A 57,671-nucleotide genomic window follows, 5' to 3' on the forward strand; every position below is an offset into this window, starting at 1 on the left:
AAAACTAAATTTCAAAATGACAAAGAACGAGCTAGCCTTAATGGGCCAAATTTGTTTAATTTTTAAAACGTCCCGATTTTAATGGGACACTAGTGTTATCATATATCAACTTAGTTTCCGCACGCGACACAGATGAATTCTTTTTATTGGGTTTCTGTGCAAATGAAATAGAAATAAAAAGAATAGATAACAGGAATAGAATAAATGATTTAGGTTGAATCATCCAAAGTAAAGGTTCTTATTTCATTTGAACAATTCTATCTACGATATACACCGTATTGCCTCTCCATGGTAACTTTCCGTGATATTCTCTGTAATGCAAATCAAAAAATTTACCGCTATTGCTTTCTAGAATATGAAAGATGGAATCATTTTCGATTGAAAATTCAAATTCGTTACTTCTTATAGAGCCTGTATTGGCACTACCAAAACCTTCTTGAATGAGCTTGCCTTCATAGGTCTTGAATAAATTGCCTTTTTTGACTGCAAAATTAAGATAGCCAGACTTAACGCCTTCGCCAAATACGAAATAGTACTTGTAATACACAAATCCTGCTCCTATTAGCAATAGAAGCAGAAAAAACCATCCTAAAAACGATTTCACTTTGGCCCCCCTTTTTGATGTTTGTGATGTGGATTCATTCATAATAGCTATTTATTAACCTCTATAAATATAGTATATTTTTCGATACGTGGCGTTCAACGACGTCTAAAAATTTTTGACACTATAGCTGATGCATGACATCTTAACTACAAAAGCTCCGTATGATGGCGGAGCTCCTGTGTTTAGATAGGTATGAATTAAATTTCTGTAAGCTCTTTCTTGATTTTAGCTTGGGTGTCGGAAGAAATGGGCACAATTGGCAAACGCACATGGTCTATGCCGTAACCCATTTCGCGCAGGATATATTTGACGCCACAGGGATTGCCTTCTACAAAGCATAAGTCTGTGATGTGCAAGAGCTGATGATGTATTTTCCGTGCTGATATATAATCACCTTCAGCACATAAACGAGCTAGCGTCGCTACCTGTCGCGGTAGGGCATTGCCTACGACGGAGATAATCCCTACTGCTCCCAAGGCCATCATAGGTAAGGTGGCAGGGTCATCACCCGAGATTAGCATAAAGTTTTCAGGCTTGTCGCGTAATATTTCGGAAAATTGCGCGAAATTTCCTGATGCTTCTTTGATGGCTACAATATTTTTGAATTCTTTGGCCAAACGTAACGTCGTCTGAGCCGTCATATTGGATCCTGTCCGTCCCGGCACATTGTACAAGATAATAGGAAGTGTGGATACTTCCGCAATAGCTTTATAATGCTGATAAATTCCTTCTTGAGTTGGTTTGTTGTAATATGGTGAAACTGAAAGTATTGAGCAATATCCTTCTGTCTCAAAATCCTTAATATTTTGGATGATTTCAGAAGTGTTATTTCCTCCAATACCAGCTACCAAGGGTACTCTGCCGTTCACCTTTTCCTTTGTAAATTTCCAGATCTTCTTCTTCTCCTCAGAGCTTAATGTAGCTGTCTCACCTGTAGTTCCCAACGAAACTAAATAGTTCATTCCCTCTTCAATTTGAAACTCGATTAATCTTCCTAAAGTTTCAAAATCAATGCTTCCGTCTGCATTAAACGGCGTAACCAATGCTACACCTGCTCTTTGAATCTCTGTCATTTGATTTTATATTGTATTAAATTTTATTCTTTAATCATCTCCAATAATTCCCGTTCTGAAATAATTGGTACATTTAATTTCTCTGCTTTCGCCAGTTTAGATGGCCCCATTTTGTCTCCTGCCACCAAATAGTTTAGTTTGGCGGAGATACTGCTCAACATTTTACCGCCATGAGACTCTATGAGTTCAGTCAATTGTTCTCGCGAGTAGTCTGCGAATACTCCGGATATTAAAAATGTTTTACCCGATAGATTTTCGCCTGCAAGTACCACCTCTCTTTCCTCTATCTGGAAATTTAATCCATACTGTTGAAGTTTATTCAGCTCGGCAATATTTTCTTCATCCCGTAAATAGTTATATAAGCTTTCGGCGATGCGAATTCCGATGTCTTGTACGGCAGCGATATCTTCGACCGTAGCCGCTTTAATATTATCTAAGTTTTTGAAGTGAAGGGCTAATTTTTTAGCTACTGTCTCGCCAACATGACGAATTCCTAAAGCAAACAGCACTTTTTCAAAAGGTTTTTCTTTAGATTCCTCAATACCCTTCAGCATATTGTCAATAGATTTTTGACCAAATCTATCGATTGTGACTAGTTGATCCCGTTTTTCCTTCAACGCGTATAAATCTGAAATATGGCGCACTAAATTGATTCTATAAAGAGTTTCAATTGTCTCATCACCAAGACCTTGAATATCCATCATTTTGCGACCTATGTAATGTTGTACTTTTCCGACAATCTGTGGCTTACAGCCATTCTCGTTAGGACAGTAATGCACCGCTTCACCTTCTTGTCTGACCAGTGCTGTGCCACATTCTGGACAGTGCGTAGGGTAGTGGATGGCCTTCAGGCCGGCGTGACGCTTTTCGAGATTCGCAGCGATTATCTTAGGAATGATTTCGCCGCCTTTTTCCACATATACGGTATCACCTTCATGTAAATCCAAACGCTCGATCTCATTTGCATTGTGCAATGAAGCACGTTTTACTGTTGTACCGGCTAATAACACAGGTCTAAGATTCGCTACAGGTGTTACCGCACCGGTACGGCCAATTTGATAACTTACACTTTCCAATACGGTCTCGACACGTTCTGCTTTGAACTTGAACGAGGTTGCCCAGCGTGGTGATTTGGCTGTGAAACCCAACTCTTCTTGATAAGAATATTCATTCACTTTGATGACAATGCCATCAATATCAAAGGTCAGTTGATGACGTGCTGTATCCCAGTAATGAATGAAATTCAATACCTCGTCAATATTCGCACACAATTTGGTGTGTTCAGCGACAGGGAATCCCCATTCTTTTACTTTTTCTAAACTTTCCCAGTGTGTGGCAAAAGTTTTGTTTCTATTTTCGGTGTATAAGAAATATAAATAGCAGTCTAACGGTCTTTTAGCTACTTCTGACGAATCCTGAAGTTTAATCGTGCCAGAAGCAAAATTGCGCGGATTGGCGTAGGTTTGGTCACTATTATCTTCACGCTCTTTATTCAATCGCAAAAAAGCTGATTTGTGCATAAAAATCTCACCTCTGATTTCGAAAAGATCGGGATAGTCACCTTTCTTCAATTGATGAGGAATTTTTCGGATGGTCTTTACATTTTTGGTAACATCGTCACCTTGAACACCGTCCCCGCGTGTGATGGCTTGCGCTAGCTGGCCATTCTTATAAGTCAAAGAAATGGATAATCCATCGAATTTGAGCTCGCAGACATAATCTACAGCATGACCAATAGCCTTCTGTACACGATTGTCAAAATCCCGTAGTTCCTGCTCATTGTAAGTGTTGCTCAGCGAGAGCATCGGCCAGCGATGTTTGACCGTTTTGAACTTACTGGTAATGTCACCACCCACTTTCAGTGTAGGAGAGTTCGGGTCTTGGTATTGCGGATATTCTTTTTCTAATTTTTCAAGTTCTTTGAGTTTAATGTCAAAGTCAAAATCCGAAATAGCAGAGTTGGCCAACACGTAATATTGGTAATTGTATTCATTCAATTCTGCTGTTAGTTGTTCGATTTTTGCTTGAATATCTTGTGACATATGCGACGAAATTAGTAAAATTTAAATGCTTAAAATAATTTAGAAACCAATAATTTACTCGCTATAACCTTTAGGTAAATAGTCGAAAAATGCTATTGTTCTATAGAATGAGTAGGGTTAAAAATTTTTTGCAGATAAGTCTGAAAATTTTTGAATTTTATTCACGTAAAAATCCCAAATAATGGATTTCTTATAAAGACCTTTTTTATTGAATGGCACATTATATTTTTTTCTTTTTTTAGAATTTTTGAAAAAATTAGTAAAAAATGCCTGATGCGAGCGGCTAATTGCCCAAGCGTCTTTGCCTTTTCCTTGGACTAAAAAATGGATTAACGCCAACAGATCTAACCAAAAACGTATAAATATTATACCTAAAGCCTGACCCAATGGCAGATTTTTGTGCAACATAAATAAGTTGTTCCGGAAGTTAAGGTAAGTTTTTTTAGGATTACTTGTTTGCAACGTACCTCCGCCTACATGATAAACTGTGCTTTTGGGACAATAACCGATTTTATGCCCCAGACGTTTGAGTCGCCAGCAAAGATCTATTTCTTCCATATGCGCAAAGAAATCAGCATCAAAGCCTTGAGCTTCTCTCCAGGCAGAGGATTTAATAAATAATGCGGCACCTGTAGCCCAAAAAATTTCTTCTTCGGTGTCGTATTGCCCTCGATCTTCCTCAGTGACGTGTAGGATGCGTCCTCTGCAAAATGGATAGCCCCATTTATCCAAATATCCGCCAGCACCACCTGCATGTTCGAAATGTGTCTTCTTGTGAAAAGCTCGTATTTTGGGTTGGGCGGCTACATAATTTTCCCTTTCCATCATTTCAATCACGGGTTCGATCCAGTGGGTTGTTACCTCTACATCCGAATTTAATAAAATATAATAATCCGTTTGGACCTGCTCCAATACTTTATTGTATCCGCCTGCAAAGCCATAGTTTTGGTCATTTTGAATAATTCGAATCTGCGGGTAATTTGCTTTCACAAAATCCAAAGAATCGTCTGTCGACCCATTGTCACCAATGACAAATTCGATGTTTGGATATGTGCTATTATATACGGAAGGGAGAAATTTTTCTAAAAAAAATCGTCCATTCCAGTTCAAAATTACAACAGATACTTTCGGATAATTTATCATATTTTATTTCTTCTCTGTCTTTTCCAACGATTGTGCGTCCACAACCAATAGGGAGGATTCTCTTGTATCATCTTCTCCGTGAATTGATTATGTATATGCGTTATTTCATATTCATTGTAATCCTTGGGATCCTCTATTAATGTGGTAAATTTACAATAATAATGCCCTCTTTTGGCCTTCCGTCCGATATGACAATAGACCACCGGATTATTTGTCATTTTGGCAATGCGCTCTGTGCCCGTGTATACTAACGCTTCCTGATTCAAGAAGGTCATAAAATAATCTGAATCTTGATAAACGGGTGTCTGATCCGCAACGAATATGCTAATATGTGGTGTGTTTTTAAGACGTACAATGTGCCGCAAGATTTGCTTCATAGGCACCATTGTCGCACCAAAGCGTGTTCGAATAGTATTGTAGACACTGTCAAAATCCTTGTTGTTTAGTGGCTTGTAGATGACGAGCTTAGGGAATTCCGTCATCAAAGACAATCTTAAAATCCCTAATTCCCAGTTTCCGTAATGTGCGGTGACACCAATAACGGCTTTGCCCGCATCAAAATGCCGGTAGACTTCTTCGGGATTTAGTAATTCAATTCGTTTTTCTACCTCTTGCCGCGAAATGCTCGCCATTTTGATGGATTCAACGATCAAATCTGGAAAATATTTATAAAATTTCTTAGCAATATCTTGAATTTCGGCCTCGGATTTTTCAGGGAAAGAATTTCTTAAATTTTTGAATACTACCTTTTTACGATATCCAAAAATATGGTAAACAAGAATGTAGAGCGTGTCAGAGAGCATATACAATGCGCTGAAAGGCAGTCTGGATAAACTCCAAAATAAAAATCGAAGAAGGCTTTTGCTCATTAATCTATCTTGTTTTTCGATACCACAAATATCCCCAAATTAACTTATTTTTGCACTAATTTTTAATAAGTAAGTAGAAATATGTCAAATTCAATCATTTTATCAGCTAGTTACCTTCCTCCAGTTTCATACTTTCATGCTATAGCAAAAAATGAAGGAGATATAGTTCTTGATAAATACGAACATTTCCCCAAGCAGACTTTTCGGAATCGTACCCAAATAGCTACTGCTAATGGTGTGCTGGATTTGATAGTTCCTATTCAGCATGGTCGTAAGGAGCGTATTGGGATGAAGGATGTTAAAATTGCTTATGATCATGAATGGCAACGTTTACACTGGCTGAGTTTGCAGACAGCTTATCGAAGTTCTGCTTATTTTGAATATTATGAGGATGATTTCAGACCTTTCTATACGCGCAAATTTGACTACTTGTTTGATTTCAATTTAGCGCAGCTGGAATTAGTTCTGAAATGTTTGAAGATTAAACGTACGATAGGGTTTACCGATACATACGAAAAGGATTACGGGGATTTGGATTTTAGACATGTTATTCATCCCAAGAAAGCGTCTATTTATGCTAATCCGAAGCCTTACTATCAGATCTTTGAGGATAGACATGGCTTTTTGTCAGACCTGAGCGTAATTGACTTAATATTCAACCAAGGTCCTCAAGGCAAGAATTTCTTATAATGCTTTTTTAACTGTATCCCTCCTAGGGATGGAATATCAAGGGCAAAACATTTCTAGCAATTTACTGTTAAGGAATAATAATGCCTATAGATATTTATGGTAAAAAACATCACACTATTGCTTAGCTTATTGTTTGCTATTCAATTTTCTTATGCCCAAAGCGGTGCAGATACAATTCACTATCGGAAAATTTATTATTTCGCTGGAACGGGATTGGCCCTGCCAATAGGGAAAACAAAAGAAGTGCTTTCACCCAAGTTGTTCGCGGGAAGTATGGGTTTGGATATTGCACTGAAAAATCCAAAATACTACTTATATCCAGCGTTATACATGTTTAATTTTTCATATGATCAGCAGCTCGAGGACCCAAAGTATGACCATTATATAGAGAACGGTAACGCAAGTGTATATATGCTCAGCCTCGCGGGAGGCACGCGGAAGCAGCTCAAACGGCTTAATACCTATGTGTACGGAGGCCCGAGTTTCGGATTGGTCAGTGAGCCACGGGCACAGGAATTGGAATCCATTGTGAAGATTGATTATGATAGGTCATTTGCTGTGGGGGCCAAAGTGGGGGTAGGTGCCGATTATAAGTTCAAAAGTTTCTTTTTGGGAGGGGAGATAGGGTATATGCGACATTTTACCAAATTGCAAGGAAGACCGTTTCATGCTGTTACTATTTTATTTGGGCTAAAATCTGATATCACGCGTCTCGGCGAAAAGGTGGTAGAAATTATTGCACCCTCTGCCATTAATTGATTTGTTAAAAAATGTTAAAACAAATTATGGATATACTATTTAATCTGCGGTTGCGTTTTAATTGTAGAAATTAATATTCATAATTTCATATTTAGGTTAATAATTGGTTTGGTAACCCCTAAAGTTCTCCGCTTTAGGGGTTTCTTTTTGGTTATTTTTTTAAATAATATAACATTTATTACTTTTTGGTATGATTGTTGTTTTTAAAAAGCGAATATAAAATTTTCAATAATTTCATATTTAGGTTAATAATTGGTTTGGTAAACCCCGTGCTCTCCGCTCGGGGTTTTTTTATATCAACTTGTTTTTATAGTAATAATTCTTGTCTTCTTCCGTAATTTCTCGCACTACTTTGCATGGGTTGCCGACTGCTATTACATTGGCCGGAATGTCGCGTGTCACCACAGATCCGGAACCTATAACCGTATTGTCACCAATTGTCACATTTGGATTAATGACAGTATTACCTCCAATCCACACATTATTGCCAATATGTACCGGAAAAGCATATTCCAATCCCGAATTGCGCGTTTCGGGGTGAATCGGATGACCTGCCGTATAAATCGCTACATTCGGTCCTAACATTACATTTTCTCCTATCGTGACTTTAGCGCAGTCGAGAATGGTCAGGTTATAATTCGAAAAGAAATTATTACCGATGGAGATATTTGAACCATAATCGCAATAAAAAGGCTGTTCGATGCAAAATAGGGCATCAGTAGCTTCGAACAGTCCGCGAATAATCGATTTTCGCTCCTTCAAGTGTTTGGGATCCGTATTATTATATCTGAAACAAGTCCGCTGTGCATGAAGCCGAGTCTGTTGTAGTTCTTTTTCGGAGGCCAAATAGGGCAGTCCTTGCAGCATCTTTTCTTTTTCTGTCATTCTTTACTAGTTAATGTCTATGCGGGAAGATAATTAAAGTCATTTTATTACCATTAAATTTACCAAAAAATAGGCGATAAATTAATATTAAGTATCTTTGAAGCAAGCAAAATAATATGGATATAAACATTTCGAACCGTATTGGTGTCATCGGAAGCGGTAGTTGGGCCACAGCTATGATTAAAATGCTGACGGACAATCAATCAGAAAAAGAAATATATTGGTGGGTAAGAAAGCAGGAAGATATCGATTATATTGCGTCCTTTGGGCACAATCCTAGTTATCTGACAGCGGTGGAAGTGAAGATTCCTATGGAGAATATTTCACCAGATCCAAAATACGTATTTGATAATAGTGCTATTATTGTATTAAATACACCTGCAGCCTATCTGAAAGATGCCTTAAAAGATCTGACGGCTGAGGATTTCAAAGAAAAGATCATTGTGTCCGCTATCAAGGGAATTATTCCGGATGAAAATCAAATCGTCGGCGAGTACTTGTGTGAGCGCTACCAGATTGCAGAAGATAATATTATAGTCATTGGAGGTCCTTGTCATGCTGAAGAGGTGTCGCAGGAAAAATTATCCTACCTTACTTTTGGCTGTAATGATGTGGAGAAAGCGAAGCTAGTCGCTCGCTTTTATGAAAGCAGATATATCAATACCATCATCTCAGATGATACGCTGGGCATTGAATATGGCGCGGTACTAAAAAATATATATGCCCTTGCGGGTGGCATTGGCCATGGGCTGGGTTTTGGGGACAACTTTCAAGCCGTCCTTATTTCCAATGCGATACGTGAGATGGAGTATTTTATGGATAATATCAATCCATCGGGACGTGATATCAACGCATCGGCTTATTTGGGGGATCTGCTGGTTACAGCATACTCTCAATTCAGCCGTAATCGTACTTTCGGTAATATGATCGGAAAGGGATATAGCGTTAAATCCGCTCAGCTGGAGATGAATATGGTTGCAGAAGGCTACTATGCATCGGGCTGTATACAAAGTATTATTGCCCGTCATCAATTGGATATGCCGATATGCAATATGGTGTATGAGATATTGTACAACAAAAGCCCCGCAATGAAAGAAATGAATATTTTGGCTCAAAAAATGAACTAATTTACATGATATCAAAAGAACATATAGCTGCCACCTACCAACAGATTCAAGACGAAATCACTACGGCTTTAGAAGCATTTGATGGAAAAGCTAAATTTCAGGAAGAAAAGTGGGAGCGTGAAGGTGGTGGTGGTGGGAGAACCCGAATTATTCAGCATGGTGATGTTCTGGAAAAAGGTGGGGTGAATTTTTCGGCTGTGCACGGCAAGTTGCCCGAGCCGATAAAAAAGGCTTTCGGTGTGCAGGAAGAAGATTTTTTTGCAACGGGTGTTTCAATTGTATTACACCCTAACAATCCGCATGTTCCTATCATTCACATGAATATTCGTTATTTCGAACTCAATGAGCAGATACGTTGGTTTGGGGGGGGGATCGATTTGACACCACATTATGTGGTAGAGGAAGATGCAAAATTCTTTCATCAGCAGATGAAAAATGTGTGTGATCAGCATCACTCAGATTTTTACAAGGATTTTAAAACCTGGGCGGATAATTATTTCTTTATCAAACACCGTAATGAGACACGTGGTATAGGTGGAGTTTTCTACGACAAGCTGACACCCGAAAAGACAGGTTTAGCTTACGAACAACTATTTGATTTTTCGTGTGATTTGGGACGTACTTTTGCGCCTACTTACATCGAAATAGCCAACCGACACCGTGCCCAATCATTTACTCCACAAGAGAAAGATTGGCAGCTGCTTCGCAGAGGTCGCTACGTGGAGTTTAATTTGGTGTACGATTCGGGAACTAAATTTGGTTTAGAAACTAATGGACGAATAGAATCCATTTTGATGAGTCTACCCGCTCAGGCCAACTGGTTTTATGATTTCAAGGCAGAGCCAAACTCTGCAGAGCAAAAGACTTTAGATTTGCTCAAAAAAGATATACAATGGGTGTAATAACTAATAATTAATGATAAATTTTAGTCGATTCCGATTAGATAATGGCTTGACGGTCCTTGTCCATGAGGACCATACCACTGCCATGGCAGCGGTAAATATTCTATATAAAGTAGGTGCGCGGGATGAATCTCCCGAACAAACTGGATTCGCACACTTATTTGAACACCTCATGTTTGGCGGATCAGTAAATATTCCAAACTATGATGCACCTTTGCAAAGTGTAGGTGGCGAGAATAATGCTTTTACGAGCAATGATATCACAAATTACTACATCACATTACCGAGCAATAATTTAGAAACAGCCTTCTGGTTGGAAAGTGATCGGATGTTAAGTTTAGCTTTTAGTGATCAAAGCTTAGAGGTTCAAAGACAGGTAGTTTGTGAGGAATTTAAACAACGTTATTTGAACCAGCCTTATGGTGATGTATGGTTGAAGCTTCGTCCTTTGGCATATAAGGTGCACCCCTATCGGTGGGCAACTATTGGAAAAGAATTGAAGCATATTGAAGATGCCAAAATGGAGGATGTCAAAGCCTTCTTTCACAAATACTACACCCCTCAAAATGCTATTATGGTGGTTGCGGGTGATGTAAATCTGGAAGAGGTGAAAGTTTTGGCGGATAAATGGTTTGGGAGTATTCCTGCTGGAAATTCATTCGTGCGCGATATTCCACAAGAGCCAAAGCAAGCGGAGGCGCGCAAAGAATGGGTGGAAGCGGATGTCCCCGTTGATGCGCTTTATATTGCTTTCCATGGACCAGATAGACTGTCAGCAGACTATTATGCCACAGATTTAATTACAGATTTGCTTTCCCGAGGTGCTTCGTCTCGATTATATCGTGCATTGGTTAAAGAAAATCAGCTTTTTAGCGAAATCAATGCTTATATGATGGGAAGCATAGATACCAATTTGATTGTTGTGGAGGGTAAGCCTTTGCCACATATCTCTCTGGAAGAAGCTGAAAAATATATTTGGAAAGAACTCGAAAATATTAAAACCCATGCGGTAGAAGAGGTTGAGCTTCAGAAAGTGAAAAACAAGATTCAATCGACTATGCTATTTGCAGAATTGTCCATTTTGGATAAAGCCATGAATTTGGCATTTTTTGAAATGCTCAATAAGGCGGAAGACTACAACCACGAAACTTCGAAATACGAAGCAGTCACTTCATCGGATATCACTCGTTTAGCAAATCAAATATTTACGGAGGAAAACTCAAATACTCTTTATTACCAATCCAAACAAAAAGAAAATGTTGAATAGAACGCTTGCTCCAGAATTTCAAAATATAAAAGAAATATCGTTAGTTCAGCCCGAATCGACAAGTTATCCCAATGGGCTGAAAGTGTTTGTTTTTCAGCAAAATGATATAGATCTGTTGAAGTTTGAATTCATATTTTCGAATGTGTTGTTGGAGGAAGAGCTGGCGACGTTAAATCCGATTTTATCATCCATGCTCAAAGAGGGGACGAAAACACTTAGTTCTCGCGAGATAGCTGATACTATCGATTTCTACGGTGCGTATTTGATGCCAGAATACAGCTACGATCATACTTCACTGACGGTCTACACCATGCATAAGTATGTGGGTAAGATTCTTCCAATTCTGGCAGATATCTTACAAAATTCGATTCTGCCTCAGACCGAATTGGGTACGTACATTCGTAATAATAAGCAAAACTTGCAAATATCTTTGCAAAAGAATGATGTACTGGCTCGACGTAATTTTTACAAAGAAGTATTCAAGGGCACGCGATACGGTGTGATTCCTACGGAATCTACCTTTGACAGTGTACGACGTGAGGAATTACTAACTCTATATAACAGCCAAATTCGCCCAGATAATTGTACGTTATTTGTTGCAGGTAGAGTTAATGAAGATATCGCACAGATGACAGCCACATTATTTGGAAATGAATGGTCCAATAACGCATCTGCAGTAGAAGTTAAACTGCCTGAATTCCAAACAGCTTCTACGGATTTGAAATACGAACAAAGAGAAGATTCATTGCAATCAGCGATACGTATGGGATGTCAAATTGTAAACCGTGTACATCCTGATTTTCCGGCTATTCAATTTGTAAATACGCTTTTCGGAGGTTTCTTTGGATCCCGTCTCATGAAAAATATCCGTGAAGAAAAAGGATATACCTATAGTATTGGTTCGTATATCGGGAATTTAAAGTACACTGCTTTCATGACTTTGGCAACAGAGGTAGGTGTAGATGTGACCACACAGACCTTACAGGAGATACACAACGAATTTGATATTCTGCGCCAAGAAAAAACAGCCGCAGAAGAAATCGAACTCGTGAAAAATTATATGCAAGGTTCATTATTGGGAAGTTTGGAAAGTATATTTTCTCACGTGGATAAGTTCAAAAAAGTATATTTCTCCGGGCTGACAACAGAATATTATCACTATTATTCCGAAGTGATTCAACAAATGGATGGCAGCAAAGTGCAAGATATTGCTATTAAATATTTTGATTACGATAAGCTGTTTAAAGTAGTCGTAGGCAGAATGTAAAGAAAGCTTGTTTTAGAAGTAAAAAGCTCAATATCTGTCCAAGGTATTGAGCTTTTGGATTTTAATAGAGTAAGTAGGGGCGCATAGATTCAATCCAGCTATCAATATACTTTTTTGTATCGACGGTATGTTCCCTAATATAGTCGAAAGCATGCGGTATACCCAGTAATTTGTCCAAATGTTGACTTCCAGATGGGTTGGCATTCGTTAAGTAATTTCTTTCTTTAACCGCATTTTGCCACAAGCGCATGATGAGTTGGATTAAGCGCAAGAAATAGTCGATGGGTTGAAAATTTTCGATTTGAATCGGTGTAATTTTAAGACCATAACATTCTTGCTGCGCGTACTGTCCATGATTAGGGGTGTATGTTACTATACTGATCTGTGCTTCAGGTAATTCATGCTTAGCGGCTTCATATAATACATGAACAACTATCCATGGTTACACACGTCATATCGATTGTTGGATAATGGATATTTTTAAAATACAGTGCTAACTCAGCAAATGTACATTGGTGGGTGATCGGAATATTCCATCTTCCAATAAAGGAGCTGCAGGATCCATCTAAAAAAGGACCTTCAGCGAGATTTAAGCCATGCGAAAAAGGGTTGGGAAGATCAAGAACCATCACCGGTGTCTGATGCTCGCAACAGCTTTCAAGCATATGTGTCATTGTCCAGAGGTGCGTATAGAATCGGGCACCAATATCGGGCAAATCTATGAGTACCACGTCTACATCAGCGAGATCTTCGGCGCTAGGAGCGAGTTTATCTCCATACAAACTTATAATCGGTAGGCGTGTCTCTTTATCCATATTATGATGGATAAATGCACCATCCGCACCAGTAGTGTCAAAAACATGTTCGGGAGAGAAGAGTTTGATGAGGTTGAATCCAGCATTTTGTAAGGCCAAACGCGAATGCATACCTTCTGCAGTCAAGGATGCAGCATTACACAGTAAGGCTATTCTTTTGTTTTTATATGTAGTATAGTGCTGTAAGAATTGATCAATACCAAATTGTACAGTTTGGGTCATAGGGAGCATTACTGTTAAGTAGTAGGGATGTTTTGATTTTTGTACTGTTTTGGGCTAGTGTGCGTAATATTCTTGAATATTTTATGAAAATTAACAAAGCTATTGAAGCCACTTTCATAGCAAATTTCTTTTAGGTTTTTGTCGCTGGATTTGAGCAATCGACAAGCATGAGATACGCGCAGTTCGGAAACAAACTGAATGGGAGTCTTTCCTGTTTTTTGCTTAAAATACCTGCAAAATGAATTTTTGGTCATTTTTGCAAGATTAGCTAATTCATCCAGTTCGATTTTGCTTCTGTAGTTATCTTTGACGTAGTTGATGACATCATTCATACGTTTTATATCGATCGAATGATTCAGCACCGCATAATTTTCACTCAGTAGATTTTTCGGATTATGCTGGTCAAAAAAGTACAGCGATTCGATAAGTTTGGTGATTTTTAAGACCTCTTTTTCATTTAATATCTGAAGAAATAAAGGAGCAATGTGATCGGGACAGAAACTCAGAAGCATTGCTTTGGAAGAGGAAGTAATTAAATCCTTTAAACTTTTTGTTTCTTCCAATTCATAAAACTCTCTGCCTAAAAAGTCCGCATGAAAATGTATTACCACACAGTCTATGCTGTCTTCATCCTGTAAAGTATCACTGAAAAGCCAATAATGGGGGATATTGGGCCCAATGAGTACACAGCTATTTGCAACGATAGGCTGTATGCAATCTCCGACAAACAAAGTTCCATTGCCTTTTGATATATATATAAACTCAATTTCTTCGTGATAGTGCCATACATTATGATGTTGGGGTATGGTATCTTGACGCACATGAAATCGCTTATGATAACTTTCGGAAAGGCTTAGCTTTTTGATCTTCATAAGGTTGTATTAAGTGCATATTCTATGATATCCTAAAAATAAACAATAATGGGATAATATAGTGTATATTATAGATAAATTGGTTTATTTATTTGTTGGCGGAAAAGGTTAATTTTATTTATCCAATATATAATTACCTTATGAGCAAGATAACCAAGTATACGTTTGCGATTATATTAATTACCTCCCTTTTCTTTTTTTGGGGGTTTATTCATAATCTCGATCCCATATTAATTAAGCATTTGCGTAGTGCCTTTAGCCTGACTCACTTGCAAGCATCCCTTGTTGACTCAGCAGTATTTTTTGCATACTTTCTTTTGGCTATTCCTGCCGGAATTATTATGCAGAAATATGGCTATAAGTCGGGCATATTAGTTGGGTTAAGTTTATTTGCGTTGGGTTGTTTTCTCTTTGTTCCGGCTGCAAATATGGTCAGTTATCCTTTTTTCTTGACCGCTTTATTTGTGTTATCATGTGGCCTCACGATTCTGGAGACTGCAGCTAATCCATATATTACGCTGTTGGGCGATCCCGCGAAGGCTACCCAAAGGCTAAATTTTGCTCAATCTTTTAATGGGTTAGCGGCGAGTATAGCACCCATTGTAGGTGGTGTTTTTATTTTGGCTGAAGAACCAAAATCTACAGAAGAATTAGCGGCTATGAGCGATGTTGCAAAGCAAGCGTATATTCAGGCTGAGACAGCCTTGGTCAAAGGACCCTATATTGTTCTAGGTTTGATTATACTATTGGTTACTATTTTGTTCTTTTTTACCAAACTTCCGGATATTAAAGAAGAAAAAACTGAAAATAAAAGAGGCTTCTTTGCCAGTCTTCGACACAAAAATGTCCGTTGGGCAGTGATTGCGCAGTTCTTTTATGTGGGAGCACAGATATATGTGTTTAGTTTTTTATTGGTATTTGCCGAAGATTCACTAGCGATGTCAGGCCAAGAAGCCAAATATTATGCAGGATTGGCGGGCTTATTATTTATGATAGGACGATTTGTAGGGACCTTCTTTATGCGCTATGTAGCGCCTTACAAGTTATTAATGTTATACAGCATTTTTTCTGCTTTATTGTGCTTTTTGGTGATTTTTGGATCGGGTTATATAACCTTATACGCTTTGGTCGCCATACCATTTTTTATGTCCATCATGTTTCCTACGATATTTGCCATAGGTATTAGCGGCATTGGTGCTGATACAAAATCTGCCTCCAGCTTTATTATTATGGCCATCGTTGGTGGTGCTGTCATTCCGCCTTTAGCGAGTTTGGTTACAGATGGGACAGCCTATATTAATTATTCTTACAGTGTCGTCTTGCTTTGTTTTCTTGTGGTATTGGTGTTTGCTTGGAATACGCGTGAACTTGCTGCCGACAAAAGCGAAATTTTATAAATATGAAAAGATATGCTTTAGCATTGGATTTGGTGGATGAACCGCAGTTAATCTCCGAATATGTCAGCTACCACCAAGAAGTGTGGCCTGAAATAAAAGCGTCCATTAAGGATGCAGGTATAGAAAATATGGAAATATACAAGTTTGGAAATCGGCTGTTTATGGTCATGGAAGTCACAGAAGAGTTTAGTTTTGAACGCAAGGCAAATGTGGATAAGACGAATCCAAAAGTCAAAGAATGGGAGGACTTAATGTGGAAATACCAACAGGCGCTTCCTGGAGCTGCGGAAGGCGAGAAATGGGTATTAATGGATAAAATCTTTCAGTTGTAATGGAAAAAATAAGGTTAAAATATTTGCAGATACATCCGGACGATAACGTTCTGGTGGCGTTGCAAGATCTTCCAGTGGGATACGAGATCCTGTTTCAGGACAAGAGATTTATACTTAAAAAAGCTGTACGTGCTAAGCATAAATTCACGATAGCTGATTTTGATGCAAATCATGAGATCTTTATGTATGGGGTATTAGTTGGTAAATTGAATTATTATTTGCCGCAAGGCTCTGTGCTTACAGTGGAGAATACACGCCACGCAAGTGGTGAATACACCGTTAAACAACGAAAACTAGATTGGATAAAGCCGGATGTATCGCTTTTTGCAAACAAAACTTTTAAAGGGTTCTATCGTTCCAACGGTAAAGTGGGGACAGCGAATTATTGGCTAGTCATCCCTTTGGTATTTTGTGAAAATCGTAATATTTTGACGCTAAAAGATGCTTTGGAAGATAAACTCGGATACAATATACAGAGCAAGGATTATTCGCAAGAGGTTGATTTATTATTAGCAAAATATAAAGCGGGTGCTTCTGTGGACGAATTGATGCAAATGGATCTGAATGCAAGTACTGCCTTAGCTACGAAGGAGCGTGTTTTTGAAAACGTTGATGGTATCAAGTTTTTGAATCACGAGCTGGGGTGTGGAGGGATCAGAATGGATTCCGATGCATTATGCGGACTGCTTGCGGGGTATATCACACATCCGAATGTCGCTGGTGCTACGGTGATTAGTCTGGGTTGTCAGCATGCACAAGCTTCTATTTTGCGTGAGGAAATTAGAAAACGTGATGCTGAATTTGAAAAGCCCTTGTATATTTTAGAACATCAACAGGAAGGTACCGAGGCAGTACTGATGAATAAGGCGTTGAAAATGACCATCGCGGGGTTGTCACAAGCCAATATGCAGACACGGCAAGATGCGCCTTTGAGCAAGCTTTGCATAGGGTTGGAGTGTGGAGGCTCCGATGGTTTTTCAGGTATTTCCGCAAATCCTGCCGTAGGTTATGTATCCGATATGTTAGTCACTTTGGGTGGTTCGGTTATATTGTCCGAATTTCCTGAATTATGTGGTGTTGAACAAGAATTGAGTGATCGCTGCCTGGATGACCAAATCGCTCAACGTTTTGTTTCGTTGATGACGACATACAATGCAAAAGCTGAAGCTGATGGGTCTGGGTTTTATATGAATCCTTCGCCGGGAAATATTCGAGATGGACTTATCACGGATGCTATTAAGTCTGCAGGTGCAGCTAAGAAGGGCGGTACTTCACCCATTGTGCATGTAGCGGATTATCCCGAACTCGCGGATAAGCCGGGCTTGAACCTGCTCTGTACTCCGGGTAATGATGTAGAAAGCACGACGGCCGAGGTGGCTGCAGGTGCTAATATTGTATTGTTTACCACAGGATTGGGAACGCCAACGGGCAATCCTATTGTGCCGGTAATCAAAATATCAACCAATACAGCTACCTATCAGCGTATGCCTGATGCCATTGATATCAATTGCGGAACCATTATCGATGGCGAAGAGCGTATAGAAGAAGCTGCGCACCGGATTTTAGAGTATGTAATACAGGTCGCTAGTGGTGAGGAGATGCCGAAATCGGTATTATTGGGTCAAGATGATTTTATTCCTTGGCGTAGAGGAGTGTCTTTATAATAACTATTTAACATTATAATTTATGTCAAAACTAAAAGGAAAAATTGCTGTAGTAACGGGTGGAGGTAGTGGAATCGGTGAAGCGATTTCCAAATTGTTTGCCCAAGAAGGAGCAAGCGTGCATATCATGGATTTGAATGAAGAACAAGGACGTCAAGTCGTCGATTCCATTGTGAATGATTGTGGTGACGCACAATTGCACGTCTGTTCAGTATCCCATCAAGCTGATGTTATGAAGATTACCGCAGCTATTGGCAAAATAGATATTCTAGTGAATAATGCAGGTATAGCGCATGTGGGGAATTTAGAAAATTGCTCTGAGCTTGACTTTAACCATTTATTTGAAGTGAATGTCAAGGGCGCTTATAATATGCTCTATGCGGTTGTCCCACAGATGAAGAATCAAGGTGGCGGAGTCATCCTAAATTTGGCATCTATAGCTGCTTTGGTTGGAATACCTGATCGATTTGCGTACTCGATGACCAAAGGTGCTGTACATGCGATGAGTTTATCGGTAGCGAGGGATTATATGAAAGATAATATCCGTTGTAATTCCATATCTCCGGCGCGCGTTCATACACCTTTTGTGGATGGTTTTATCGCTAAAAATTATCCGGGTAAGGAGGAAGAAATGTTTGCCAAATTATCTAGTTCTCAACCTATAGGTCGTATGGCAAAACCAGAAGAAATCGCTAAATTGGCTTTATTCTTATGTTCGGACGATGCCGCATTTATCACGGGCAATGATTATCCTATCGATGGAGGATTTATTAAACTAAACAACTAACACTTTTATAATACATATTAAGCATGAAACTTATACGATTCGGTGAAGCAGGACAAGAGAAACCAGGAGTACAAATAGCTGGGGTGAATTATGACGTCTCATCTTTTATTTCCCAATATGATGAGGATTTTTTTGCAAATGATGGCTTGGCGAAATTGCAAACTTATATCGAAGAAAATAAATCAGATCTGACTGAGATCGCAGCTGGAGTACGTTTGGGAGCACCATTTTCCCGACCATCCAAAATAGTATGTATAGGATTGAATTATAAAGATCACGCCGAAGAAACGGGCGCCGCACTTCCTGCGGAACCTATCATATTTATAAAGTCGACAACGGCTTTGGTAGGTCCAAATGACCACGTGATGATTCCTAAGAATTCCACGAAAACAGACTGGGAGGTAGAATTCGGAATCGTCATCGGCAAGCGAGCTACCTATGTAGAGGAATCAGAAGCTTTGGATTATGTGGCAGGTTATGTATTGCATAATGATGTCTCAGAACGGGAATTTCAAATCGAAAGAGGAGGAACATGGGATAAGGGTAAGGGCTGTGATACATTTGCACCTATGGGGCCTGTACTGACGACTCCAGATGAAATACCCGATATCCACAATGTGAAGCTATGGCTTAAAGTGAATGGGAAAATATACCAAAATGGAAACACGAGTAATCTGATTTTCTCCGTGCCTTTTATTGTATCGTATGTATCCCAATTTATGACCTTATTGCCTGGAGATGTTATTTCTACAGGTACACCGGCAGGAGTCGGTTTAGGATTTAATCCCCCAATATATCTTCAAGAAGGAGATATCATTGAATTGGGTGCGGAGTATTTGGGCGAGCAGCGTCAAGAGGTATTAGCTTATAAAAAATAGGTATGCGAATAGATGCACATCAACATTTTTGGTTATATGATTCACAGCGCGATGCGTGGATAACAGAAGAAATGTCTACCATCCGTCGTAATTTTTTACCCAATGATATTTCACATATTCTAAAAAATAATCATTTCGATGGTGCGGTAGCTGTACAAGCGGATCAGTCACATCAAGAGACACGATTTCTGGTAGAGCTTGCACAAGTGTACAAAATGATCAAGGGTGTAGTAGGTTGGGTGGATTTACGATCGCCACAGGTAGAACAATATCTTGCAGATTTTGCCCAACATGATATAATTAAAGGATTCCGACATATTGTGGAAGGGGAGCAGGATGCAGATTTTCTTACAACCGATGCATTTCAGAATGGCATTAGTCAATTGACAAAATATGGGTTTACATATGATTTGCTCATTCATCCTAGACATTATGCCAGTACCCTAGCTTGTGTACGTGCTAATCCTGCACAGAAATTCATATTGGATCATATGGCAAAACCTGCAATCAGAACAAAAGAATTTGATGATTGGGCTTTGTTTATAGAAGAATTGTCCGCGTGCTCTAATGTGTATTGTAAAGTCTCCGGATTAGCCACAGAGGCTGAGTGGTCCAATTGGCGTGTAGAGCAGTTTGAACCTTATATTCATCATGTGATCCGCTGCTTTGGCAAAAATCGTATATGTTTCGGTTCGGACTGGCCAGTAAGTTTGTTGGCAGCTTCATACGAACAAAGTGTCCAAATTGTTGCGGAGAATTTGCAGGATTTTACTGCAGAGGAACTTGATATGTTCTGGGGAATAAATGCCTCAAAATTTTACAATTTAAAATAATTGCTATGAAACTAAACTTAACAGGCAAAGTTTTTATTGTGACGGGTGCTGCTAAAGGCATCGGACGCGGTATTGCCCTTGCATTAGCCAAAGAGGGAGCGATTTCTCTCATCGTGGGAAGAAAGCAGCAGGACAACAAAATAGTCGAACAAGAGATTCTTTCATTAGGCGGAAAATGTCTCTGCGTAGAAGCTGAATTATCCAATCCCGAAGAAAGTAAAATTGCTGTAGAAGTTGCACTAGCTCATTATGGCCGTATCGATGGTGTGGTGAATAATGCAGGTCAGAACGATGGAGTTGGATTAGAAAATGGCAGTTATGAAGGTTTCATAGAATCATACCATAAGAATGTAGTGCATTATTACCTGACCGTTCAACATGCTTTAGGGGCATTAAAAAAAACAAAAGGTACCATTTTAAATATCAACTCCAAGACGGCCGAAACTGGTCAGGGCGGAACCTCCGGTTATGCTGCTGCAAATGGTGCGCGCAATGCACTCACCCGTGAATGGGCCGTTGAACTTTTACCCTATGGGATTCGTGTAAATGCCATTGTGGTGGCCGAATGTGCGACTCCACAGTATGATACCTGGATAGAAACATTGGATAATCCAGCCGAAACATTAAAAAAGATTACAGATCGTATTCCGCTAGAAAATCGTATGACGACTGTCGAAGAGATAGCGAATACAGCTGTATTTCTTTTGTCAGATTGCTCCAGCCATACTACTGGGCAACTTATTCATGTGGATGGGGGATATGTGCATCTGGATCGAGCCTTGATAAAAGAATAATGCCAGGCCTTTCGGCTGGCATTATTCGTTTTTATTCTTAGCTATTGTACAAAGTGGATAATGTTTGGAGGTCAAATCCCTTATCTAGTACCGCATCAAACTGATAGGGTGCTTCGTTGTCTTTCGTAAAACTTTGTTCCGCAGAATTGGCCATGACCTTAGTTTGGCTCAACTCTTTATTAGATTTAATTTTTTCTAATACCTGCCAGCCTGTAAGTTTTGGCATATGTACGTCCGTGATTACCAACATTGGTCTATATTCTTCAATATAAGAAACCGCTTCTTCTGGATCCTCAAAAAGCTTAATATTTTTATAATCTTTGAAAAGCTGTTTCGCCAAAAGCAGGTTGATTTTATGTCATCGACCACGAGTATGGAGGTCTCTACTGGTAATACATTAGACGTTGCGGGAGCTCCGGAATTCTTCTTTCTAGCTTGAGTGAAAGGAATCTTCAGTGAGAAAACGGATCCCACACCCAATTGACTCTTCACCAATAACTTTCCTCCGATTTGCTTGGCCAATAATTCTGATATGTGTAACCCCAAGCCAAAGCCTATTTTTGCTCTTTCGCCATCGACTGTATAATATTTTCTAAAAATTTGATCCAATTGGTCCTCAGGAATTCCTTCTCCTGTATCAATCACATCAATAATAATTTTGTTTTTTACAATCTTACTGACAACTCTGATTGAGCCTTTAGGTGTATATTTCAACGCATTACTTACCAGGTTAGAAATAATCTGTCTTAGCGTAAACTCATTGGATGAAATCATGAGCATAGGATCCAGCATGTTTTCATTAACCAATTGTAATCCTTTCTGTTCCGCTTGATATCTATGTAAGCCTACGGTATCATCAATGATTCGCGAGATATAAACATCATCCAGCTCGGCAGGAAGTGCATTGGATTCGATTTTGCTGAGATTTAAAATGTCGTTGACGGTATTATTGATGTTATTAATGTCGTACTCAATATTGATCAATAATTTTTTGTCAATATCTTCTTTTTCGTTGCTAGACAATAATTTAATAACACTTTTAAGGGAGTTGAGTGGCGTACGAATCTCGTGGCTGATATTTGCCAATAGATTGGTTTTCTCTTCTGCTAATTGAGAAGCATATATTTTTTCTTTTGTTAGTTTTCGCTCGATTTTGGATACGACATATTGATAATAAATAATAAACAAAAGCATGAGTATAATGACGCCGAGAGCTATTATTGCATATATCCTGAATTTGTTGATATTATATTTATATAAGATATAATCTGATTTTTCAGCTTCACGGAATTTTTTGAACTCCAGCTCACGAATATTCTCTATGGTGTTTTTCAGCTCATTGATCAGATTATAATTCATAGTAATAAGTTTCCTTTCCTGCTATTTGGATTGCAGGTAGATTCTTCGCAGACTTTGAAAATTATTAATGAATGAAGCTTCATTGGTCCGAATAATATTCTCAATGTTTTTGTGTACAATATCAATTTGATTAATATTCAAAACAGTAGAATTGTTGGTATTCAGTAAAGTATCATTTTTAGCACGAAATATTCGGTCAAAAAGACGCTGCTTCTTGAATACAATGGTATCGGCATTGGACAGTGAGTTGACTGTAGTATCATTCAAAATTCGGTTTATTGCTGAATCGACGTTGAGTACTGAAGAGCGCTGAACCGTTCTTAAGTCGGAGCTATTCTCCGGCAATTCCTCCTCCGAAAAAAGAATTAGATCTTCTATTTTCTTTTTTAAATTAATGTATTCCAAGGAAAGCGATTGATCCAAAATGGCTATTTCTTTTTGCGCTTTTTGATTTTCCTGAGGTGGTAATACCGTATCCAAGGAATGGATGATTTGACTAAGTGTGTCTAGCTTAATTTGATAGGCTTTCAGATTGGCTTCGTCAAAGGAGTTGGCATATAAACTGAATAAATTGTCTACTTCCGAAAAGGTCGAAAATAATTTGTAAAGGGTAGGGGAAGATTTCGAATTATTGGCGTATGCCATATTCAGCCGATCTTCTACTTCGTTGTATTGTCTATATTGTGAGATGAAAATACTACAAAGCATGATTAACGTTATTATTATCACAAATAATAATAAATACCTTAATTGTGATGTTTTTCTAATTGGCACGATACTCTTATAGTTATACGCAAAATATATTAAAAATAGTTAGTAATGTTAGCGAGATTTAATAATTGAACATGAGCCAAATAACCATTTAGCTATGAGAGGATTCACTGATATTCATGCAAATATCCCGTTTTGAGCTAAGCTGCACTGCTTAAAATAATTCTCTTTGCAAAATATATTTAAGGAGAGTTGTTTTTGAGTGTGTTATTGTTTGATTTGTAGGTAAATATGCTTTAATTTAATTCTTTATAATGTTTCCGGTGATTAATATTGATGAAGAAATAGGACATTTAGGTTTTCTTCATACTTTAAATTTAAAAGAGAAGAAATTTTGATTATTGATTGATAAATTCTAAAGAAAATAGGGGTGAGTCCAGAAAAGTGGCATAAATAAAGCGAGCTGTCAAATGTACAGCTCGCTTTATTTTGTATAAATGACCAAAAAAGTTTAGCCCTTTCTTAAATATTTGGTGAGGATAACAATAGTTTGTCCATCGATTTTTCCTTCTATATAATCTGTATTGTTTGGATCTAAACGAATGTTTTTCACTACGGTTCCTAATTTAGCATTTACTGATGAACCTTTCACGTCTAGAGTTTTGATGAGTACCACGGTATCCCCTTCGTATAGGCGTGTGCCGTTTGAATCCTGATGAAATTCTACGGTCGCATCTTGTTCATGATCGCCTGTCTTCTTAGCCCACTCCAATGTTTCATCATCCAAATACAATATGTCCAAATTGTCCGTTGCCCAGCTTTCATTACGAAGTCTGCTCAACATCCGCCATGCCATCACCTGCACTGCTGGATGCTCAGACCACATTGTTTCACTCAATACTTTCCAGTGGTTGGCGTCAATTTGTTCAGTCTTTTCGATTTGGGACTTACAAGTTTGACATACATATACGCTATTATCAGCATTTGTAATCGACACCGGCGGAACTTCATATACACTAAGATTGGATGTGCTCGTGCACAACTCACATTGGCTGCCGCTTCTTGCTTGAAGTTGTTTTTCTAAACTCATGATAGGTTAAAATAAAAAGCCAAAAATACGAATTATCCCCGATATATGTCGGATATGTTATTTTGGTCAAGTTCTTTTCGCTTTTGGTAAGGAATTTGTAATATTGAATTAAAATTAATAATCAAATATATAAATTATGAAATGGCAAGGAGGTCGCAAAGGAGGTAACATCGAAGATAGACGTGGTATGTCTGGCGGAACAAAATTAGCTTTTGGTGGTATTGGTGGAGTAATTGTATTGTTGATAGGCTTATTCATGGGAGGAGATCCCGGACTGCTATTGCAGCAAATGCAAGGAGCGGGAGGATTGACTACAGAGCAGGGAGAATATCAATCCACGCCCGAAGAGGATCGTCTGATGGAATTTTCCGAAATTGTGCTAACAAGTACGGATGAGGTGTGGACTCATTTATTTAAGCAAGCAGGTCAAAATTACCAGAAGCCTACGCTACTCGTGTATACAAATGCGCACGAAACAGGTGGTTGTGGGGTTGGGCAGTCGGCATTCGGTCCATTCTACTGTCCCGCAGATCAAAAAGTGTATTTGGACTTAAGTTTCAACCGCGAGCTAAATACAAAATTCGGTGCTAAGGGTGAATTTGCTTTGGCTTATGTCATTGCGCATGAAGTAGGTCATCATATTCAAAATCTGACCGGTGTATTGGGGCAGACAAATGCCATGCGTTCTAAAATGCGCGAACGCGAATACAACAAAATTTCGGTAATGACTGAGCTGCAAGCTGACTTTTATGCTGGTGTGTGGGCGCATTATGTCAATAAATTAACCAGTATAGAGCTGACCTATGACGATATCGTGGAAGGGATGCAAGCCGCAGCGGCTGTAGGTGATGACCATATACAGGAACGTACTCAAGGTTATGCTAATCCTGAGTCGTTCACCCACGGATCCTCTCAACAGCGTATGTATTGGTTTAAAAAAGGTTATGAATCCGGCGATCTCAATGCCGGCAATACGTTTAATGATCCAAGTCTTCAATAATATAGTGTAATACCAAGTAAGGCGGAATCGGGAGGTTCCGCCTTACTTGCTTATTGGACTAATAAGTTGCATCCTCGAATATCAGCATTATCAAACCTTCCTAGTATTTCAAATGTATGATCGGGATAGATTTTACCCAGGTCTTGTGTAGCTATAAATGCGCAGGAGTGAATATTGGCTAGGTCAATGACATTAATAGCACCCGTACTGCTGTTGTGGATTAGACTTAGCGGATCATTGGTGTCACGTATTAAAATTTTCATCCAAGGTGGTGTTTGGAAAATCCCTTTGCCATAAGAATATCCTTGAGAAAGGAGCTCTGTCATCCCATATTCAGAGTGTATGGATGAGACACCAAAACCTCTGCACAATATATCGTGAAGCTCTTCTCGAATCATTTCCTTGCGTTTGCCTTTCATCCCACCAGTCTCCATCACGATTAACTCCGGAAAATCTATAGGGTACTTTTCAATAAAGTCCAGGAGCGCGTAGGTCACTCCGATTAATAAGGTTTTTGTGCCTTTCTGCTTTAATCGAAGTAAAATGTCATGAAGTTCTGCGTGATTATACAGGAAATAGTTGCTTTCTGGCTGCCGAGATGAATTGATCAAATCATCTACCATGTAAATAAGCGATGACCCTTCTCGTTCTAAGTAGGATGGGAGGAGTGCTAAGAGGGCTATTTCTTCCACATTGCCATAAAATTGCTCAAAAGCCTTTCTAAAACTTGTTTCGTACCATTCCAAATCATAAACATGGTGTTGACTGCTGATCATACCCGTAGTACCTGAGCTCGTAAAAGTTATTTGAGGTTGATTGGGTAATGTTGAAACAGTTTGTGTTTTGAAAAATTGTATAGGCAGAAAAGGTATTTGTGTGTAATGATGGATAGCCGAAATGTCAATATTTAGATGCTGTACATACTGCGCATATACGTTGTTATTTTCAAGTTGGTATTGAAAAACTTTCAAAGCAATTTGATTAAAATCATCTTCGTTGCGAATGGAGAATACTAAATCTTTAGCTATCATAGTGCGCAAATATAAGTATAAAAAAAGCGTCTCAAATTTTTGAGACGCTTCCTATCATTTTATTACAATAATAAGATCAGTGTATAATTATGATGTGGAATCAGTTGAGGATTCCTAAACTTTAAGTGTTGTTTATACTTCGCTCAACAAGACATCAAGAAGTTTTGGTTACACCATACCGCCATCTACAGACAAAGTTTGTCCAGTGATGTACGATGATAAGTCTGATGCTAAGAATAAACAGGCATTAGCAATGTCATCTGTCGAGCCAGCACGCTTCAATGGAATACCTGCTTCCCAGCCTGCTACTACTTGCGGATCCAATACGTCGGTCATTTCGGTACGGATAAATCCTGGAGCAATTACATTGGCACGGATATTACGTGATCCTAATTCCTTAGCTACTGATTTGGTAAAGCCGATGATTCCCGCTTTCGAAGCTGCATAGTTTGCTTGTCCTGCATTACCTTGAATACCCACAACAGAAGACATGTTAATGAACGAACCTTTACGTTGTTTCATCATGACTTTAGAAGCTGACTTAGTAACGTTGAAAATAGATTTCAAATTTACATTGATCACATCATCCCAGTTTTCTTCCGTCATACGTAATAATAAACCATCTTTCGTAATACCCGCATTGTTTACCACGATGTCGATAGTTCCAAAATCTGCTACTATGTCATTAATAAGTTTTTCTGCTTCATCAAATTTTGAAGCGTCTGAGCGATAACCTACTACTTTAGTGCCGAATGCTTGTAACTCTTGTTCGAGTGCTTGACCTTTTTCTACCGACGAAAGGTACGTGAAAGCCACATTAGCGCCTTGTTGAGCAAATACTTCGGCGATTTTACGACCGATTCCTTTAGAAGCACCGGTTACTAAAGCTGTTTTTCCCTCTAATAATTTCATATATAAATTTTTATAGTTTTCTATTCCCTTGACATGAGGTGGTGTTGTTGACCGAACCCTTAGCAACAAAAATACACAAATTTTGAAATTGTACTAACTTATTAAATAATGACAGTGAATTTTAAATTTTAACGTAGGTTGACTTTTTATTGATAAGTTTCAAATTATATGAGCATAAATTGACAAAATCTTTCGTTAGATAGATTTATGAATGTTAATTTTGTTGGAATTTATACTAGTCATGGGTAAGAAAAAACAAAAATCAGAAGTTGATGTAGTGCTAATTGGTGGAGGTATTATGAGTGCTACTCTAGGTACATTGATCAATGAGTTAAATCCAGATATTGATATAGAGATTTTAGAGCGCTTGGACGTGGTAGCGGCAGAAAGTTCTGATGCATGGAATAATGCGGGAACTGGCCATTCAGCTTTATGTGAATTGAACTATACACCGCAACAAGCTGATGGTTCAGTGAAAATCGATAAAGCCATCACAATTGCGGAGCAATTCGAGGTGTCCAAACAATTTTGGGCCTATTTGGTGGAAAAAGGAGTTATCAAGAACCCGGAAAATTTTATCCGCAAAGTTCCTCACATGAGTGCTGTATTTGGTGCTGATGATGTTCAGTTTCTGAAGACACGTTATGAGGCATTAACCAAACAGACGCTTTTCAAAGGAATGGAATATACAGAGGACACCGCTCTTTTGGAGCAATGGGTTCCTTTGATGATGGAAGGTAGAGTAGGTAATGAGCCTATCGCTGCTACAAAAATGGATATCGGTACCGATGTGAATTTTGGGGCTTTGACGAGAGACTTAATTGCTCACTTGGCTACGAAATCCAACATTAATATTTCTGTCAATCAAGAAGTAAAAGATATAGACCGTGAGGATGATGGACGTTGGGAAGTCGAAGTAAAAGACTTAAAAACGGGAGAAAAACGCGAAATCAAGGCCAAATTTGTTTTTATCGGAGCAGGTGGTCACTCCCTGTTGTTATTAGAAAAATCAGGTATCCCGGAGGCGAATGGCTATGGTGGTTTTCCAGTAGGTGGACAATGGTTGAGATGTACAAACGAGGAAATCATTAAAAAACACCAAGCTAAGGTGTATGGTAAAGCTTCAGTAGGTGCGCCTCCAATGTCAGTTCCTCACTTGGACACCCGATATATTGACGGAAAACAAGCTTTATTGTTTGGTCCTTATGCAGGATTTTCTACTAAATTCTTGAAACAAGGATCTTTCTTTGATTTGCCAGCTTCAATCAAATTATCTAACATCAAACCGATGTTGTCCGCAGGTTTGGATAATCTCGACTTGACTAAATATTTGATTACGGAGGTAATGAAAAAACCAAAAGACAAATTAGAGTCTTTGAAGCAATTCATGCCTACAGCAAAAATGGAAGATTGGGTTATCGAAAAAGCAGGTCAACGTGTACAGGTTATCAAAAAAGATCCTAAACATGGTGGTGTATTAGAATTCGGTACCGAGGTGGTTTCTAGTGCTGATGGTTCTATCGCGGCATTATTGGGTGCTTCACCGGGTGCTTCTACATCTGTGGCGATCATGATTCAATTATTGAAGAAGTGTTTCCCTGATAGAGCGAAATCTTCAGAATATAAAGATAAATTACGTGAAATGATTCCTTCTTGGGGGCAATCATTAAATGAGAATCCAGCACTGTGTGCCGAAGTACGTGAGCATTCGCAACGCGTATTGAAAATGGATTAATATAAGTATAAGAAACTTATGGGGTGCTAAAGTAGAGCTATAAGGCTCTACTTTTTAAGCTGAGATTATACCCAATTCCGTTGTGACGGAAGGAACCTGATCCAGGTAATGCTGGCGTAGGGATTAATTTCTACTAGCTGTAAATTATAGCATTTCCGTAAGTGTAGTTTAAAAAATATAACACACTTAAATGGAAATTATCAATCAAATTATTCAAGCCTTTCAAGCTACCTCCTGGCTGGAGCGATTCTCGGTGCTGTGTGGCATTATTCAAGTACTTTTAAGCAAAAATAATAAGGTGTCCAATTACCTCTTTGGCATCTTAGGGATAATTTCGGGTATGTATGTACTTTTCGGCGCTAAATTATATGCCGATATCGCCTTGAATATGTACTACCTCATCATGAGTATTTATGGCTGGTGGTACTGGAAAACCAACAAGATAGCGAAAGAACAACCTATAACCTCCTGCACACCAAAAGATTGGAGCATCGTATTGGCCATCGTATTTGGTGGATTTTTCATCCTTTATTTTTCGCTTATTACATTCACAGATTCTGATGTGCCTATTTGGGACGCATGGGTGTCTGCTACCGCGTGGGCAGGCATGTGGCTATTAGCTAGACGAAAAATCGAAAACTGGATTTTGCTCAATATCAGTAATGCTTTCGCTATTCCTTTATTGATTCACAAAGATCTATATCTATTTGCCGCACTGACTACATTTCTATTTACCGTAGCTATTTTTGGCTATATCAAATGGAAAGGAATTATGAAACTTGAAGCTAAAACCATATAATATGTACCTAGACGAACAAACAATAGCCGTAATCCGCGATTCACAAGCAAAATCCATTCAAGCTAAGCAATTAGTGCCCGAACAACTGGAAGTTATTTATGCGAAAAACTGGTTTAATATTTGGGTTAGCAGTAAGTATAATGGTTTAAAATTAAGTTTGTTAGATGGATTTAATTTAATCAAAGAAATAGCTTATTACGATGGTGCATTTGCCTGGACCGTCACACTCTGCTCGGGAGCAAATATGTTTTCTGGTTTTATCAATACCGATTTGGCCAGCGTTGTTTTTAGTGATCCCAAGGTATGTTTTGGCGGCAGTGGAAGAGCAAATGGAAAGGCAGTTTGGAATGGTGAGCAGTATCATCTTACCGGTGTTTGGCAATACGCGACTGGCGCACCTCATTTGACACATTTTACTTTGAATGCATTTGTTTTCGATGGGAATGCCCAAAGAGTAGATGTAGCTGGCCAGCCTGTAGTATATTCTTTCTTTGTGCCCAAAGAATACGTTTTGATTCATTACGACTGGGATACTTTTGGCTTGGAATGTACGGCTTCACATAGTTTTTCATTAGATAATGTAAGTGTAGATAAATCTTATGCCTTTGAACTAAAACCTTCAGAAAATAGGGTAGATTCTGCTTTATACAAAATACCGTTTATGACTTTTGCAGAATTAACTTTGCTCCCTAATTATTTGGGTATGTACCAACGTTTTTTGGATCTGGTTGAAAAGTACTTTTTTGATAAATCTAAAAATCCCGATTGGGCTGATAAATACAGTAAAAGTCGTTTTCGCCAAATTGATAGCTATCAACAAAAATCGGAAGGATATACTTCGAACGCTGTTTCATTAATAAACACTTTATGGCTTGAAGTAAATCAAAATCCTGATAATATTAATGCAGAACTTTTGGTAGAAATAGCATCAGAATCTAGAAGGATAGTGAAAGAAATCAGAGAATCTGTAACTGTTTTATTCCCTTTAGTAGGAATATCTGGAGCACAGAGAGATAATGAACTGAATATAGTTTTTAGGAATATTTTTACCGCGACTCAGCATAGTTTGTTGAATTTGGAAGGGTAGAGATTTTAGTAAAATTGCCCTCTATGCCGGGCAGGCATCCTACTTTTGGTCGCAAAAGTAGGCAAAACTCGACGCTGAAATCTTTTGGCTGTAAGTTTTGTGCTTCCATATGCCATTACCAAAATATTCCAAGGCGACATTTTTAGTATTTGTATAGTGTGGTGGTGTTATTGATGAATAAATTAATCTGAATTGATAGATAATTCTAACAATCAAATTGTCTGTCTCCAATATAAGTCGTGTTGTCCGAAGATAGAATAATTAAATAGCGTTCTTCTTCATAGTCTCGTGGGCTTGAAAAGATAAAATCAGGTAAACCGTCTTTGTCGAAATCCGCAATTACGACCAACTCTGTGCTCGTGTCATTATATTCTGTTTGATGGATTAGTGTCAAACCTTTTGGATATTTCTCCGAAAACAATTTTAAAGTATAATCTCCATTTGGATTGCTACCATTGTTTCCGTAAAATGTTATTCCGGAAGCCTGTAATGTGTAACTTTTGCTATTAAACTCAAATTTAAACGGTTCATTTGGCATTATCATGGCATTCGAAAATGCTACTGTATCCAATTTACCGGGTTGGATTTGTGGAATATTAAACAACAATAAAGCCTTGTTGTTTGATTCGATTACCTGTGCCGGATAGCCCGAACATGGATCCTCATTAATTTTGGATAAATAATACATAGCGTATGCGATCTGGTAAACTCCATCTTTCTTATATATTTCTTTCCATTTCGCAGAAGCTAATTTATCCTTCAATTCTGTACTATTTAATATTCTATAGGTGGCAGGAAATAAAATCACATCTTCCACTACATTTGTCTCATCAGAGATTTCTGTTTCAACGACCAAGCTGTCTGATGTTAATTCTGGCAACTCGATAACAGTAGAATCTTGTGTATTATCACTTTCATTTCTATTATTACAACTAAATAATAAAAATGTCTCCAATAAAATTATTAGTACAGAATTCTTCATCTTCTAATTTTGAATAAGTGCCTTTGCAATAATATCAAAAGCTTTCAAACGTTTTTGATTATCAAATATATAATTTGTCGTCATTATTTCATCGGCCTGGTATTCTTCCGCAAAAGTCAGCACATCTTCCCGAATTTCTTTTTCTGTACCGATGAAAGTACAGCTTACCATACTTTGCACTGCTTGTTCAATTTCTGGAATGCCGTCGTAAATAGGCTTTTCGGTAGGCGGAGATAGCGGTTTGCGCAGATTAGTCAGGATTCCGGCAAACATGTTGAATAAGCTCGTAGACAGGAAATTCGCTTCTTCGACAGTATCTGCAGCCACAATATTTACACAGATGATAAAGTAAGGCTGTTCCAAATATTGCGAAGGTTGGAATTTTTCATGATAGATCGCTGATGCCTGTCTGAGCATGGCAGGAGCAAAGTGCGCTGCAAAGGCGTATGGTAACCCTAATTCAGCCGCGAGATAAGCACTATCAGTACTTGATCCTAGAATGTAAATTGGAATGTCTAGACCTTCTCCCGGGAAAGCACGAACTTTTGCATCTACATTGTTCTCATCCAAATATTTCTGCAATTCTAAGATATCATCTTTGAAATAAAATGATGTATTTAAGTTATTTCTGCGTAAAGCCATAGCCGTCAATTGGTCGGTGCCTGGCGCACGACCCAAGCCTAAGTCGATGCGACCGGGATAGATACTTTCTAAAGTACCGAATTGCTCCGCCACGACCAATGGAGTATGGTTGGGTAACATAATACCTCCTGAACCGACACGAAGTGTGCTAGTCTTGCCAGCGATGTGTCCGATGAGTACAGATGTCGCAGAGCTTGCGATATGTGGCATATTGTGATGCTCCGCGAACCACATCCTTTCGTAGCCTAATTTTTCAATATGTTGAGCTCCTTCTACCGCACGTTCGATAGCTTCGGAGGGGTTGCTATTTTTACAAATAGTTGCTAATTCTAAAGCAGATATTTTTAGTGAATTCATAGATTTTAAAACTTGAGGGGCTTTATTGCCCTGATCTCAACGCCATAAATATACTATGAATAGGATAGAAGATTGTAAACTGAGTGTCTTTTATAAAATTTTTGAGCAATGTATGACAATGTGATTATCCGCGTAGTCTGTAACGAAATATAGAAAGTCGCTACCTCCATCTTTTATCTTAAATTTCTTACGCACCTCATCCACTTTGATGGGAAAATTTTTGGTTGCTACATTGGCTTTTCCTAAAGTGTTTAGTTTTTTGAACTCACCTAACGTATATACATTTTCGATCTGAAATATTCGTCCTAGAAAATCACTTTCCAATGTGTCGGAAGTATATAAATGGGTATGAGTATGCAGCTTAAACAAACTAAAAGCCTTTGCAACAGACTTAAAAGCACCCGCTTTGGTTAGTGCTACATCCGGATCATACAAATACTTCAATGGAGTTGATGTTTTGACCAGTGTTGTTTTTTCTTCTTGCTGGGTGAAGGAAATATTTTGTAACTGGTCGGCAGACAAACGGATCGCTGTAATTTTTGTTTCCCCTTCAAATGTGCGATCTTGTAAGAACAATAATTCTTTGCAATCGCCCTCTAAACTTATGACATACAATAGTTTGACATGCTTCAACTTTTGTAGCGCTGAATTAATATCCATCAGCGGAGATAGTTTGCAAAGGATGTAGCGCGACTTTTGAAAGAACATATCCTGCAAAGCCACGATATTAGGTTCGCAATCTTCCAACAAAAATACCTTGGCATGATTCACCCTACGGGAGGGATCAATATAAATGTAATCAATAGAATTATCTTCTTGATCTTGTACAAACTTAACACCATCCGTATGCAGCGGAACCAAATTAGCGACACCAAGCTGTTGCGCGTTATGTTTTACGATTTGCGAAAGCTTTTCATTGAGCTCGCAGTGAACGACAATTTGCGCTTCTTGCGCGAGATAACAGCTGTCTACACTGAATCCTCCTGTCACGTCGACGATTTTACAGCCTTTACGAATCAATGATTGCTTGACCAAGGCAGTATGTTCCGAAGAACATTGTTCGAGGTTAATTTTATCAGGATAATAGATATTTGGCGAATATGCCCAAGTAGGCAATTTCTTGTATGCTCGCTGCCAGCCATCAATCTGAGTAGCTAATTCGGAGGAAGAAACTTCGGCGAAAGGGCTTTTCTTGAAAGCCATAGCACCTGGATCCAACTGCCTGTTGGCTTTTATATAGTCCTGAACCTCTTTATCTAATATGCTTCTATTCATTCAAATCTTTAACCAGAATCTGACAAGTATATTGATCCTTAAGTTCGCGAATTATTTCCTTATTTACTAATACACGCTCAATAGTTTGCTGATTATAGTAGCGAATAGTGATCAATTCCAGACCTGTCTGTACAGAAACTTTGAATCTTTTCTCTAATTCTTCTAGCAGGGAATTGATGTTTGAACCTGTATTATCCACACTTATCGCAAAGCTGATGGCGCTATTGTGCATCATATTGATTTTGATACGATGTTTGTGCAATAGATTAAAAATATAGGATAAATTGTCTTCTACGATAAAAGAAAAATCACGTGGCTGTATATTGATAAAAACCTGCTCCACTTTAAATATAAAGGAGGGTACAGGCAAAGTTTGATTGGTAGTCCTTATGACGGTTCCTGCCTTATCGGGATTAAGGAAAGACCTTACATTCAAAGTTATTTTTTTGTTTTGTAAGGGTTTGATGGTTTTGGGGTGAATTACGGTTGCACCATAATAAGTCAACTCAATCGCATCGGTATACGACAATTCAGGAATGAGTTCTGTCTCTGCAAACCATTTTGGGTCGGCATTGAGTACTCCGGGTACATCTTTCCAGATGGTGATGTCTTCGGCATTCAGGCACGAAGCAAAAATTGCTGCCGAATAATCGGAACCCTCACGCCCTAATGTTGTGGTAAAATTTTCGGAAGTCGATCCAATAAAACCTTGTGTGATGACTATATATTCATCCAAAATTTCAGGCAAATCACGACGTATTCTGTCTTCCGTCAATTGCCAGTTTACTGTGGCTTCGCGGTACGTATTGTCTGTTTGGATATAATCTCGGGCATCTATCCATTGTGCCTGCATGCCGGTATGCTTGAGGTACGCAGCGATAATGCGCGAAGAAAGTATTTCACCCAGTGAAACTATCTGATCATACAAATAATCAAATGTGTCTTGTGGCTCTTCTTCGAGAATCCACTCCACTTCGACAAAAGCATTCGCTATTTCATTAAAAATAGGATGTGATGAATCCTCAAATAATTCTTGAAGAATCTGGAAATGCTCAGTTTTCACCTCATCCAAATACCCAAAATAGTCCCCATTTTGATTAAAAAAGGTGTTAATCACACTTTCCAACTTATTGGTGGTCTTATTGATAGCCGATACCACCACTAAAAGCTCGGAGGAATTATATGTAGATATTATGGAGGTTATATTTTTAATGTTGTCAGCATTCTTTACAGAAGCACCACCAAACTTAAATACTTGCATGTATTGTATTAGATTAATTTAAAGACTGCCTTATACTTTTGACGTATTTCTGTCCTTGCGGATTCAAAATGGATAATATATCCTGATAAGGTATTTCCAATTCTGTAGGTCCTTCCACGTATGGTTTGATTTCGTATTCGTTATAATAAAAAATCAAACCATTCTTGCCCAGCCCAAAGTTATAATTTATAGCAAATATTCCATTTTCAAAAAAGTATTTTTTTGAAAATGATGCTGTATCCGACAATTTTTCGTTTTTACGAAATTGTCTTTCCGCTATTTTGGTCAAGGCGGAGACATTCTCTTTATGAATGATGTCTTCCAGTTCTATTTTTTCCCTGGTTGCAATATCGAAGTTCGATAATACGGTATAGTGAATACCATGCGCTCCACCCGTATATTCATCTACCGCAGTCGACAAAGTCATGATGTCGGGAGTATTTATCCAGACCTTACTCGAAATATTCTTGTACCACGCAAAGGATACGGAGGTTGTACTACTCTCTTCGACGAATTCGTTAAATCCAAGAATGAAAGTTTCAGCAGCTTCTTCAATTTTTTCTTCACCATCCAATAGGATATAGGAACGGATAGTATCATTTAACGTTTTATCTTCGAAAAGGGGATATGAAATCTGAAAATAAGTCGTGTCGATTCTATCTCCATTTTCAATAAAATATGGGCTGAAATCTTTGTAGACTTGATAAGAATAGGCTACCGAGTCCATTTGGGCACTATCTTGTGCGGTGGATCGGGCGCTCTTATCCTTTCCTTGCGTACATGAATTACATAGAATAACCAGGAATAAGGCGAGTGTTTGAATCATTTATGATTTTGATAAATAGATGTAGGGCAAAATATTTATTTTGCTTTGAAATGTTTGATTACTCTTTTTCCGAATAGCGTACTTCCCAGACGAATCATATTGCTTCCTTGTTCGATGGCAATTTTGTAATCCGATGACATACCCATAGATAAGGTGTCAAAAGAATCTTCCTTGCGGAAATAGCTTACTTTGATGCCATCAAATAACATTTTCAATTCATAAAATTCTTCTTTGATGACCTTCTCATTATCGGTGTTGGTCGCGATGCCCATCAATCCGCGGATACGAATGTTCTCTAAAGTTGCGAATTCTTCACTTTCTAGCAACTCGATAAGCTCCACATGGTCTAAGCCAAATTTAGTGTCTTCATCAGCAATGAAAATTTGAAGTAGACAGTCTATTACCCTATTGTTTTTTGTTGCTTGTTTGTTAATTTCTTTGAGCACTTTGAGCGAATCTACGGACTCAATCATCGCGATGAAAGGAGCGATGTATTTGACTTTATTCGTCTGTAGATGCCCCACCATATGCCATTGTATATCTTTTGGTAGTTGCTCGTACTTATCTACCATGTCTTGTACCAGATTTTCGCCAAATATGCGCTGCCCAGCGTCATATGCTTCTTGAATATCTTCTAGGGGTTTAGTCTTGGAGATAGCTACCAAAGTGACACCGATAGGTTTCAATTCATTTTGGATTTCCTCAATATTTGTTGTGATGCTCATTATAAAAAATCGAATAAGAAGATAAAAAGTTTATTTTACATGTTGTACCGCTAAGAAGAGTATCATTTTGTAAATTTGTACAAATTTAAGCAATGCAAAGATTATTATACAGCATATTTATATCGTTTTTTTTGATTCTTTCTTGTGCCAAATCCAAACCTAAGGATATTATCTCTGAAAGTAAAATGACAGAGGTGCTTACACAAGTATCCATTTTGGATGGCTATCTTAATACATTGCCTTCGGATAGTGCCAAAAAGGTCATGCCTGTATTGTACGAGAAAATATTTAAGCAGTTTGATTTGGACTCCGCACGTTTCGTTCGCAATCTGGATTATTATTTTGCTGATCCCAATCTAACAGAAAAAATCTATTCAAATGTGAGTAAAGAACTGACGGTGTATGACCGAAAGTTCAATGCTGAAGATTCGATACGACAAGTTTTTGTGCAAGACAGCTTAAATCGCCATTATTATTTCCAACGTATTTATGATCGTCAACAAGTTATGCGCTATTATAATTCAAGTGATACGTTATACACCAATTATTATGCATTCAACCGACGAGTGATTCAAGAATCTCCATTAGATTTCTTAAATCATTATCTAAATATGGTGCCTGTAGATGCAACTCATTTGGCAATTATAGACTCAGTAGCTTCAGGGAAATATAATAAGTTGGAATACTTACTGGTGTACAATGATACTACTGCACATCAGGATGCTGAAGTGGCAAATTATAAACGGAATAGCGAACTTTTCTTGCAAAAATTGAGACTACAAGAAGCTGTTACGGGAACATTACCTACTGCTTCACCACGCTACCATCCGGATGATATGTTCGAAAGAAATGGTCCGCAGCCGCAAGAAGTGCCAGCTCAGGAAATTCCCCAACCTACGGAGGAATTTATCAGTGATACGTCCAATAATGTGAAACTGGAACCTAGACCTGATAAACAAATTAATGAGCGAATGGTTAAACCTGTAAGAAGAAGAGAATTACCTCAATGATATACCCGCAAAATGCAATAGATAAATTAGGCTTCACGGAAATCCGGGAATTAATCAAGGAAAAGTGCTTAACGGAAGCTGGACGCTTGATGGTCGAAAAGATCCAACCGCAGGTTAAGGTGGATCAAATTGATCGTTTTCTGCGCCAAACACAAGAGTTCAAAGCGCTGTTGCTGCATGATGAACCGCTTCCGGTAGATCATATTTACCCAATCAAACCTTTGGCCGACAAGGCTAAGCTGGAAGGTGCTTTCTTGAGTGAAGATGAGCTACATCGCATGTTGTTAGCACTTCGCACTGTGTTTAATATCATCAGGTATTTCAATGATCGTGAAGGACAGTATGCGAATCTGGAGCTGCTGTTTGAGCATTTGCCTATTGAGAAATCCATCGTGCGTTCGATCGAAAAAGTATTGGATGAACGAGGCCGATTGAAGAATAACGCTTCACGATTGTTGGAAGCAATTACACATGAGATTGCCAAATCAGAACAAGAGGCACGTAAACGGTTAGACGCTGTATATAGACAGGCTCAAGCCAATGGATGGACAGGAGATGGTAGCCTCACGATTCGCGAGGGAAGACTTTGTATCCCTATTCTCGCTGAAAATAAAAGAAAAATCAAAGGCCTCATTCATGATGAGTCTGCAACCGGACAAACGGCTTATATAGAGCCAGAAGAGGTTTTTCACTTAAACAATAGAGTTAGGGATTTGGAGTTTGATCGTCGTAGAGAAGTGATTCGTATCTTGACGGAATTGACTACAGAGATTCGTCCTCATGTCCCTTTGCTGTTGGCATATCATGGACTTATTACCAAATTGGATTTTGTACGCGCGAAGGCATTATTTGCGATAGATTTGCAGGCCGAAATGCCTATTTTGGATAAAGAAGGTAGTATCAATCTGATTAATGCTAGACATCCTATCCTGTATTTGAATTCGGTGAAAGATAAGCAAGAGGTTGTGCCTTTGAATATTAAAATCGATTCTACCGATCGCATCATATTGGTCTCTGGCCCAAATGCTGGAGGTAAATCCGTATGTATGAAGACAGTAGGGCTTTTGCAGTTGATGGTTCAATCTGGCTTATTGATTCCGGCGGACGAACGTTCTTCATTAGGTGTTTTTAAACAAATATTTGCAGACATAGGAGATGACCAGTCTATAGAAAGTGATTTGAGTACGTATTCGGCACACCTTTCTAAGATGAAACATTTTACCACTTTTGCCAATGCGCGCACCTTGGTGCTCATAGATGAATTTGGTACGGGGACAGATCCACAATTTGGTGGACCAATTGCTGAGGCGGTCCTCGAACAATTGAACAAGAAGCAGGTGCGCGGAGTTATTACGACGCACTATTCAAATTTGAAGGTATACGCCAGTCATGCAGAAGGGTTGGAAAATGCATCTATGCTATTTGATAACCAAAAGATGCAACCTCTATATATTTTGCAAATCGGCAAGCCCGGTAGTTCTTACGCTTTCGAAATTGCTCAAAAAATTGGTTTGAGTGATGATATATTGCGCGCAGCCAAGCAAAAAATAGGAGTGCAGCAGAAGAAAGTGGATACGCTTTTGGTCGATTTGGAACGGGATAAGAAAGAAATTGTGGATACAAAATCTGCAATTAATAGGCGAGAGAAAGAACTGATCGAATTAAAGGCGAAATACGAGAGCTTATCTACGGATATCGAAACCAACAAACGCGAAATCATCCGTAAGGCTAAAGAGGAAGCCAAGATAATCCTTAAAGATGCCAATAAATTGATTGAGAATACGATCGCGGATATTAAGTCGGCGCAAGCTGATAAAGATAAAACGAAGGAAATTCGGGCAAAGCTTAATAAAAGTCTGGAACAACATAGCACCGCTTTACAGAAGGATAAAAAAATAGTCAAACCTGCCGCTACTACCATTTCTACAGAATTAGAAGTAGGGGATTGGGTAAGGATTGAGGATTCGGGTTCGGAAGGCGAAATCTTGGAAATCACCAAAAATAATAGTTTGATACTCGCGCTCGGCGAACTGCGTACCGTAGTGAAAAAGAATAGGGTGACGAAACTAAGGAGTAAGGAAAAATCCAAAGCAAAAAAACGTCAAACGTCGATGTCTACGGAGTCTGCAGCGGATTTTTACCCGGAATTGGATGTACGTGGCATGCGTACCGAAGACGCCCTGCACAAAATTGAATTGGTGCTAGACAGAGCAGTCATGATTGGATATCCGACCTTGAAAATAATTCATGGCAAAGGCGACGGTATCTTACGCAAATTTATTCGCGATTACCTGCGTAAATATAACCATGTGAGTCGATTCGAAGATGAAAATGCAGACCGGGGAGGTGACGGAATTACATATGCTTATATAGGCTAAAATTACATAGGAGGAAAAGTGACAAGAGAAGAATTAAAACAAGATTTATTAGGCAAGTCTTATCCCAACGAAGTACCCATCAGCGCCGACCAAGTGGTGGTAGATGTGTCCTTATTTCTACGTATTCAATTTATTGAATTGGACCAATGGGCAAAAGATATTACAAAATGCCCGGCATACGTCAGATTGATGAAATTTAAAGAAGCCGTTAAACTAATTAATTAGGTTCAATAGGTACAATAAAAAAAACCACTATACGCATAGTGGTTTTTTATTTGAGATTAAAAGGACATACCGATTCGGATATAAGGTAAGGTCGCTTCCTTACTGACACCGACGGCAGCCTGTATGATAAATAATTCCGCAGGAATAAAATAAATTCCTCCTCCATAGCCCATATGCCATGTTTCTGACTTTTCGCTGGTATGCCACACGCGACCAATATCATAGAAACCTAAGATGCCAAAAGTCGCTGGGAATAAGTAAGAATTAAAGGAGAGAAGCTTGACTCTGGTGTCGAAATTATTGTAAACAGCCGTTTTACCCGTAAATCGGTTGGAATTAAAACCCCGTAAACTGTTTTCTCCGCCAATACGCGCGTGTTGAAAAAAATAGGGGTTGCCCCATACAGCTTGCACACCCGACCTATTCGCAATCGTTACTGTACTGTCTGCAAATGTATGGTAAGCGGAGAAGCTACTTTCTAAAGAAGTATATTGTCTTTGTTCGCCCCCGATCTGTGACTGCCAATTTAATTTACTTTGAAAATAAATACCTTTTTTAGCAAAATCTTCTTGATCCCTGCTATCGTATTTTAATCCCAGAGATGCTCCTGTAAAGAATTTATTGCCATAAATATTTTCATCCGGATTTACTTGGTCATAATCTTCGAAGAAATTATCCTCATTATACTCACTTGAACTGTGGTAAAATTGCGACATATTGCCATACTGAATGCGGAATGCTGATGATATAGCTTTTTCCAATAGAATATGTGCGTTGACTACGTCATACCTATTCCGATAGTATTCGATGCCACGGCTTCTTCGGTGTTGAAATTCCGTTTCATTACCATAGCCAAAGAAATTGCTTTGATTGCGTGGTCCTAAAGAATTTAATCCAATTTTTAAATCTTGGTTATCAAATACTTCTTTAAATATTCCTTCGTAATCTAATATAAAGGATTGGCGACCAGTGAGATATCTGGCAGAGAATGTATGCTTTTCTGCAAAAGGGGATTTGCGAAATCCTTGGTTTTCGATTAAATAACCGAGCCCGATTATTAAACCCCGATCCACACCGTAATTAAGATTTACAAAGGCTCCTTTGCGATCGTATTTGTAATTATAATAATCGTAAGCGTGCACAGCAGAATCGTTTTTTAGACGATATTTTACTTTATTGTTTAAGGCTACGGCATTGGTTGTGGGATCTTTTGACTCATAAAGGAAAATTCGGTTTTGGTTCGGGAATTCGGCGCTATGTGCGTATTTATCAAATTTACTGCCTCCGATTATTCTTATTGTAATGTTGGATTTTTGATCTCCCGATAAGATATATTCATCCTCACCCGCAATCCCGTAGATACGTAATTCCTCAGTTTCCTCTGGGTAGAAAGTTCTTTTGTACAATCTTCTTCCTTCCGAGCCGTCTTTTTTCTTATTGCGTACTTCGACTTCGACCATACCTTGGGGCAACGTTCTTACATAAATAAACTCGTTTTTTTCGGAAAGCGGAATGTCCACTACCTTGGCTAAGGAATGATAGTAGCTCATGCCTGATTCCAACAATTCATTTCTCCTGGATTGGATATTCAGTTCTATATCATTGGCGCTTAGTACAGCGATGGTATCGGGCATGGCAAGCATCGCCTGATGAATCAGCGAATCTGTAAGGATAGTTTGGAAAGCTTTAATTCCTTGTTCCCAATCGGAGCTATCCAATTGATTTAAAAAATAACGATCAAAATGCCGTTGGTTAAAATTCCAATGTGAGACATTTCGGATTTTAGGTCCGAAGGGCTGCAAATGGGCTTTTAGCCATTGATAGGAAAGCAAGGTCGGAAATACGCCGGAAGTTTTGTAGTACACTTTATCCCGATCGCGAGGCACTGGCGAATAGAGTGTTTCGCCCTTATCTTTATTTGGTGACCAACGCCAATTATCCTCGTGCCGATCCCAGTCGCCCAACACAAAATCCAATAATCTTGCTTTCAACGTTAATTTTTGGTCTACTTGATCGTCATTGTCCTCTAGAGTTTTGCGAATAACCTTGGCTGTATTATCCGTTTTTTCGTCCTCATCGGGTGTGCGTGGCTCAAATATATAGGCTCTATTTTTGAATATCTCGCGGTATTCACCCAGCTGTGGGTCATCTTTTACATATACCAAATTGGGAACAGCATGAGGGATTTTTAACGCTTTATTAAATGTTGGGACAGTCAGAGCTCCAAAGGGATGCGCAATGGAAATTTGATCCTGCACAATGTCTTTCGCAATAGTCTGCCGCAGCGCAGGAGGGAGGCTCCGTTCGGGAAACTTCTGAATAGAACGTAAAACCCATTCTCTACCCGAAGCATCCTGCAAGCGTAAGGATTGGGTTTGCATACCACCACCTAATTTGATGACTTCGAGACCACCTTTCTCCGTAGATATATCCAATACACGCATTTTGACCGGCGTATTATACAGTTGGCGATAACTATCACCAAGCCAAAAACGATGAAATGCACCTACTTGGTCGTATTCTGACGCTATAATAGCCGTAATACTGTCCGTCTGTTGCGCCACAACAGGCAACGTTCCATTAGCAACAAGGAGAAAAAGAAGGCACAAGTGGAGTATGCATTTTTTCATAGATATAGATTATTTAACCTTAACGCGTATAGCTCGCAACTCGCTGACACCTTGCAATTCTTCCAAGGTATGAAATTCAAAGTTTTTCTCGATAAGTCCCATAGTAGCTATTTCATTAAGGTTGCCTACAATGGAAGATGTGATACTTTCATTGCTAAAAACAATGGCTATGGTATCAGGCTGCACAAGTCTTTCTTTGGTATTCTCGATTAGAGCTTTATCTATACGCTTTTTAATAATTTGATATCTGATATTATAACCTCCCTCCACATCAAAACGCTTTTCATCTTCACGAAAACTAATGCTGATTTTATCGGGATGCACAAATAATAGTTGTGTTGTCCGCAGCGCAATGGACAATTCCGCAGAAAGCTCCTTGGTCTTTTGAATGATGCGCACCATGGACAAAATCTGCTTTTTACGAATCTCATGGAGCATTTCTATCTTAAAAGTAGTCGTAGGTGTAATCGACTGACCTATATATCCATCATACTCAATGCCATCGGTGCGGATTGTTTCGAAATAGCTCGGAAAAATTTCTTGTATCTCCGTGTTCAGCACGTCGAATTCCTCTTTGATCGCGCGAGTCAATGTAGATAATGACTTTTCAAATGGATCATTGCCAGGTTCGATGATTTGTGCATTATGGTCTTCAATCTGACGGATAAGATGTTTCAAATCGTCGTCCATAACGCAGCTCGAACGCACTTGATCTAATAAAACTGGAATTTCGGTTTCTAAAAACTCCCGAATGCTGACAATATTTTTCTCAACCCCGTTATCCTTTACACAAGTGAATATTTTTTCTATGTACTCTCTAAAGCCAAGAAACACTGTTGTACCATCGCGTTGTGCTAGGTTATTGAGTAATTCTTGAATGTAGGACAGATGTTGAATAAGAACCTGTTTGTAAGATAAATTACGAATACGCGTGGAATCTTTGATATCTACCGCCCCGTAAATGGGGTACACATCTTTAAAGGCAATTTTTTCCAAAATCAATTTCGAATTTTCATCCTCGTTATTCATCTCACCCAAATACGAAACGGCGACTTCATTGAACCGCCATTGCAATGCAGGTTGAATGGATGTATAATTTTCTAAGATGATTTTGTTTAGCTGATTCTTCAGGAATGCAACAAAATCATTTGACAGCTGAGCAAAATGCGGTAAATAAGGTTTGAGTTTTAAAGCATCATTTTTATTGAAATTATTGTTTGAAGCATAAATTTCAATGAAACCTACAAAACGGTCTCTATGAAATAGGGGTAATCCTAAGTAATTGGTGATACCTTTTGATTTTAAAATATCTATAAAAACCTGATCATCTATATTCAGATCACTTTCAATTCCATACGTCCATATTATGGGTTTGCTCAGATAGGAGTAGATGCTGCACGAATTGCAGGCTTTCGAAAAGTTTAGGTATTGCCCTAATAAGATCGATTCTTTGGTATATTCACTTTCTGATATTGGAAATCCGCTGATTTCAAAGATGGGTAGAAAGAAATACTTAATATCATTTTTCCGGATGATGGATTTGAAAATATTATTTATTTCAATCTCTAATTCTTTTTTGTTTTTCAGATTGAAATTTTTAATAATATTTTGAATACGCCTCAAAATGAATTCTTTATCTCTGTTGATAAAATGGAGGATACTTATACCTTCAAATTTGAATTTTGTTAAATCCACTACAGAAAGGGCTTTAATTAGCAAATCCATGGAGTCGTATGCGTTCTCTTTTATCGCTTTCAGATCCAATTTCGGAAGCTTTCCCTCATACTGAATATCGACATATGAAAAATCTACCTGCAATTCGTAGTATTGGCTAAAACCTTCCCGTTTGGACTCGATAATATATTCCTTTTCTAACGTATTGATGCCGTAAAACCGTTCTAGAATATGGTAATACAATATCTTGTTTGTAATTATCTGATAATCTTGACTATCCTCAAGATCCAAGATTTCTAAATCTGAAGCCAATAGCTCCTGTAAAGAACTTGTACTGTAGATTAATTTATTAGGAATGGGTTCTGCAAAGGCGATATATTCATCACGAGAGGATTTTAAGCTACCCGATAAGTGCCCAAGAATTTCAAAAATTGCCTTTAATTCCTCTTCGGCGTGCGACAGATCTATGTTTGTTGGAGAATGGATTAAGTTTAATAATTCCTTTGCCAATATTTTAGCGCCATAAGGTGTATCCTCACTCAGGGCAGTTATTTTATCAATAATGGGCCGAAATGACGTCACTTGAGCTATGCCAGTGGCGTCAAGATTGAGATTTAAATTAATATTTTCGAACGGCTGCAAAATCATTATTCTGTTAATTATTTTAAAGTGCTAGTTGAGGTTGGGTAAATTAACTTCATAGCTCTTAGTAGTTTGGTTATTCAATACTGTATAGAAGGAAACAAGAAGTTGACCATTGTCTAGACAGTCAATGACACAAAATCCCTGTTTATTAGAAACAAATTGCTGTGTGGGATGCTTAGCGATATGTGAGCGTTTAGCTCCCGAACCGGTTACAATTTGAATGAAATTATTATCTTGAATCATTTGTAAGCCATGATCATGACCCGCCACAAAAATTAGATTCGAAAAATCTTTAGTGGCGCGCGTAATATCATTTATGAGCTCGCGATAAAGCGGATGTGTGGCATCTTCTGCCGAATAGAAAATGGTGGTCCGTATCAGGGGATACAATGACCCTAATACAGGCAACGGCAGATACATATTATTGTTTATTCGTGTCAACGGGAAAATATGGTCTTTCCAAGTGATATTTTTGCCGTGTTCACCATAGGAGCGCATAGGATGATGTGATAAAATAAGTACATGTTTGTCCTTATTTTGCTCTACTTCTTGCCTTATTACTTGTAAGAATTCTTGTCTAATTGAGCTGGAAAGGGCAGAATCGGGGTTGGAATGATGAGGGAATAACCAATACTCGCTATCATAAACAAGGATTCTAGCCGAATTCGTGACATCCTCAGCTATTACATCCGCTGATCCGGCTTTAGGTAGGAACCTTAGATTTTTTATACCTCTGCCTTTAATAAATTCTTCCTGTGCTTTTACCTTCTCCAGTCCCATACTTCGGGATTTATCCCAATCGTGGTTACCAGCCACGAATGTCACGGGGATATTCCGCTCGGTAAAGGGTAGGTATTGGGATTCTAATATGTCGATGCTTTCTTGGATTTCACTTCTGTCCAAAGCCATTCCGTAGGGATAGATATTGTCCCCTAGAAAGTATACGGATGATTTTTCGGGAATAATAAGTTCTACAGCCTTCTGTATAGCCGCTCTTTGGCCCGCATTGACCTCACCCGCATCACCGAATAATATTAATCGATGTTCTACCTCTTGGCCAAGAGCATTAAACCAAATAAAAAGAAATACAGGGAATAAGGCTCTCATTATTTTTGCATTTGAAATTTATATAAAGACGCGGAAGATGTGTTTCCCATTTCACTACTGATATATAAATGGCCTTCTTTACTTATAGCCATACCTTCGGGCTGCTCAAACTGGCTTCGTTTGAAAGGTATGACCTTTTTGATATGGAAATCCAAATCCGCAACGATCAAAACTTTGTCAATGGAAGATAGGATATACCATTCATTGCTATGCTGATTATAGGTTATGGCAGCAGGTTTTAGTTGAGTAGAAAGCGTGTTATCCAAAGACTTTAGCTGTTGCAGGTCTATCGCAAACGAACTCGGCGTATTTAACGAGCCGTCAGGTAGTACCCCAAACTTGTAGCCTGTCAGCGTAGCTTTGGATTTATCTACTTTGCATTCTTTACAAAGTATGAGCAGGCTATTATCTTTCGCTTGGTAGGCTAGAGATTCATATTCACCTTTCGGAACCACATTTTTTATAATCTTAACGCTGTTTTTATCTCGATTATGTTCAAATGGAAAATAATAGATATCACCATCACTTCTTAGCACATAGATATATTTTCCATCTGTTGCGATGCCTTCGTAATCTCCATTTTTGCCAAAAGTGAATTCGTCAACAACCTTTTCGGTCGACAAATCATATGTGAATACTTTGCCATCTTCATCCTGAATCGCATACAGTAAATTGGAGTTGTCTGGGTGAAATGTAATGCCAGATATTTCATCCAAATTAGAACTCAAATCGTATTTTTTGGAATTCGCTAAGTCATATACAAAATTAACCAAAAGGGCTGTCTGTTGGTTGGATTGTTGTTGTCCGTTACTGGCATTTTGGCAAGAATACAAGATGTGAATAAGTACAGCTATGAGTAGGGTGAAGATGATGTTTTTCATAATTCTTATTATTTACCTAAAACTACCGCTATGCTAAAAGCAAAAACAGATACAACTAATCCGATCATAAAAATGGTATATGCATAGCGCAGAAGCACATATTTACGACCCAAGGATACACCTTGAGAATATACATCTTTTGTCAACATTCCGTAAAGTAAATCACTGTTTTTCATTGTTCTATTCATTCCTTCTTCGTAGTCCGAGAAGCTTGATTTATAGAAATTTCCAAAGAACAATAAATTCACTTTTCTTCGTTCTACATTCTGTACATCGAAATGTCCATTAGGGATTTTTGGAATAGTCGCCAGAATAGCAAAAATCATCGTCAACACCACACTGACCATCAATAAAATCGTAGGTATGAGTAGATGGGTTTCATTATCGAGTCTTCGCAAAAGCACAGTCACTACAAGCGACAGTATAATGGAGTTTACAGTCAAGAGGATATTCGCTTTATTGTCGGCCATATCGCTCAATCGCTGGTTATTCGAAGAAGTGATTCGAAACATAGTTTCGATTCCCCGTCCTGGCTTTTTGGCCTCGCTGTTTTTATCCTTTGCTTTTTTATCTTCTTGAAGAAGATTTTGCAGATTTTCTTTTTTCTTTTCTTCCAATTTGTTTTTAGCGTAATCGGTATGGTAATTATGTTCTTCCAAAAGCTTTATAGTCATACTGCGCCATAGTCCTTTTCCTATTTTCTGCTTGTGTGTCGCTTCAATTTCCTGATGTATCAATTTGCTTTTCTCTTTAAAATCAGCGGTACCAAGATGAAACAAATCCGCATCACACAATATGGATTCCACCAAATTTGAAGGTGATTGAGGCATTTTGGTGGCTAGAATACAAGATTTGACGCGCTGAATAACAGCAGCAGACACATTTTCCTTAGACAAGAATTCCTCCGCAAAAACAGCACTTCTCGATTCATGTTCCTGACTTCCGCCATTGACATACCCTAAGTCATGAAAATAGGCAGCAGAAGTGACGATAAAATCTTCTTCTTCCGGAAGATTATAATGTCTTGACATCTCCTGGACAGCCTCTACCACACGAGCAGTATGATCGACACCGTGATAGCAATATGATGCTGAATCATGGGTATAAAAGCTTTGAATATAAGCCTTAATTTTTTGTAATATTTCGCTATAGGGTATCATATACTTATACTAATATTTGAAATGGAAAGATTTATTATAGGTTTCTTATGGTAGACCGTTAATATTATCCAATTTACAAATATTTATGCGAAAATAATCTTAAAACATGACTTGCATGTCATTGTATTTTCAAGATTATGAAGGGAAAAGGTAGGAGGGTAGCTCAGCGCAAAAGAGAATTAGATGCCGAATCACCTATTATTTATGGACCACCTGCAGGTAAAGTTGTTCAACTTTTGCACGGGCCCATGCTGTCTTACGTAAGAATGTAAGGGATGACTTGATAGAAGGATTTTCATTGAAACAACGGATATTTATTTCGCGTCCCAAATCTTCCCAACCACCGTAATGCGCTAGCAATTCTTCAAGTATGGTGTCCAATCTTTTGCCATGTAAAGGATTATTCTTTTGCTGTTCCATAGTACAAATATAAGATTTAATTATCGCGGGAGAGGGTGAAGTTCACCTAAGTTTTATCCTAGTATATAAAATTAACCTTCTCAGTCTTATAACAAGTATGCTCGTATAGTGGATGAAAAAAGAGTAGCAAAATTTATTTTACTACTCTTTTTGGAATATACTCTGAAAACTGAAATAGATTATTTTTCAATATCTTTCAGGTTGCTCATTTTTTTGTATTCTAAGAATCCTTTAATGTCTTCAAAATGTTCGCGAACGCGTTTATTTCCAAATTCAAAGACCTTTGTCACCAATCCATCTAAGAAATCACGGTCGTGAGAAACCAAGATTAATGTACCATCGAAATCTTGTAAGGCATCTTTGATAATATCTTTTGTTTTCATGTCCAAATGATTGGTCGGCTCATCCAGAATCAACACATTCACGGGCTCTAATAATAGTTTGATCATGGCTAGACGAGTACGCTCACCACCAGATAATACTTTTACTTTTTTGTTCATATCGTCACCGCTGAACATAAAAGCGCCAAGTAAATCTTTAATCTTAACACGGACATCACCGACAGCAATCTGATCGATTGTATCAAAAACCGTCAACTCACCATCCAAGAGAGATGCTTGGTTTTGTGCGAAGTAACCGATTTTGGCGTTGTGGCCGACTTTCAGCGTACCTTCAAAATCAATTTCGCCCATGATGGCTTTTATCATCGTCGATTTACCTTCACCATTTTTACCTACGAAGGCTAATTTTTGTCCACGTTCGATGACCATATTGGCTTTTTCAAATACCACATGATCGCCATAAGACTTCGAAAGATCTTCAACAATGACAGGATAATTGCCAGATCGAGGTGATGGAGGAAACTTCAGTCGTAAAGCCGAATTATCGACTTCGTCAATCTGAATGATTTCCAATTTCTCCAGCATCTTTACACGAGATTGTACTTGCAAAGTTTTGGAGTAGGTGCCCTTGAATCTATCGATAAATTCTTGATTCTCTGCGATGAATTTCTGCTGCTCTTCGTAAGCTTTGAGCTGGTGTGCACGACGGTCTTTTCGCAATTCCAAATAATGTGAATATTTGGCTTTGTAGTCGTAAATTTTGCCCATCGTCACCTCTATGGTACGATTGGTAATGTTGTCTACAAAAGCACGGTCATGGGATATCACAATTACAGCTTTGGCAGAATTCATTAAAAATTCCTCTAACCACTGTATACTTTCGATATCCATATGGTTGGTTGGCTCATCCAATAAGATAAGATCCGGTTTTTTGAGCAATATTTTGGCAAGCTCTATGCGCATACGCCAGCCACCCGAAAATTCGGATGTCGGACGAGTGAAATCACTACGGTCAAATCCCAATCCCTTCAGTACTTTCTCTACTTCTTCATCGTAATTTGTTTCTTCTATGGAATAGAATTTTTCACTCAATTCGGAAACGCGCTCTATCAACTTCATGTAATCGTCCGATTCATAATCCGTACGAATGGTGAGTTGCTCATTCAGCTGTTCCAATTCATCGCGCATCTGATAGACTTCGACAAATGCTTTCGAAGCTTCTTCAAATACCGATACATTATCTTCTGTCAAGAGATGCTGTGGAAGATAGGCGATCACCGCATCTTTTGGACCTGCAATATTTCCGGTGGTAGGTTTGCCGACACCAGCGATGATTTTCAACAGTGTGGATTTACCCGCACCATTTTTGCCCATCAGCGCAATTTTGTCATTCTCATTTATTGAAAAGGAAACTCCACTAAAAAGTGTTGTGCCTCCGAATGAAACGGAGACGTTATTTACATCAATCACAAATAATAATAATTAAAAGTGCAAAGATAAGATAATGTGGCAAATAATAGGAGAGAACAGACCATTTGCAACAAATATTTGCAAGGCTCCTTCTATTATGATGAGGATGCGTTATTGTTCTGGATTTTAGATACCGTTTGGTACGGTAATGTCCACATCCATATTGTAAAAATCGATTTTTTCTACTAATAACCTATAAAAAGAAGCGGTAGAATCGAGGTCCTCACCCAATTGCTGGCTGATGAATTCTAAAGAAGGGTGGGAGTTTGCCAGTTCAATAAGTTTTTTTTCGCGTTTTGTCAGTTGAGGAACCTTATTACCCATTACGGCTTTCATATCCAGCGCATGTTGAGTTGTATTGCAAAAGTACTGTTCACCTTGTATGACCTTGGCTATAGCGTCCAGCATTTCAGAGTTTTTAGCACCTTTTACAATATAACCATCGGCACCATTCTCAAGCAATAATGAAATATGTTCATAATCTTCAAACGAAGAAATACCAATAATTTTTATGGATGGGAAGTTGCTTTTGAGGTATTTACTGATTTCAAATCCGTTGAGATCAGGGAGATTAATATCTAACAATGCTACATCTATTTCCTCTAAGATAGTGGAATTCATTAGTGATTTGCCCGAGCTGTAAGTTTCGACGACCTCCACGCCGTCGTAGCCATGCAAGCCTAACTTTAGATTACAGACAACGATAGGGTGGTCCTCAATTATTATAACCTTTTTCATTAAGTAGATGTAGTTTGTATATCAATATTACAATAAAAAATCTTTTTATACAATAAATTTTCAGTAAAGATACATCAAAGATTAAAAACAGGAAAAACGGTTGTAAATAAAGGCTTTACAGCCGTTTTATGATTTTTTGGTAATGTGGTAAAAAGCAGGAAAAAGCAACAATTAGCAAAAGTAAGGTTACTAAAACGTTACTTTTAAACATCGGAAACAATCGATTCAAAATACTGTATTTCAGCTTTTTGCGTAATTCTTCATATTGTTCCGTGGCTCACATAAGTTTAATTTTATCATTAAGAATTGTGAGTATGGAAACGACAAAAAAATCAACATTTAAGGTGCTTTTCTACCTTAAAAAGAACGCCCCGAAGAAGAACGGAAAAGTTACGGTTATGTGCAGGGTTACCGTAAACGGTAAACAGTCAGCATTCAGTACCAAGTTGGATATTTCTGCATCAAATTGGGATTTGAAGTACGGCAGGGTTTTAGGTAAAAGCCGAGAAGCCCAGGACACAAACAGCAAACTTGACAAAATTCGTTCGGGTATCGAGGAATGTTATTCCAAAATCTTGAAAAACGAGGGGGCTGTAAACAGTGCTAAGCTTAAAAATGCTTTTCTTGGTATGGAAAGCGGAGAGCTTACCTTTTTCAAATTCTATGAACAGTTCCTGTCCGACTATGAAAAAAAGGTAAACAGCGGACTTCGGGTAAATGGCACATGCAGTAAATACAAAATACTTTTAAAACACCTGCGAAATTTTGCACTTACAAAATACGGTTATTCCGATGTGTCCTTTAACGACCTTACACCTTATTTTGTACAGGACTTTGATTATTATCTACGTGACGACCAAAGTTTAACACACAATACCATTTGGCTGTATATGATTGGATTTACCACGCTTTGCCGATTGGCAATGAGCAGAAAGCATCTTGCTTTTAATCCGTTCAGCGAGTATAAGAATACTAAAAAGGATAAAGACCGTGGTTATTTGTTGCGGAACGAGTTGGAACAGCTTGTAACATTCAACTGTGAGAAAAAGAAAGATGAGTTGGTTAAAGATCTGTTTGTTTTCAGTTGCTTTACAGGTCTTTCCTATTCGGATATGAAAGGACTTAAAAACAGCAATATTCAGGAGTTTTTTGACGGTAACCAGTGGATTATTGTACGCAGAAAAAAGACAGCTACATCGTCAAACGTGATGCTGTTGGATATTCCAAAAATGATTATTGAGAAATATGTAGGATTTTCAAAGGACGGCAAGGTTTTTCCTGTTCCGTCTAACAGCTACTGCAACGATAGATTAAGTGCAATATCCCAACAAATCGACTGCTTGAAAGAAAAGAAAGTAACCTTTCATTTGGCACGCCATACGTTTGCCACCTTGTTTTTGAGCGAGGGCGTTCCGTTGGAGAGTTTGAGCAAGATGTTAGGGCATAAGAATATTGCCACCACACAGATTTACGCCAAGATACTCAACGAGAAAGTCGGAAAGGATATGCAAAAGGTTTCACATAAATTTAAGGGTATGGAACGCTCTTTTGTTTCGCAACTCTGAAACCAATTTAAAGCGATTAAAGAAAGGCAATGCAAGAAACTGCATTGCCTTTTTTGTATTTTTGAAGTCAATAAAACAACAAAATATGATTGAACAATTTTCACAAAAGGCACAAGAAGAATTAAAATCTTATGTTTATATTCTAATAGACCCACGAGATAATAAAATATTCTATGTTGGAAAAGGTTATGGGAATCGTGTTTTTTTTCATATTAATGAAGCGATATTCAACCCAAGCGGAACTGAAAAATTAGAGATTATTAGAGCGATTAAATTAGAAAATCTAAAAGTAAAACACTTTATAGTTAGACACGGATTAGAAGAAAATGAAGCGCTAATAGTTGAATCTGTTTTAATTGATTTTTTAACTTTTAAGGATTTTGCGGAGATTGCGAAAATTTCAAATATTGTTGCAGGACATTATTCATTTAATCAAGGTATTAAAACTGTTAATGAGTGTGAAATACTTTACAATTGTGAAGTATTAAAAAACGAAGATATTAAGCATAACATTTTAGTAATCAATATAAACAAAACATACGATAATAAACGAAAAAAGAAAAGTGAGAACCCTATTTATGACAGACCAAACATTTATGAGGCAACCAGAGGTTGGTGGGTATTAGACAGAAACAGAGCAGAAAATTCAGATTTTGTTTTGGCAGAATATAAAGGCGTAATAAGAGCGGTATTTAAACCTGAAAAATGGGTTCAAGATATTGAAAATAGAGGTGTAAAAAGATGGGGCTTTGAAGGTTCAAAAGTTACTTCAAAAGAAATTCTTGATATATATATGAATAAAGAAGTTCCTAAAATTAGAGGAATGGCAAATCCAATTCGTTATTTTGAAAAAATACTCGTCACCAACAAGGGGTTTGCAAATGACGAGGTTTAATCGCTAATGCTGATAATTATCTTCCAATACTTTTACAATATCACTTTCACGGAAAAGAATTTTCCTTTCGAGCTTGATAAAAGGTATCAGTCCGTCATCCCTGTACTGTTGCAACGTTCGTTTGCTGATGTGTAACATCTCGCAAACCTGTTCGCCTGATAGGTATATTTCCCCTTTTAGTAATGGGCGGAAATATTCTCTGATATACAACAGTTCATTTTTTATGCCTACCACAGCTTCGAGCAAGGCAAGCATATCTTCGTTTGAATTTCCAATCTGTTTCATCTGTTCTTTTATTTGTTTTTTAATGGTCAGATGGAGCCTTTCAGGGTTCATTTCTTTTGCTTTTTTAATGGTCGCTCTCCCTGCATAAGTAACTCCACTTCGGATAATCTGAAATAAGTTTTCCGATTGATTTGCGTTGCCCTGAGAATGCCTTTCGCTCTGTATGTCTGCAAGGTTCTTTTGCTGATATTGAGGAGTTGGCAGGCTTCCTGCTGGTCGAGCCATTTCGTTGCCTGTTGCAATGCTTTGTAGGGTGCAGTGATTTCCTCAATCATATTGGAAACTTCCTTTACTTCCTTGTGCAATGCTTTCAAAATCTGAATGTCTAAAACTGTTATTTCCATATCTGCATCATTTAAACCTCGAAAATAAAAGCTATTCACATAGATCATTGTATTGTTGTAGTCAAAGGTTGCATTTGGCGTTCAGATGCTAAATACTCGACTATAATCCCAACTTTGGTTTCTTGTTTTTTTGGTAAGTCTGTTGCATTTTGTTTGATTTGTCCATTTTTAGAGCAGGCTTCTTATTGGTCTGCACGGTTTGACTTTTTTCATCGCTTTTGAAATCCGAATGTATAACTGTTTTTGTCGCACCTATTATGCTTTCAGGTTCGGCAGTCTGTTTTTGTTGTTCAGTACGTTTGCCCCCAAAGAGCCTTCCCAGTCCCAGACCTTTTGTGTGCATGAATTGACGCCTTAAGTTGGCTATGAAATTGGAAATCGGGTCGCTGTTCTTATCGACCTGCATAAAAGGTGTGTTCTTTTTTTGCTCGGATTGTTCTTTATCTTTCCGCTCTTTGTCGGTAATTACTTTTTGTGCCATAGATTCAAAATTTCCCCCAATGTAAGCCATAATAGATTACTTCTTTTACCTTTGGCATTCAGTGGCAGTTTTTGGCGTTCATTGGCATTACAAATGCATTTTAATCCTCAAAACACTTTAATTTTTCACGCCTATTTCCACTGCACATTAAAGAGTTTTGGACGGATAGGGAAAAGCATAACAAAAATATCCACCGCTTCTTAGCTGAACATATTTTCTGTTATCCTTTCTGTGGCTTTCAGAGCCACTAGGATTTAAACAGGTATTAATCCGCTTTTCATAAGCGGAGAGATTGTAGTGAAGATATTTCCAAACAAAACGGATAAAAAGGCAGCTAAGTTGGAATGGGCAACCCCACGCACTAGCCACCCAAAAGCTTACGGCATAATGAAAAAGAAAACATCAAATTCTTTTTTCTTTTTCACCCTTCGGGACTTATTCCGTTTCCTTTTGGTTCTGCATTGCCCATTCTGTTTATCTGCTTTCTTTTTTTTCTCTTTTTTTGTTTTGGAAATATTTTTTTAGAGGGTTTTACGGGTATATACAATCAGTTGAGATGCACAATACGACATGTGTTCCTGAAGGATATGTCGTGACTTCTTTTTCTTGTATAAGTTGCGGAGCAAGAAAAAGAAGCAAAAAGAACACCGCTTTATTGATTTTGGATTTTATATATTTCCTAAATTTGTTGTGTCATTGACGAGTGCATAAGCATAAAATAAATACGTAATGCCTGTATTTTTGAGTCACCTGTCGTTTTACTAAAACAAACTGCATGAAAAAATTAAATTATATTTTATTAATTCTACTACTTACTTCTTGTTATTCACAAAAAAATCAAAAAGCATCCAAAGAAAATTTAAGAATTATTGATATCGGCACAAGCCAACTTTCGATTCTTAATAAATTTAAAAACTCTAATTTACTTGAAAGAAATCAGGTTCTCCTCGACTCAATTTATAAGCCAAATAAAAAGTTTTGGAATGGTTATCTCGGAGATGAAGAAGTATTTTTAGATTGGATTAATGAAAAAGGAATTAATCAGATTGATAGTTGGAATAAAAGTTCGCAAATTATAAACCCTGACCTTTTGACTTCAAAATTAAATGAAACTGCAATTGCAATGTATAAATTTACAGGTCACTTTGCAAAAGGTGAATGGAATATACTATATGGTCCCGCCTGGGCAGATTTAGGTGGTTTTGATGATGGAACTATGTTAATTGATTTAGCACATAAATCAAACAAAAATGCGGAGAGAATCATCAGGCTTTATCCACACGAATTAAATCATCAAATTTACTCTAATACATTAAAAACACAGGGAAATACAGTCTTGCATAGAATCATAGACGAAGGTTTTGCTACTTATGTCAGTTACCTCTATCACAGAAAAAAATATTCTATTGCCCAAGAACTGATGTACTCAGAAGAAGACTATCGATTTTGTACCGAAAATGAAAATGAACTTTTGAGTTTGTTAAAAGAAAATTATTACAAAGAAGACGAATCGTTGAGCAGGAAATTTGCTGATAGAGGTTATAAATTTAAAGAGAACTATCCCGATGCAATCGGATATTATTTAGGATTCCGAATAATTGAAGAATTTATAAAACAAAACGGGAAAGATTCGTGGAGAAAAATATATGTAATGGAACCTCTTGAAGTGTTAAACAAAAGTAAAATATTGAAGTGAAAAACGACAGATGATAAGGCTTTGTTGATTTTGTGCAGAACAGTGGTAGAAACAATCTGGAACTAACAGATATTTTTTGAGGATTTATATCCAATGGTAAGGTTTATCCTTACGATTCAGGTAACAGTACATTTCTTCCTTTTTGAGTTCAGGGAAGAACCTCAAAGCCTTTTCAATGGCGTAATTAGGTAAGAAGTAGATTTCGTCACGGATAGCCGTAATTACTTTGTCATGACCATAAAAACGAATCAGTTCATCAATTTCATTCTGTCCGCCACGCTCTATGATACGGGCAATAATAGTCTTATAGGCTTTCCTAAAGTCCATTGCTTCAATGTCGAAATCCCAAAAAAACACACGGTCAAAATCTGGAGCAACCTTGTTGTTTTTTTTATCCATAGTGATCCATCCATTAATTTATATCCAATGGTAAGGCTTGTCCTTACGGTTCAGGTAACAGTACATTTCTTCTTTTTTTAATTCTGGAAAGAATTTTAAAGCGTCTTCAATTGCGTAATTTGGAAGAAAGTGGATTTCGTCACGAACCGCTGTAATAACTTTTTTATATCCATAGAAGCGGACAATCTCATCAATTTCATCCTGTCCGCCACGTTCTATAATTCGTGCGATGACAGACAGATAGGCTTTTTGCCAATCCAGTTTATCTACATTGGTGTCCCAAAAGAATTTGGGATGCAGATTAGGTTTCAGG

57 protein-coding genes (1 of these 57 running past the window's edge) are annotated in these 57,671 nt (G+C 38.1%); 23 read left to right on the top strand and 34 right to left on the bottom strand.

Annotated elements, in window-relative coordinates; all coding sequences use genetic code 11:
* Positions 1-238 precede the first annotated feature (238 nt).
* From EDC17_RS05260 to EDC17_RS05280, 5 genes are all read right to left on the bottom strand, one after another.
* Positions 239-646 carry a hypothetical protein gene (locus EDC17_RS05260; protein WP_207895690.1) on the bottom strand — a complete coding sequence of 136 codons (408 nt, stop codon included), beginning with the start codon at positions 644-646 and terminating at the stop codon, positions 239-241.
* Between the two features lie 155 nt (positions 647-801).
* A complete protein-coding gene (dapA, locus tag EDC17_RS05265) occupies positions 802-1,677 on the bottom strand; it encodes a 4-hydroxy-tetrahydrodipicolinate synthase (RefSeq protein WP_132777102.1) in 876 nt (291 codons plus the stop codon).
* Between the two features lie 23 nt (positions 1,678-1,700).
* Positions 1,701-3,719 (bottom strand): NAD-dependent DNA ligase LigA, encoded by a 2,019-nt coding sequence (gene ligA, locus EDC17_RS05270; RefSeq protein ID WP_132777103.1) that lies wholly within the window; start codon positions 3,717-3,719, stop codon positions 1,701-1,703.
* 117 nt (positions 3,720-3,836) lie between these two features.
* A complete protein-coding gene (locus tag EDC17_RS05275) occupies positions 3,837-4,862 on the bottom strand; it encodes a glycosyltransferase family 2 protein (protein ID WP_132777104.1) in 1,026 nt (341 codons plus the stop codon).
* The gene (locus EDC17_RS05280; protein WP_132777105.1) at positions 4,859-5,731 is read right to left on the bottom strand and encodes a lysophospholipid acyltransferase family protein; all 873 of its coding nucleotides are present in this window, start codon (positions 5,729-5,731) and stop codon (positions 4,859-4,861) included. Before EDC17_RS05280 ends, EDC17_RS05275 begins: the two co-directional genes overlap by 4 nt.
* Before the next feature lie 81 nt (positions 5,732-5,812).
* Between EDC17_RS05280 and EDC17_RS05285 the strand changes: the two genes are divergently transcribed.
* On the top strand, positions 5,813-6,421 hold the full coding sequence (locus EDC17_RS05285; protein ID WP_132777106.1) for a WbqC family protein: 609 nt from the start codon (positions 5,813-5,815) through the stop codon (positions 6,419-6,421).
* A 96-nt stretch (positions 6,422-6,517) separates the two neighbouring features.
* On the top strand, positions 6,518-7,180 hold the full coding sequence (locus tag EDC17_RS05290; RefSeq protein WP_132777107.1) for a hypothetical protein: 663 nt from the start codon (positions 6,518-6,520) through the stop codon (positions 7,178-7,180).
* A 291-nt stretch (positions 7,181-7,471) separates the two neighbouring features.
* Here EDC17_RS05290 and EDC17_RS05295 read toward each other — a convergent pair whose 3' ends face one another.
* Entirely contained in the window at positions 7,472-8,065 is a 594-nt protein-coding gene (locus EDC17_RS05295; protein ID WP_132777108.1) for a sugar O-acetyltransferase, read from the bottom strand.
* Positions 8,066-8,181: 116 nt separating this feature from the next.
* Between EDC17_RS05295 and EDC17_RS05300 the strand changes: the two genes are divergently transcribed.
* From EDC17_RS05300 to EDC17_RS05315, 4 genes are read left to right on the top strand one after another with little or no spacing between them, the layout of a single operon-like run.
* Positions 8,182-9,192, top strand: coding sequence for an NAD(P)H-dependent glycerol-3-phosphate dehydrogenase (locus tag EDC17_RS05300; protein ID WP_207895692.1), 1,011 nt, complete (start codon positions 8,182-8,184; stop codon positions 9,190-9,192).
* 5 nt (positions 9,193-9,197) lie between these two features.
* Positions 9,198-10,094 carry an oxygen-dependent coproporphyrinogen oxidase gene (gene hemF / locus EDC17_RS05305; protein ID WP_132777109.1) on the top strand — a complete coding sequence of 299 codons (897 nt, stop codon included), beginning with the start codon at positions 9,198-9,200 and terminating at the stop codon, positions 10,092-10,094.
* Positions 10,095-10,107: 13 nt separating this feature from the next.
* On the top strand, positions 10,108-11,361 hold the full coding sequence (locus tag EDC17_RS05310; RefSeq protein ID WP_132777110.1) for a M16 family metallopeptidase: 1,254 nt from the start codon (positions 10,108-10,110) through the stop codon (positions 11,359-11,361).
* Complete coding sequence (locus EDC17_RS05315) at positions 11,351-12,628, top strand: M16 family metallopeptidase (protein ID WP_132777111.1); 1,278 nt, start codon at positions 11,351-11,353, stop codon at positions 12,626-12,628. The genes EDC17_RS05310 and EDC17_RS05315 overlap by 11 nt, the downstream gene beginning before the upstream one ends.
* Positions 12,629-12,689: 61 nt before the next feature.
* On the opposite strand, the gene EDC17_RS05320 is transcribed toward EDC17_RS05315, so the two are convergent.
* Genes EDC17_RS05320 through EDC17_RS05330 form a run of 3 tightly spaced genes read right to left on the bottom strand, consistent with a single transcriptional unit; the run spans position 12,690 to position 14,537 of the window.
* Positions 12,690-13,064: a DUF1343 domain-containing protein gene (locus tag EDC17_RS05320; protein WP_132777112.1), complete on the bottom strand. Its 375-nt coding sequence runs from the start codon at positions 13,062-13,064 to the stop codon at positions 12,690-12,692.
* Positions 13,042-13,665, bottom strand: a complete 624-nt coding sequence (locus EDC17_RS05325; RefSeq protein ID WP_132777113.1) for an exo-beta-N-acetylmuramidase NamZ domain-containing protein — start codon at positions 13,663-13,665, stop codon at positions 13,042-13,044. Before EDC17_RS05325 ends, EDC17_RS05320 begins: the two co-directional genes overlap by 23 nt.
* A 14-nt stretch (positions 13,666-13,679) precedes the next feature.
* Entirely contained in the window at positions 13,680-14,537 is an 858-nt protein-coding gene (locus EDC17_RS05330; protein ID WP_132777114.1) for an AraC family transcriptional regulator, read from the bottom strand.
* 140 nt (positions 14,538-14,677) lie between these two features.
* On the opposite strand from EDC17_RS05330, the gene fucP reads away from it, so the two are divergent.
* From fucP to EDC17_RS05365, 7 genes are read left to right on the top strand one after another with little or no spacing between them, the layout of a single operon-like run.
* Entirely contained in the window at positions 14,678-15,934 is a 1,257-nt protein-coding gene (fucP, locus tag EDC17_RS05335) for an L-fucose:H+ symporter permease (RefSeq protein WP_132777115.1), read from the top strand.
* A 2-nt stretch (positions 15,935-15,936) separates the two neighbouring features.
* The gene (locus EDC17_RS05340) at positions 15,937-16,266 is read left to right on the top strand and encodes an L-rhamnose mutarotase (protein ID WP_132777116.1); all 330 of its coding nucleotides are present in this window, start codon (positions 15,937-15,939) and stop codon (positions 16,264-16,266) included.
* Complete coding sequence (locus EDC17_RS05345; RefSeq protein ID WP_132777117.1) at positions 16,266-17,930, top strand: UxaA family hydrolase; 1,665 nt, start codon at positions 16,266-16,268, stop codon at positions 17,928-17,930. The genes EDC17_RS05340 and EDC17_RS05345 overlap by 1 nt, the downstream gene beginning before the upstream one ends.
* Positions 17,931-17,952: 22 nt before the next feature.
* Positions 17,953-18,717: an SDR family NAD(P)-dependent oxidoreductase gene (locus EDC17_RS05350; RefSeq protein ID WP_132777118.1), complete on the top strand. Its 765-nt coding sequence runs from the start codon at positions 17,953-17,955 to the stop codon at positions 18,715-18,717.
* A 23-nt stretch (positions 18,718-18,740) separates the two neighbouring features.
* Positions 18,741-19,595, top strand: coding sequence for a fumarylacetoacetate hydrolase family protein (locus EDC17_RS05355; RefSeq protein WP_132777119.1), 855 nt, complete (start codon positions 18,741-18,743; stop codon positions 19,593-19,595).
* Between the two features lie 2 nt (positions 19,596-19,597).
* Entirely contained in the window at positions 19,598-20,428 is an 831-nt protein-coding gene (locus EDC17_RS05360; RefSeq protein ID WP_132777120.1) for an amidohydrolase family protein, read from the top strand.
* Positions 20,429-20,433: 5 nt separating this feature from the next.
* The gene (locus EDC17_RS05365; RefSeq protein WP_132777121.1) at positions 20,434-21,222 is read left to right on the top strand and encodes an L-fucose dehydrogenase; all 789 of its coding nucleotides are present in this window, start codon (positions 20,434-20,436) and stop codon (positions 21,220-21,222) included.
* Between the two features lie 37 nt (positions 21,223-21,259).
* On the opposite strand, the gene EDC17_RS05370 is transcribed toward EDC17_RS05365, so the two are convergent.
* The 4 genes from EDC17_RS05370 to EDC17_RS05385 all read right to left on the bottom strand — a co-directional run bounded on the left by EDC17_RS05370 (position 21,260) and on the right by EDC17_RS05385 (position 24,382).
* A complete protein-coding gene (locus EDC17_RS05370; protein ID WP_165894368.1) occupies positions 21,260-21,562 on the bottom strand; it encodes a response regulator in 303 nt (100 codons plus the stop codon).
* Positions 21,463-22,581 carry a sensor histidine kinase gene (locus EDC17_RS05375; RefSeq protein ID WP_132777123.1) on the bottom strand — a complete coding sequence of 373 codons (1,119 nt, stop codon included), beginning with the start codon at positions 22,579-22,581 and terminating at the stop codon, positions 21,463-21,465. The genes EDC17_RS05370 and EDC17_RS05375 overlap by 100 nt, the downstream gene beginning before the upstream one ends.
* Positions 22,582-22,602: 21 nt before the next feature.
* Positions 22,603-23,289, bottom strand: a complete 687-nt coding sequence (locus EDC17_RS05380; protein ID WP_132777124.1) for a hypothetical protein — start codon at positions 23,287-23,289, stop codon at positions 22,603-22,605.
* Between the two features lie 514 nt (positions 23,290-23,803).
* The gene (locus EDC17_RS05385; protein WP_132777125.1) at positions 23,804-24,382 is read right to left on the bottom strand and encodes a PhnA domain-containing protein; all 579 of its coding nucleotides are present in this window, start codon (positions 24,380-24,382) and stop codon (positions 23,804-23,806) included.
* Between the two features lie 136 nt (positions 24,383-24,518).
* Here EDC17_RS05385 and ypfJ point away from each other — a divergent pair, with 136 nt between their 5' ends.
* Positions 24,519-25,382: a KPN_02809 family neutral zinc metallopeptidase gene (ypfJ, locus tag EDC17_RS05390; RefSeq protein WP_132777126.1), complete on the top strand. Its 864-nt coding sequence runs from the start codon at positions 24,519-24,521 to the stop codon at positions 25,380-25,382.
* A 50-nt stretch (positions 25,383-25,432) separates the two neighbouring features.
* On the opposite strand, the gene EDC17_RS05395 is transcribed toward ypfJ, so the two are convergent.
* Both EDC17_RS05395 and fabG read right to left on the bottom strand, forming a co-directional pair.
* Positions 25,433-26,413, bottom strand: coding sequence for a long-chain-fatty-acid--protein ligase (locus EDC17_RS05395; protein WP_132777127.1), 981 nt, complete (start codon positions 26,411-26,413; stop codon positions 25,433-25,435).
* A 168-nt stretch (positions 26,414-26,581) separates the two neighbouring features.
* A complete protein-coding gene (gene fabG / locus EDC17_RS05400) occupies positions 26,582-27,325 on the bottom strand; it encodes a 3-oxoacyl-[acyl-carrier-protein] reductase (protein ID WP_132777128.1) in 744 nt (247 codons plus the stop codon).
* Positions 27,326-27,566: 241 nt separating this feature from the next.
* Here fabG and EDC17_RS05405 point away from each other — a divergent pair, with 241 nt between their 5' ends.
* The 3 genes from EDC17_RS05405 to EDC17_RS05415 all read left to right on the top strand — a co-directional run bounded on the left by EDC17_RS05405 (position 27,567) and on the right by EDC17_RS05415 (position 30,946).
* Entirely contained in the window at positions 27,567-29,060 is a 1,494-nt protein-coding gene (locus EDC17_RS05405) for a malate:quinone oxidoreductase (RefSeq protein ID WP_132777129.1), read from the top strand.
* A gap of 190 nt (positions 29,061-29,250) precedes the next feature.
* Positions 29,251-29,859, top strand: coding sequence for a nicotinamide riboside transporter PnuC (pnuC, locus tag EDC17_RS05410; RefSeq protein ID WP_132777130.1), 609 nt, complete (start codon positions 29,251-29,253; stop codon positions 29,857-29,859).
* Between the two features lies 1 nt (position 29,860).
* Positions 29,861-30,946 (top strand): acyl-CoA dehydrogenase family protein, encoded by a 1,086-nt coding sequence (locus EDC17_RS05415; RefSeq protein ID WP_132777131.1) that lies wholly within the window; start codon positions 29,861-29,863, stop codon positions 30,944-30,946.
* Positions 30,947-31,151: 205 nt separating this feature from the next.
* On the opposite strand, the gene EDC17_RS05420 is transcribed toward EDC17_RS05415, so the two are convergent.
* The 6 genes from EDC17_RS05420 to EDC17_RS05445 all read right to left on the bottom strand — a co-directional run bounded on the left by EDC17_RS05420 (position 31,152) and on the right by EDC17_RS05445 (position 37,014).
* Positions 31,152-31,928: a hypothetical protein gene (locus EDC17_RS05420; protein WP_132777132.1), complete on the bottom strand. Its 777-nt coding sequence runs from the start codon at positions 31,926-31,928 to the stop codon at positions 31,152-31,154.
* Between the two features lie 3 nt (positions 31,929-31,931).
* Positions 31,932-32,927 (bottom strand): LLM class flavin-dependent oxidoreductase, encoded by a 996-nt coding sequence (locus tag EDC17_RS05425; RefSeq protein WP_132777133.1) that lies wholly within the window; start codon positions 32,925-32,927, stop codon positions 31,932-31,934.
* A gap of 90 nt (positions 32,928-33,017) precedes the next feature.
* Complete coding sequence (locus EDC17_RS05430) at positions 33,018-34,202, bottom strand: THUMP-like domain-containing protein (RefSeq protein ID WP_132777134.1); 1,185 nt, start codon at positions 34,200-34,202, stop codon at positions 33,018-33,020.
* Positions 34,195-35,463: an aspartate kinase gene (locus EDC17_RS05435; protein WP_132777135.1), complete on the bottom strand. Its 1,269-nt coding sequence runs from the start codon at positions 35,461-35,463 to the stop codon at positions 34,195-34,197. Before EDC17_RS05435 ends, EDC17_RS05430 begins: the two co-directional genes overlap by 8 nt.
* 13 nt (positions 35,464-35,476) lie before the next feature.
* Positions 35,477-36,289, bottom strand: a complete 813-nt coding sequence (locus EDC17_RS05440) for a DUF3298 and DUF4163 domain-containing protein (protein WP_132777136.1) — start codon at positions 36,287-36,289, stop codon at positions 35,477-35,479.
* Positions 36,290-36,324: 35 nt separating this feature from the next.
* Positions 36,325-37,014 carry a YggS family pyridoxal phosphate-dependent enzyme gene (locus tag EDC17_RS05445; protein ID WP_132777137.1) on the bottom strand — a complete coding sequence of 230 codons (690 nt, stop codon included), beginning with the start codon at positions 37,012-37,014 and terminating at the stop codon, positions 36,325-36,327.
* Positions 37,015-37,106: 92 nt separating this feature from the next.
* Between EDC17_RS05445 and EDC17_RS05450 the strand changes: the two genes are divergently transcribed.
* From EDC17_RS05450 to EDC17_RS05460, 3 genes are read left to right on the top strand one after another with little or no spacing between them, the layout of a single operon-like run.
* Positions 37,107-38,024 (top strand): DUF4296 domain-containing protein, encoded by a 918-nt coding sequence (locus EDC17_RS05450; RefSeq protein ID WP_132777138.1) that lies wholly within the window; start codon positions 37,107-37,109, stop codon positions 38,022-38,024.
* Positions 38,021-40,402: an endonuclease MutS2 gene (locus EDC17_RS05455; RefSeq protein WP_132777139.1), complete on the top strand. Its 2,382-nt coding sequence runs from the start codon at positions 38,021-38,023 to the stop codon at positions 40,400-40,402. The genes EDC17_RS05450 and EDC17_RS05455 overlap by 4 nt, the downstream gene beginning before the upstream one ends.
* Before the next feature lie 18 nt (positions 40,403-40,420).
* On the top strand, positions 40,421-40,627 hold the full coding sequence (locus EDC17_RS05460; RefSeq protein WP_132777140.1) for a DUF6965 family protein: 207 nt from the start codon (positions 40,421-40,423) through the stop codon (positions 40,625-40,627).
* A gap of 56 nt (positions 40,628-40,683) precedes the next feature.
* Here the strand turns inward: EDC17_RS05460 and EDC17_RS05465 are convergent, their stop codons facing one another.
* The 8 genes from EDC17_RS05465 to EDC17_RS05500 all read right to left on the bottom strand — a co-directional run bounded on the left by EDC17_RS05465 (position 40,684) and on the right by EDC17_RS05500 (position 51,693).
* Positions 40,684-43,257, bottom strand: a complete 2,574-nt coding sequence (locus EDC17_RS05465) for a BamA/TamA family outer membrane protein (RefSeq protein WP_132777141.1) — start codon at positions 43,255-43,257, stop codon at positions 40,684-40,686.
* Between the two features lie 9 nt (positions 43,258-43,266).
* Positions 43,267-45,579: a hypothetical protein gene (locus EDC17_RS05470; RefSeq protein WP_132777142.1), complete on the bottom strand. Its 2,313-nt coding sequence runs from the start codon at positions 45,577-45,579 to the stop codon at positions 43,267-43,269.
* 24 nt (positions 45,580-45,603) lie between these two features.
* Positions 45,604-46,683, bottom strand: a complete 1,080-nt coding sequence (locus EDC17_RS05475) for a metallophosphoesterase (RefSeq protein ID WP_132777143.1) — start codon at positions 46,681-46,683, stop codon at positions 45,604-45,606.
* Positions 46,683-47,564, bottom strand: coding sequence for an SdiA-regulated domain-containing protein (locus tag EDC17_RS05480; RefSeq protein ID WP_132777144.1), 882 nt, complete (start codon positions 47,562-47,564; stop codon positions 46,683-46,685). Before EDC17_RS05480 ends, EDC17_RS05475 begins: the two co-directional genes overlap by 1 nt.
* A gap of 8 nt (positions 47,565-47,572) precedes the next feature.
* Positions 47,573-48,724 carry a Pycsar system effector family protein gene (locus EDC17_RS05485; RefSeq protein ID WP_317126034.1) on the bottom strand — a complete coding sequence of 384 codons (1,152 nt, stop codon included), beginning with the start codon at positions 48,722-48,724 and terminating at the stop codon, positions 47,573-47,575.
* A gap of 198 nt (positions 48,725-48,922) precedes the next feature.
* Entirely contained in the window at positions 48,923-49,144 is a 222-nt protein-coding gene (locus EDC17_RS05490; RefSeq protein ID WP_132777145.1) for a VF530 family protein, read from the bottom strand.
* A gap of 179 nt (positions 49,145-49,323) precedes the next feature.
* The gene (locus EDC17_RS05495; protein ID WP_132777146.1) at positions 49,324-50,955 is read right to left on the bottom strand and encodes an ABC-F family ATP-binding cassette domain-containing protein; all 1,632 of its coding nucleotides are present in this window, start codon (positions 50,953-50,955) and stop codon (positions 49,324-49,326) included.
* 126 nt (positions 50,956-51,081) lie between these two features.
* The gene (locus EDC17_RS05500; RefSeq protein WP_132777147.1) at positions 51,082-51,693 is read right to left on the bottom strand and encodes a response regulator; all 612 of its coding nucleotides are present in this window, start codon (positions 51,691-51,693) and stop codon (positions 51,082-51,084) included.
* A 314-nt stretch (positions 51,694-52,007) separates the two neighbouring features.
* On the opposite strand from EDC17_RS05500, the gene EDC17_RS05505 reads away from it, so the two are divergent.
* Positions 52,008-53,258 carry a site-specific integrase gene (locus EDC17_RS05505; protein WP_132777148.1) on the top strand — a complete coding sequence of 417 codons (1,251 nt, stop codon included), beginning with the start codon at positions 52,008-52,010 and terminating at the stop codon, positions 53,256-53,258.
* Positions 53,259-53,343: 85 nt separating this feature from the next.
* On the top strand, positions 53,344-54,153 hold the full coding sequence (locus EDC17_RS05510) for an LEM-3-like GIY-YIG domain-containing protein (RefSeq protein WP_132777149.1): 810 nt from the start codon (positions 53,344-53,346) through the stop codon (positions 54,151-54,153).
* Positions 54,154-54,156: 3 nt separating this feature from the next.
* Here the strand turns inward: EDC17_RS05510 and EDC17_RS05515 are convergent, their stop codons facing one another.
* From EDC17_RS05515 to EDC17_RS05525, 3 genes are all read right to left on the bottom strand, one after another.
* Complete coding sequence (locus EDC17_RS05515; RefSeq protein ID WP_243646054.1) at positions 54,157-54,489, bottom strand: helix-turn-helix domain-containing protein; 333 nt, start codon at positions 54,487-54,489, stop codon at positions 54,157-54,159.
* The gene (locus EDC17_RS05520) at positions 54,486-54,782 is read right to left on the bottom strand and encodes a helix-turn-helix domain-containing protein (protein WP_132777150.1); all 297 of its coding nucleotides are present in this window, start codon (positions 54,780-54,782) and stop codon (positions 54,486-54,488) included. The genes EDC17_RS05515 and EDC17_RS05520 overlap by 4 nt, the downstream gene beginning before the upstream one ends.
* 100 nt (positions 54,783-54,882) lie before the next feature.
* Positions 54,883-55,263, bottom strand: coding sequence for a hypothetical protein (locus EDC17_RS05525; protein WP_243646055.1), 381 nt, complete (start codon positions 55,261-55,263; stop codon positions 54,883-54,885).
* Between the two features lie 775 nt (positions 55,264-56,038).
* On the opposite strand from EDC17_RS05525, the gene EDC17_RS05530 reads away from it, so the two are divergent.
* The gene (locus EDC17_RS05530) at positions 56,039-56,959 is read left to right on the top strand and encodes a gliding motility protein GldB-related protein (protein WP_132777152.1); all 921 of its coding nucleotides are present in this window, start codon (positions 56,039-56,041) and stop codon (positions 56,957-56,959) included.
* Positions 56,960-57,043: 84 nt separating this feature from the next.
* On the opposite strand, the gene EDC17_RS05535 is transcribed toward EDC17_RS05530, so the two are convergent.
* Both EDC17_RS05535 and EDC17_RS05540 read right to left on the bottom strand, forming a co-directional pair.
* Complete coding sequence (locus tag EDC17_RS05535; RefSeq protein WP_132777153.1) at positions 57,044-57,358, bottom strand: DUF6922 domain-containing protein; 315 nt, start codon at positions 57,356-57,358, stop codon at positions 57,044-57,046.
* Positions 57,359-57,376: 18 nt separating this feature from the next.
* Positions 57,377-57,671 carry the 3' portion of a DUF6922 domain-containing protein gene (locus EDC17_RS05540; RefSeq protein ID WP_132777154.1) on the bottom strand. It continues 23 nt past the right edge of the window, so the window shows 295 of its 318 coding nt (coding positions 24-318); its start codon lies off the right edge, out of view; the stop codon is at positions 57,377-57,379.

It is taken from the genome of Sphingobacterium alimentarium, assembly GCF_004342685.1.
GTDB lineage: Bacteria > Bacteroidota > Bacteroidia > Sphingobacteriales > Sphingobacteriaceae > Sphingobacterium > Sphingobacterium alimentarium.

Bases quoted from the DNA above. Each gene is read 5' to 3' on its own strand.
- EDC17_RS05340 (WP_132777116.1), top strand. From the start codon at position 15,937: ATGAAAAGATATGCTTTAGCATTGGATTTGGTGGATGAACCGCAGTTA.
- EDC17_RS05535 (WP_132777153.1), bottom strand. From the start codon at position 57,358: ATGGATAAAAAAAACAACAAGGTTGCTCCAGATTTTGACCGTGTGTTT.
- EDC17_RS05485 (WP_317126034.1), bottom strand. From the start codon at position 48,724: ATGATACCCTATAGCGAAATATTACAAAAAATTAAGGCTTATATTCAA.
- EDC17_RS05355 (WP_132777119.1), top strand. From the start codon at position 18,741: ATGAAACTTATACGATTCGGTGAAGCAGGACAAGAGAAACCAGGAGTA.
- EDC17_RS05530 (WP_132777152.1), top strand. From the start codon at position 56,039: ATGAAAAAATTAAATTATATTTTATTAATTCTACTACTTACTTCTTGT.
- EDC17_RS05310 (WP_132777110.1), top strand. From the start codon at position 10,108: ATGATAAATTTTAGTCGATTCCGATTAGATAATGGCTTGACGGTCCTT.
- EDC17_RS05470 (WP_132777142.1), bottom strand. From the start codon at position 45,579: ATGATTTTGCAGCCGTTCGAAAATATTAATTTAAATCTCAATCTTGAC.
- EDC17_RS05505 (WP_132777148.1), top strand. From the start codon at position 52,008: ATGGAAACGACAAAAAAATCAACATTTAAGGTGCTTTTCTACCTTAAA.
- EDC17_RS05525 (WP_243646055.1), bottom strand. From the start codon at position 55,263: ATGGCACAAAAAGTAATTACCGACAAAGAGCGGAAAGATAAAGAACAA.
- EDC17_RS05480 (WP_132777144.1), bottom strand. From the start codon at position 47,564: ATGAAAAACATCATCTTCACCCTACTCATAGCTGTACTTATTCACATC.
- EDC17_RS05435 (WP_132777135.1), bottom strand. From the start codon at position 35,463: ATGCAAGTATTTAAGTTTGGTGGTGCTTCTGTAAAGAATGCTGACAAC.
- EDC17_RS05510 (WP_132777149.1), top strand. From the start codon at position 53,344: ATGATTGAACAATTTTCACAAAAGGCACAAGAAGAATTAAAATCTTAT.
- EDC17_RS05385 (WP_132777125.1), bottom strand. From the start codon at position 24,382: ATGAGTTTAGAAAAACAACTTCAAGCAAGAAGCGGCAGCCAATGTGAG.
- EDC17_RS05300 (WP_207895692.1), top strand. From the start codon at position 8,182: ATGGATATAAACATTTCGAACCGTATTGGTGTCATCGGAAGCGGTAGT.
- EDC17_RS05450 (WP_132777138.1), top strand. From the start codon at position 37,107: ATGCAAAGATTATTATACAGCATATTTATATCGTTTTTTTTGATTCTT.
- EDC17_RS05360 (WP_132777120.1), top strand. From the start codon at position 19,598: ATGCGAATAGATGCACATCAACATTTTTGGTTATATGATTCACAGCGC.
- EDC17_RS05345 (WP_132777117.1), top strand. From the start codon at position 16,266: ATGGAAAAAATAAGGTTAAAATATTTGCAGATACATCCGGACGATAAC.
- EDC17_RS05260 (WP_207895690.1), bottom strand. From the start codon at position 646: ATGAATGAATCCACATCACAAACATCAAAAAGGGGGGCCAAAGTGAAA.
- EDC17_RS05440 (WP_132777136.1), bottom strand. From the start codon at position 36,289: ATGATTCAAACACTCGCCTTATTCCTGGTTATTCTATGTAATTCATGT.
- EDC17_RS05350 (WP_132777118.1), top strand. From the start codon at position 17,953: ATGTCAAAACTAAAAGGAAAAATTGCTGTAGTAACGGGTGGAGGTAGT.
- EDC17_RS05455 (WP_132777139.1), top strand. From the start codon at position 38,021: ATGATATACCCGCAAAATGCAATAGATAAATTAGGCTTCACGGAAATC.
- EDC17_RS05475 (WP_132777143.1), bottom strand. From the start codon at position 46,683: ATGAGAGCCTTATTCCCTGTATTTCTTTTTATTTGGTTTAATGCTCTT.
- pnuC (WP_132777130.1), top strand. From the start codon at position 29,251: ATGGAAATTATCAATCAAATTATTCAAGCCTTTCAAGCTACCTCCTGG.
- fucP (WP_132777115.1), top strand. From the start codon at position 14,678: ATGAGCAAGATAACCAAGTATACGTTTGCGATTATATTAATTACCTCC.
- EDC17_RS05325 (WP_132777113.1), bottom strand. From the start codon at position 13,665: ATGACCCAAACTGTACAATTTGGTATTGATCAATTCTTACAGCACTAT.
- EDC17_RS05295 (WP_132777108.1), bottom strand. From the start codon at position 8,065: ATGACAGAAAAAGAAAAGATGCTGCAAGGACTGCCCTATTTGGCCTCC.
- EDC17_RS05395 (WP_132777127.1), bottom strand. From the start codon at position 26,413: ATGATAGCTAAAGATTTAGTATTCTCCATTCGCAACGAAGATGATTTT.
- EDC17_RS05425 (WP_132777133.1), bottom strand. From the start codon at position 32,927: ATGAATTCACTAAAAATATCTGCTTTAGAATTAGCAACTATTTGTAAA.
- EDC17_RS05285 (WP_132777106.1), top strand. From the start codon at position 5,813: ATGTCAAATTCAATCATTTTATCAGCTAGTTACCTTCCTCCAGTTTCA.
- EDC17_RS05500 (WP_132777147.1), bottom strand. From the start codon at position 51,693: ATGAAAAAGGTTATAATAATTGAGGACCACCCTATCGTTGTCTGTAAT.
- EDC17_RS05290 (WP_132777107.1), top strand. From the start codon at position 6,518: ATGGTAAAAAACATCACACTATTGCTTAGCTTATTGTTTGCTATTCAA.
- hemF (WP_132777109.1), top strand. From the start codon at position 9,198: ATGATATCAAAAGAACATATAGCTGCCACCTACCAACAGATTCAAGAC.
- ypfJ (WP_132777126.1), top strand. From the start codon at position 24,519: ATGAAATGGCAAGGAGGTCGCAAAGGAGGTAACATCGAAGATAGACGT.
- EDC17_RS05380 (WP_132777124.1), bottom strand. From the start codon at position 23,289: ATGCTTTGTAGTATTTTCATCTCACAATATAGACAATACAACGAAGTA.
- EDC17_RS05420 (WP_132777132.1), bottom strand. From the start codon at position 31,928: ATGAAGAATTCTGTACTAATAATTTTATTGGAGACATTTTTATTATTT.
- EDC17_RS05465 (WP_132777141.1), bottom strand. From the start codon at position 43,257: ATGAAAAAATGCATACTCCACTTGTGCCTTCTTTTTCTCCTTGTTGCT.
- EDC17_RS05330 (WP_132777114.1), bottom strand. From the start codon at position 14,537: ATGAAGATCAAAAAGCTAAGCCTTTCCGAAAGTTATCATAAGCGATTT.
- EDC17_RS05490 (WP_132777145.1), bottom strand. From the start codon at position 49,144: ATGGAACAGCAAAAGAATAATCCTTTACATGGCAAAAGATTGGACACC.
- EDC17_RS05315 (WP_132777111.1), top strand. From the start codon at position 11,351: ATGTTGAATAGAACGCTTGCTCCAGAATTTCAAAATATAAAAGAAATA.
- EDC17_RS05405 (WP_132777129.1), top strand. From the start codon at position 27,567: ATGGGTAAGAAAAAACAAAAATCAGAAGTTGATGTAGTGCTAATTGGT.
- ligA (WP_132777103.1), bottom strand. From the start codon at position 3,719: ATGTCACAAGATATTCAAGCAAAAATCGAACAACTAACAGCAGAATTG.
- EDC17_RS05415 (WP_132777131.1), top strand. From the start codon at position 29,861: ATGTACCTAGACGAACAAACAATAGCCGTAATCCGCGATTCACAAGCA.
- EDC17_RS05430 (WP_132777134.1), bottom strand. From the start codon at position 34,202: ATGAATAGAAGCATATTAGATAAAGAGGTTCAGGACTATATAAAAGCC.
- EDC17_RS05365 (WP_132777121.1), top strand. From the start codon at position 20,434: ATGAAACTAAACTTAACAGGCAAAGTTTTTATTGTGACGGGTGCTGCT.
- dapA (WP_132777102.1), bottom strand. From the start codon at position 1,677: ATGACAGAGATTCAAAGAGCAGGTGTAGCATTGGTTACGCCGTTTAAT.
- EDC17_RS05445 (WP_132777137.1), bottom strand. From the start codon at position 37,014: ATGAGCATCACAACAAATATTGAGGAAATCCAAAATGAATTGAAACCT.
- EDC17_RS05375 (WP_132777123.1), bottom strand. From the start codon at position 22,581: ATGAATTATAATCTGATCAATGAGCTGAAAAACACCATAGAGAATATT.
- EDC17_RS05275 (WP_132777104.1), bottom strand. From the start codon at position 4,862: ATGATAAATTATCCGAAAGTATCTGTTGTAATTTTGAACTGGAATGGA.
- EDC17_RS05515 (WP_243646054.1), bottom strand. From the start codon at position 54,489: ATGAACCCTGAAAGGCTCCATCTGACCATTAAAAAACAAATAAAAGAA.
- EDC17_RS05520 (WP_132777150.1), bottom strand. From the start codon at position 54,782: ATGGAAATAACAGTTTTAGACATTCAGATTTTGAAAGCATTGCACAAG.
- EDC17_RS05280 (WP_132777105.1), bottom strand. From the start codon at position 5,731: ATGAGCAAAAGCCTTCTTCGATTTTTATTTTGGAGTTTATCCAGACTG.
- fabG (WP_132777128.1), bottom strand. From the start codon at position 27,325: ATGAAATTATTAGAGGGAAAAACAGCTTTAGTAACCGGTGCTTCTAAA.